The organism is Paenibacillus glycanilyticus (assembly GCF_023715145.1).
Classification (GTDB): domain Bacteria; phylum Bacillota; class Bacilli; order Paenibacillales; family Paenibacillaceae; genus Pristimantibacillus; species Pristimantibacillus glycanilyticus_A.
The window spans coordinates 346,030-403,700 of sequence record NZ_JAMBNP010000006.1 but is presented as its reverse complement, the minus strand read 5'-3'; the positions used below and the strand labels follow the sequence as shown (position 1 = coordinate 403,700).

Here is a 57,671-nt window from a genome sequence, read left to right as displayed (position 1 = left end):
GATGGTAGAAGGTCATCACTTGGCTGCTTAATTCCGCGGTGATGTAAACTGTTCGCTTGGTGACGAACATAACGCCCACCGACAGAATAAACTCGCTTGGCGTTGTAATTGGGATCCTGAAGGACAACGCCGAGCGTAATCTCCCCGCTTGTTGGCTTATAAAGCCCGCATAAAAGCTTAATAAGCGTTACCTTATATTTTTTATCGCCTGAGCAAGATTAGAAGCGAGGCAATTATGGTTGAGGTTGCAGTGCCAGGGCAGAGATGGGAAATTGAGTTTATGGATGACGGTACCATTGAAATAGAGAAATTTATTAGTGATGGTGAAATATATGACGCGGCGGAATTAGAAGTATTATTAAAAGGGTTCTCAGATTAGCATGTTGAGCTAATGGTAGAGTTATAGTCGAAAACAACACGACGGCAGCCGATACATTATGGCTGCTATTTTTTATTGCTGCAAGAGGAGTTAATTGCAATAAAACTCAAGCATCACTTGATAGTCAATTGTGTAAGGAATAGGTATTAATAGTATACTGATGAAGAGGTGATCCCTGTGTTTGATATGTCGAAAGTAGGGAGTAATATTGCTGCTTTAAGGAAACGAATCCGGGATGTACCAAATGAGTCTGGCTGACCAACTTGACATCAGCTACCAAGCAGTGAGTAATTGGGAAAGAGGCGAGTCGATGCCCGATATTTCCAAACTGCCTCAATTAGCTCATATTTTTGACGTTAGAATAGATGATATACTTGATGAAAGTAAACGTGCTGAATCATACAACCCAGCATTATTTACAGAATCACAAAAAATTTTCAGTGAGGGATATGGCGGTGCAGCCGAACTGCTGGCGATCTCCTCTTTTTTGAGTAAACCTACCATTGACGCATGTGCGAAAGAAATTATTGAACGAGAAGGCAAAGGGGTAATCGTTTTTCTAACCTCGGTCATGAGCGAGAATGCAATCGACGAGTAAAACAGCAGGCGATGAAGATAGTTCAAGAGAGCTCTGGCAGAAGTACAAGAAAAATAGCTGTATTTAGGTGTCATTTATAATCAAAAGCCCGGCAGCATATAATGGGCTGTCGGGCTTTTGATTATAAGAAAACATTTTAATATAGTGTCGGCTGCGAATATTAAACGTTAGATGTTTTTTTCGCTGCTGTAACCATAAGTAAGATTCCGGTAATAATGTGCAGAATCATTCCCACAAACGGTATCCAACCGACCACGGAAGTGATAATCCCCAAAATGGAACCGTATTTTGGTTCATTGTTCTTTGCAGAGAGAATCAATGTGATGATATGAAGTATTAACATAACTACTAACGGGGAATATCCTGTGCTAATAATAAATAGACCACCAAGTACAGGAATACCTAAAAATATTTCAAATGCTCCTGAGATCCACTTCAAAATACGAGAACCTGTCATTACAATAACTCCTCCATAAGGTGTTTTGTACCAATATATCAAAAATTACAATTATTTACTAGGACTATTTTCCAAGTTTCGACATTGATTGACAGCATGTATGAAGCTTTACTGTCACTTTTGGATTACTTGGTGTCGAATGGTTGGCAGCCGATCATTATGCTATGATACGGACAAGGAAATGAATTTTATATAAAAACAGGAGGAGTCTATGGCAAATACACATGTCTTTTCCAAAAAAGAAGAAGCAGCTAACGCGATCACCCATGGCATTGGTGCCGGATTGAGTATTGCCGCGCTGGTACTTCTCATTGTTAGAGCGAGTTATATTGGAGAAGCCTGGCATATCGTATCGTTTACCGTCTTTGGATTCTTTATGTTTATTCTATATATGTCATCAACCTTATTGCATAGCTTTCCGGAAGGAAAAGTTAAAGATCTGTTTGAGATATTTGATCATGGGTCGATTTATTTATTTATTGCCGGTACTTACACGCCTTATCTGCTCGTATCGATACGAAGCCCGCTCGGTTGGAGTTTATTTGGCGTGATTTGGGGCATCGCGATTGGCGGTGTGGTGTTTAAATGTTTCTTTGTTAAGAGGTTTCTATTCTTATCAACGCTTGGTTACGTCATTATGGGGTGGATGATCGTCTTTGCATGGAGGGCTATTGCTGATCATTTAGCCTACGGCGGACTTGTATTTCTGGTCATCGGAGGCGTGTGTTATACAGTCGGCAGTATCTTTTATGTATGGAGAGCATTCCCTTACCATCATGCGGTGTGGCATCTCTTTGTTATCGCCGGGTCGATCTGTCATTTCTTTTCCGTCTTTTTATATGTTTGAGAAAGAATCCAACGAAACATGTTACTATATAAGTGTTTTCAAGTAGGACAATGAGGAGAATTGACCGTGATCATCAAATTCATTCGTTTAAAGTAATGTAAGGCGCAGTTCACATAGCCCAGCTTTTTTTTGAAAAACGCTTGGGTTTATTTGACTGTGCCTTTTTCATTCACCTAATACGAATGAAAGGGTGCTTTTTTGTGTTGGAAAAAAGCAAAAAGTTGATGAGCGCTGAGCAAATTGAACAATATCAGGAGATATTTAGATGTCCAGTATGCGAAAAACAGATGCAAGTAATTCATTTTCAAAGTCTAGTCTGCGGCAATCAGCACTGTTTTGATATAGCCAAACAAGGATATATAAACCTCATGTCTCGAGCCAGCAGTACGAAGTATGATAAAAGAATCTTCGAATATAGAAGGGTAATTTGCAAAAGCGGCTTATTTAATCCCCTATATGCTGCGCTAAGCGAAATCATGATGAGTCGATTCCAGGGCAATGAACCTGTAAGCCTATTGGACGCAGGTTGTGGGGAAGGGTCCCACATAAATCGCATACAAATAGAAATCAATCGGAAGAAAAGCAACCCTCTAATGGCTGTAGGGATCGATATTTCAAAAGAGGGAATCCGTATTGCCGCAACCGAATATTCAAATGGGATTTGGTGTGTGGCGGACATTGCAAACTGTCCATTCGCAAACCAGCAATTCAAATTCATTCTAAACATTCTCTCGCCGGCCAATTATTCAGAATTCCAGAGAGTGCTTAGCGATAATGGTCTGCTGATTAAAGTCGTCCCTGGTGAGGATTATTTAAAAGAGCTGAGAGAAAGCTTTTACGAGGGATCTGATAAACAGGGTTATTCAAATTCGCTTACAACGAACCTTTTCAAAGAACAGTTCAATTTATCAGGCGTTGAAAGCCTTCGATATGAAGTTAATCTGAGCGAATCCCTAATGGAGCCATTGCTTGGTATGACGCCGTTATCCTGGGGGGCCTCCGGGGAACGCATAGAAAAAGTCGTTCACATGAATCTGAAACAAGTCACCATGGACTTTAAGATCCTAGTTGGCAGGAAATAACCATAGGCAGCTATCCAAATAGCAAGGGATGGGAAACAACAGGTTTCCCATCCCTTGCTTTTAGTGCAAGTGATTAATAGACTTCAAGCTCGAACAAGGAAAATCCGTATTGTCGTTATCTTGAGGCAAAAAAAGTGATTAACCAGTCATTAATTTAGAAATAAATATCTTTAATATCTTTAATTATCACTGTACTGGATAATAATCACTTAAAAAAACTGCATACTAATTCCAATATAACAGCTGTAACTTTTAAATTAATCATTACGTCTAGAGAGTACATCAGAGCAGAAAGGAAGAATATTATTCATGAAAAGAAAAAATATCATGCTGTCCAGTCTTTTATTTGCGAGTGTCATTTCGGCAGGCAGCGCGCCATTGGCGCATGGAGCAGAAAGCAAAGCTGCTGCCGCCGCTCCCTCTGCCGTTACTTTTAAGATAAACGATGTTCACTATAGCAATAACACGGGTAAGCATAGCCTGCTTGCAGCCCCATTTGTGAAGAACGGCAATACGATGCTTCCCGTCAGAGCCGCTGCCGAATCATTAGGCGTTTCCCTTAGTTGGAATAACAAGAGCCAGGTCATTACCTTGTCGGGGAAAAGCTTCGGCAATATTAAATTCACGTTGAACTCTTCTTATGCGGTGAATGCGAAGGGAGAGAAAATCAAGCTGCCCGAGCAGGTTCGCCAGGCAAAAGGCATGATATTCGTTCCAGCCCGGTCATTGGCTTCACTGCTCGGCATCCGTCTCCAGTGGCAGCCGGCAACCGATACGATTACTCTCACCAATCAGGCACAGGCGCCTGGCTCAATAAGCTTCAATTATCAATTTTCGAAGGATACGGAAGGATGGAAGGGGGGCTTTGCCGATTTGCCAATCGATTATGATAAAGAGATTTACGAATTGGACTTTGCCCGCAAATTACTTCCCGTTCCGAACAATACCGCTAATTACGGGTTGAAGCTTGCCGGTCATAATCGCAGCGATGATTTGTTCATGTTTCTTTCCAAGGGCATTGAAGGGTTCAAGCCAAATAAAACCTACAACGTCAATTTGAAATTTGCGATGTACACCGAAGCGGGTGGAGGGATGATCGGTATTGGCGGTTCACCTGCGGAATCCGTATTCTTGAAGGCAGGTATCCTGTCAAGCGAACCATTGTCTGTTAAAACAACTACGGCAGGTGAGGAATATTACAGAATGAACGTGGATGTCGGCAGTCAAGGAACCGGCGGCAAAGATGTCAAGGTAATCGGCAACGCTGCCAAACCTGACCCGGAGAAGGAAGGCTATCAACGTGTTGATTTTGAATATAGCGCGAAGGTGACTTCAAATGCCAAGGGCGAGATTTTTGTTCTTATCGGCGCGGATTCAGGATTTGAAGGATTGAGTACTCTGTACTTTGATGATATCAAGGTTGCCGCTCAGGCCGCGGAGTAAGGGAGATCTGTTTTAGAGGGATACAAAAAGCCTTGGCCATTAACTGTGGCCAAGGCTTTTTGTCGATTAAAGAACCGTAAAGCTCCAGTTCTGATTCATGGAGCCCGATTCCGTCCACTGCATATTAATGGCGCCATCGGCCGTGCTGCCGGCGCTGAGCCCGAGCATTTTGCCGCTGTTGACATTTTTAAGCTTGTAGTAGCCGCTGCCTGCATCAATAAGCTGCCACAGCTGGCTGCTGGAGCTGCTTGCTGACTGAATAACATTATTTGCGCCATCGGCCGTGGAGGCTCCGGCAATATCCATGTACTTGCCGCTGTTTGCGTTTTTGATTTTATAATAGCCGTTTGTATACTCGAATTGCCAGGACTGGCTTGCCACGCCCGTGAACGGACGTTGTTCGATCTTTGTGCCGTCTGCCGCCGCATCGCCTACTGTACCCAGTGACTTGGTGCTGTTGCGGTTGGATATGGAATACGTCTTGGTCAAATCGATTGAAGCCACCGCATCGAAGCGCCATGTTTGGTTGGCCGAGCCTGTCTCAGCCCATTGGATAACGGGAGCGCCGTCTCCCGTTGAACCGCTGCTGATTCCGAGCACTTTGCCGCTGTTGCGGTTCTTGATTTTATAGTAGCCGCCTCCAACGTCCACAAGCTGCCATTGCTGATTATTGGCGCCGTTAGCCGTCCATTGGATGGCTTGGCCTCCATCTGCCGTTGAAGCATCCTTCATGTCCATGTACATGCCGCTGTTGGTATTTTGGATGAAATAATAACCGGAACCTGCAGGGGCAAATTTCCAGGATTGGCTGACTGCCCCGCTAAAAGGGCGCTGCTCAAGCGTTGCTCCGCTCGTAGTCAGGTTACTGGTAATGCCGAGCGCTTTGCCCGAATTGCCGTTGACGATGGCGTAAGTTAAATTCGCGTCAACAGGGCCGGGAACAGCAGAAGCAGGCGGGCTCCAGGTTCCGGCGGCTACATCCGCATTCCATTGTTCATACCCGTTGATAATTGGCTTGCCCGCAGAATCGAAGGTAAGCGGATAAAACGGGTTGCGGCCCGGTCCCGTGCTTGCAGGACCCGTATTGGCTTTGTTTTTCATGTTGTTCCAACGGTCGCCGATATACATATATAACGTGCCTTCCGAGCCTTGGATCGGAAGGATCTGGTCAATCTGCGTATCGAAAGAGTTGGAGGCGGCAGGGCTTGTTCCGGCATAGCTCGCTCCGTTCCAGGAGGTAGTCGAAGCCCAGTAAGCCTGCGTCCAAGGGCCGGTTATGCTAGGCGCCGTATAGTAATAAGAGCGGCTGGATTCATACCCGTTGGTCTCGGAGGCCATCAAGTAGTACGTAGCGTCTTTTTTGAACAGCGTGGTTGCTTCTTTATAAGGAGCTGTCGACTGCAAAAGCGTTGTAGAGACTACATTAATCTCGTATTCATTGTTTGCATTTAACGCGGTTTCCAGCTTGCCGATAGCAATTCCGGAATTATAATCCGGCTTGCCGTCGGTTTTAAGTCTCCAATCCACGGTGTAAGACAGGTAAGTGCTGCCGTCGTCGTCCGTGAAAATCGAACCGAGGTCTCCTTGCCCGTAGTAATTGCCGGGGGTAACCATCACCTTTTGGTACGTGAACGGACCTGTCGGGGAATCACTGTACCAGATGGAGACGGAATTGCGATAACCGCAGCAGCCGTATTCCATGTACATCACATATTTATCAATGATGCTGTTGAATTGGACGAGCGGTCTGCCAAACCATTGGCTTCTGTCAAATTCAGGGATAGAGGTGTCTCCTGTATTGTCGCGATACTCATTTATGGACGGAAAGTTGACAACCTCCCTATGCGCTGTCCAGGTTACCAGATCTGTTGACGTGTATGCGCTGACTTTCTTGGTCCAGTTTGGATTAGGCGTTCCGTCCGGAAGCTTGGATGGTTGAGAAATGTCGAGGCCATACCAATAGAACGTATCTCCTTCTTTCATCATCCAGCCGCCTTGGGCCCAGACCGGGTTGTTGTCCGTCGCTTGCTTTTCTGCATTGTTAACAATTAATGAGGAGGCCGCATGCGCAGGTTGTACGAACAACGCCGCCGACAAGATAAATACCGCGGACAGGAGTGCCGCCCACAATTTTTCAGGTAAATACAAGCCTTGCTTAATGGACATAAATAGTCACTTCTCCCTTGCAGAGATTTTTAAGCAAAATTCAATTCAACTAAGTACCAGCCTGCCTTTCTTCAAGAATTGTCTCGCATGAGCGATTATTAAAGCGCTTTCAGTATAAAGCGAACGGATATCTATAAACACTTGGAAAAACAACGAAAAATAAACCGATTCAATGAACTTATCGGTAAAAGCTTCATTTCAAGGCATTCTAATCCTGCCGAACAATGGATATGATCTCCATCAGCTCGGGCATATGCTTGTGCTTGCTCTTATAAGCGATAAACAGTTCATTCGTAACGGTCAATTGATCAAAGCTGATCTGAATGTTCGCCTTCGAATTCGCAAGCAGATAGGTAGGGATAACGCTGATTCCCGCTCCCGCCTCGACAGCCCTGATAACGGCATGCAGATTGGGGATCACATGCTTGGGCTTAATAAGCGGGCGGCGCTTGAAATGCTCTCTCCACAGACGTCTAATAATGGGAAGCTCCAGACCGTAGGAAATCCACCTTTGTCCGGACAGCCATTCCTCGATTTCCTTCAGACTGCAAAGTGCCGGGATGGCGAAGCTGGCAGGCGTAATGATCGTAAAAGTCTCCTCCATCAGCCATTCATATTCGATGCCGGGAACGGAGAATTTCTTTGGCGTAATAATCAGGTCCACCTGGTCTTCCTTCAACAGGTCGAGCAGCTGATCCGCGGTTCCGAAGTAAGAGACGCTGCATATGGCAGCATCCGTAAGCTTGGGCAGGAGAAGCTCCTGGAAATATTCAAGGGACAAGCCGATGCGGAACACCCGGTTATTCGGCAGGGAGGTGGATTTGAGTCCAGCCGTTGCCTCCTCCAGAGATTCCACCAGCGGAGCGAGCCGGGAATAGAGCTCCTTACCCCGTTCTGTAGCAACAAGTCTCCTCGATACACGCGCAAACAAAGCCTCGCCTACCTCGGCTTCCAGAGCGGCCAAGTGCTGGCTCATTGCGGGCTGCGTCATCATTCGGGTTTTGGCCGCTTCGGATACGGAGTGATGCTTGTAAATTGCGATAAAGCTGCGGTACCATTCAAAATCCACCATCGTTGCTCTTCCTCTCCTGCCTGTTGCGAATGATTCTGATTATAAATTTATTTATGATTTATTGCAATTTATATAATTAGTTTTATTGATATCAAGAAGATATAATAGATTTGTACCATTCATTTACAAAAGCCTTATCATGGTTTTCCATGGGATTAGAAAATAGAGGAGAGATATGAATTTGAAGCACTTATTTACGCCATATGAAATGAAAAGCTTGTCTCTGAAAAATCGCGTTGTTATGCCGCCGATGTGCCAATACTCGGTCACGAACAAAGACGGTATTGCAAACGACTGGCATTATACCCATTATGTCAGCCGCGCAATTGGCGGTACGGGGCTGATTATTATTGAAATGACGGATGTCGAGCCGGATGGACGCATTTCTGATTATGACCTTGGCATTTGGTCGGATGATCATATTCCCGCGTTAGCCCGTATTATTGAAGCCAGCCATCAGCATGGAGCAAAAGTAGGGATTCAGATCGCTCATGCAGGCCGCAAAGCCGAGGATGCGGAGGTGCCCGTTGCTCCTTCGGCTATTCCTTTTGACGAGAAATCCAAGACTCCTAGAGCGCTAACTACGGAAGAAGTCGAAGAGATGGTGGAGAAATTCCGTCTCGCGGTGCGCCGCGCGGTAAAAGCCGGTGTAGATACGATTGAGCTTCATGGCGCTCACGGCTATCTGATCCATCAGTTTGTGTCCCCGTTGACGAACAAGAGAACGGATAAGTATGGCCAGGATCTGGCGTTGTTTGGTAAAGAAGTGATTAAAGCGGCCAAAAGCGAAATGCCTGCCGATATGCCACTCATTATGCGGATCTCCGCGCGCGAATATGTGGAGGGCGGTTATGGCCTTAACGAAAGCATCGCGTTCGCGAAGGAATTCAAAGAGGCTGGCGTTGATATCTTCCATATCAGCGCAGGCGGAGAGGGTCCAATTGCGGCTGCGGGAAGACCGGGAACACATGCCGCTTATCAGGTGCCGCTCGCTAGAGCAATTAGAGAAGCTCTGAATGTTCCGGTTATTGCGGTAGGCCGGCTCGACGAGCCAACGCTTGCCAATTCGGTTATCGGCAATGAAGATGCGGATCTTGTTGCGGTGGGCAGAGGAATGCTTCGCAATCCTTATTGGGCTCTCGAAGCGGCATTCGTGCTTCATAAAGAAATCGAGCTTCCAAGACAATACAAGCTTGGCTTCCCACAAGTGTAAAAATGTTCAAAAGAAAAGCGGTGCAGAGAATTTTCTGCATCGCTTTTTTGTGTTTTGTTTTGTTGTTCTTAAAATTAGTTCTGCCATTTTAATTGGCAGAACCAAGCCGCCTCCCCCTCCTCTAGTTGTTTTCTTTAAAAATCTGTAGGTTTGAATGATTCTGTAGAAGAAGACTATGCTTTCGAAGCAGCTTTCTTGCAGAAAGCTTTTAAGCGTTCGCTTTTGCTCGGGGATTCCTTCCTTATTCCCCGTTCAGGGGGAATCCCCGAGCAATGGCGATCGGAAGAACATTCAAATGCGCAGTTTGCTGTTCCCCACCACTTTTATAAAAAACAACCAGAAATCAAAGGATTACATTCTACGAACCTCCCGGCCTCTTCTTTTACAATACAGATATAACATTTAAAGAAAAGCAGGTGAGGAAAGTTGAATAAAAGCAGCCGCTGGAAGCTGGCGCGCAGCAATTGGGATATGTACGTGCTGCTCGTACCGGGACTAATCTTCTTACTTTTGTTCAAATATACGCCGATGTACGGCGTTGTTATCGCGTTTCAGGACTTTAACATATTCAGCGGCATAGGAGGCAGCGAGTGGGTGGGGCTGGAGCAATTCCGGAAGCTTGTTCATTCCGAAGACTTCTTCCGCGTGCTGACGAATACGCTGCTCATCAGCATGTACAAGATTGTGCTGCTGTTCCCGGTTCCGATCGTTGTGGCGCTCTTGCTTAACGAGGTTCGGAAAATGCTGTTCAAGCGCACGATCCAAACGATTATCTACTTGCCGCATTTTCTGTCATGGGTAATCATCTCCGGCTTGTTCGTTACGCTGCTGTCTCCGACGGACGGCCTGGTGAATCAAATCATTACGTTGTTTAGCGGCGAGCCGATATCGTTCCTGCAGGATAATTCATTCTTCCGCAGTGTCGTTGTCTTTACGGCAGGCTGGAAGGAGATTGGCTGGAACGCCATTATCTTTATCGCCGCAATCGCAGGCATTGATCAGGAGCAGTACGAGGCCGCATCGATCGATGGAGCGGGCCGCATTCGCAAGATGATTTCAATAACGCTCCCGGGCATTATGCCCACAATTGTGCTGATGTTTATTCTTCGGATCGGAAGCCTGCTCGAAGCGGGCACTGAACAAATACTGACGATGTACAATCCGCTTGTATACGACACCGGAGACGTGATCGGGACCTATGTTTACCGGATGGGTCTCGGCCAGCAGGATTACAGCTTCAGCACGGCGGTTGGCCTGTTCAACTCCGTTGTTGGATTCATTCTTATTATCAGCGGCAACATGCTCAGCAAGAAGTTTTTGAAGAGAAGCATTTGGTAAGGAGGCATTAGCATGCACAGCCGAAAAATCGGTGATTACGTACTCGATACCGTCATTTATGTAAGCTTGATTGCGATGGGCCTGTCGACGCTGGTTCCTTTCGTCACGGTGTTGTCGAAGTCGGTCAGTGAAGAATGGGCGATTACATCCGGGAAGGTCAACCTGTTTCCCATCGGGTTCCAGCTAGATACGCTGCAATATGTCGTCACGAACAATCAATTTCTCCACGCGCTGCTCATTTCGGTTCTGGTCGCTGTAGCGGGCACGCTCGCTTCACTCATTGTTACGGCAATGACGGCTTACCCGCTATCGAAGCGGGAGCTGCCCGGCGCTCGCCTCATCATTATCCTGTTTGTTTTTACGATGATGTTTAACGGCGGCATTATTCCGAGCTATCTGCTCATTCGGCAGCTGGATCTGATTGATAACCTTGGTTCTCTCATATTGCCGGGATTAATCAGCGTGTTTAATATGCTCGTCATCAAAAGCTACTTCGAAAGTCTTCCGCAAAGTCTCGAGGAGTCTGCCAAGCTGGACGGCGCGCGCAACTATACGATTTTGTTCCGCATTATTCTGCCGCTCAGCGGTCCTGTCCTTGCTACAATCGGACTATTCTACGCGGTTTATTATTGGAACGATTACTTTAATCCGATGCTCTACATTAATAGCACATCGCTTAAACCGCTGCAGCTGTACTTGCAGGACATTGTGATGAATGCCGATTCTTCAAGCTTCAAGATGAGCGCGGAGGACATGATGAATGTTCCCGCGGAAGGAGTCAGGGCGGCTACCGTTATTGCTTCCACTATTCCGATTCTGCTCGTGTACCCGTTCCTGCAGAAGTATTTCATCAAGGGCGTCCTTATTGGTTCGGTGAAAGGTTAAGCAAGCCGTGCTTCGTATTCAATTCCTGAGGTTACCCTATCGCGGTTACCCGACAATTAGGGAGAGGTAATGAACTACTCCCTAATTGCGGTTACCCGACAATTAGGGAGGGCGAAGAACTACTCCCTAATTGCGGTTACCCGACAATTAGGGAGAGGTAATGAACTACTCCCTAATTGCGGTTACCCGACAATTAGGGAGGGCGAAGAACTACTCCCTAATTGCGGTTACCCGACAATTAGGGAGGGCGAAGAACTACTCCCTAATTGCGGTTACCCGACAATTAGGGAGGGCGAAGAACTACTCCCTAATTGCGGTTACCACAGGATTGATGATAAATAATATATTTCACAGGAGGGTCATGCAATGAAACAAATGACAAAAAAGCTTTCACTTGCAGCAACAACGGTTGTTCTGGCTAGCTCTTTAGCCGCATGCTCGTCGAATAACAATGGCAATGACGCGGCAGCGTCAAACGCTCCGCAAGCATCCGGCAATACGGTCGCATCGGATTCCGGCGGCAATCTTCCAACCCTGAAACGACTGGATGTCTTCCAAGGCGAGGATTATGCCAACTATCCGGTAGCGAAGCTGCTCGAGGAAAAGACGGGCTACAAGGTGCAATACGATATGCTTCCGCAGGATAATCCGGCTCAAAAGCTGAATCTGCTCATGGCCTCCGGCGAGCCTTACGATATCGTAACCTCGTACATCGATATGGCGCTTTACTCTGACTATGCGAAAAAAGGCGCACTCATTGATCTAACCCCATTGATCGACCAATTCGGGCCAAACATCAAGAACGCGATCTCTCAGCAATCGATGGATGCGCTGAAGGTTGACGGCAAGCTGTATGCCATTCCGAACATCATTACTTACCCGGTAGGCACGGGTATTCTCATCCGCACGGATTGGCTCGACAAGGTTGGCATGAAGATGCCAACAACAACGGAAGAATTCGAAGCGGTCCTGCAGGCGTTTAAAGACAAAGATCCGGGCGGCAACGGCAGCCAGAACGTTCCTTTTACCATCAAAGGCGACTTGCCAATGATTGATGATCTTGTAGGCGCTTTCGGAATGCCGAACCCATGGAATAACGTTGACGGACAGCTGGTCCCCCGCGTTCTCGATCCGGCTTTCCCGGACTATGTGAAATATGTCTCCGAGCTTTACGCAGGCGGATTGCTCGATAAAGAATTTGTCGTAAACAAAGACGCGACGGCAAAAGAAAAGTTCTCGAGCGGCAAAGCGGGCGCTATTGCGATTCACTGGGCTGACATTCCGGGCGTAGCCGATGCGCTTGCAAAAGCAGCGCCTGACGCGAAGTTTTCTTATGTACCTGCCCTTAAAGGCCCAAGCGGCAAATCCGGCTTTGGAGCGAACAGAGGCTTTGACCGTTTGAGCTTTATCCCGAAATCCTCCAAGAATCCGGAGGACGCGGTTAAATGGATTAATGCAAGCCTTGAATCGGCTACGTTTAAAGAGCTTGCCATCGGTGTGGAAGGCACTCATTATACGGTTGATAACGGTTCGTACACGCCAATTCTGCCGATCTTTAACGATGAACGCAACCTTGCGAATAACTACATGGTGGGAACGGACGAAGCCAACTATCCGCAATACTGGCAGGCACGCGTACGTAAAAACCCGGTGATGTTCGAGGCATTTGATACGCTCAACAACAAGACGGCCGATTCGGATAAAATTCTGAATGAGCTTAGCGTAGCGCCTTATCTGGAAAACTATTCGAAAAATAATATGAAGCTCGAGACGATGTCCGGCGACTATACCGTGAAGCTGATTGCGGGCAGCGAAAAGCTGGAGGGCTTAAGCGGCTTCCAGAAGAAATATAATGCCGAAGGCGGGGAAGCAAGCGCCAGAGAAGTGAACGATTGGTACAAAACAACCAAATAATAAATCTGGCAGGGAGGGCGAGGCAACAAGCCCTCCGCTGCGTTCCTGTGGAGAGGGGAAATAGATGATGACTACCTATTCTTTTACGCGAGAAATCGAAACTTACAAGCACGCGGACGTCGTAATTATCGGCGGGGGACCGGCAGGCACGGCCGCCGCGATCAGCGCTTCCCGCTGCGGCAAGAAGGTTGTTCTGCTAGAGAAAACAGCCCAGCTTGGCGGCATGGGGACAATTGCTAACGTCAGCGTGTTTATGCCGATCGGCAACGTGACGGGCATTTACCGCGAGCTGATTGCGGAGATGCTGGCGGAGTCGCTTCCTGCCGGCCATGATGAATCCATCGCGCCGCAATATTCTCCTTTTATGCTGCGCCATTACTTGAACGAGAAGATGAAGAAAGAAAAGGTGGATGTCTACTTCCATTGCGAGTTTGTAGGCACCATTCGGGAGGGCAGCAAGATTAAGGCCGTTATCGTATCGACCCGGGAGGGGCTGAAGGCGTTTGAAGGAGATTGCTTTATCGACTGTACGGGTGATGCCCGTGTCGCTATTGATGCCGGCGTGCCGTATACAACCGGCCGGGAAAGCGATGGGCTGACACAGCCGATGACGCTTATGTTCACGATGCAGGATACCGGCAAGCCGGTAACGCCTATTTTGCCGGAAGGCTGCTACGAATATAAAGAAGTATCCGATCTGCCTCAAGGGAGAAGATTGTATTGGGAGCATAACAATGACGGTTCGCTGCTCGTCAATATGTCGCGCGTCAAAGCCAACGGGGCTAAGATTGAAGAAGTCAATTATGCCGAGACGGAAGCGCTAAGGCAAGTGTTCTCCATAGCTTATTATCTTCAGAAGACCGGCTTTGAGAATTATGCGCTGACCCATATCGCGCCGCAGACCGGTACCCGCGAGACGAATCAAATCGTTGGCCTCTATACGCTTAACGAGCAGGATTTGACCGGCGGCGCCAGATTCCCGGATGTTGTGGCTCAGACGAATTACGAGATTGACATTCATAGTCCGGACGCTCAGAAAACAACGGACGAGCGGAAAATTGACGGCTACGACATTCCGTACCGCTGCATGGTGCCGGAGGCTTACGACAATCTGCTGGTAGCGGGCCGTTCCATTTCCGCGACGCATGTCGCGATGTCTTCGATGCGGGTGCAGGCAACCTGTTACGCGCTGGGGCAGGCTGCCGGTATTGCCGCATCGCTCTCTATCGACAATGCCGCCAGCATGCAAAATATATCCATGGACAAACTGCATGACATATTGGAAGATCAAGGAGTAAAGTTTAAGAAATAGCTAAAATCGCTTAAGGAGGACAAAACCATGTACAAGCTGCTTGTTGTCGATGACGAGACAACCGTCAGAACAGGCTTGCAATCCTACTTCAACTGGTCCTCTTTTGGCATTGAGATTTTGGGAGAGGCCGATGACGGGGACGTCGCCTTCGAGATGATCGAGCGGGAAGCACCCGATCTTGTCCTGACGGACGTACGCATGCCGAATATGGACGGAATAACGTTGGCCCGCCTTATTAATGAACATTATCCGCATGTGAAGATCATTTTTGTCAGCGGTCATGACGATGCCGATTATTTGAAATCCGCCATGAAAGTCAGCGCGGTTGACTACATTTTCAAGCCCGTAAATCTGGAAGAGTTAAGCGCCGTGCTAAAGCGCGTTGTGAGCGATCTGGATGAACAACGCGCCGAGCAGCAGAGGAAGGAAGAGCTGCAGGTGAGGCTGAAGGAAGGAATGCCCGTGCTTCGGGAGAAGTTTCTGTTGTCGCTGATCAATGGCGGTTTGCAGAATCGGGACATTCAGGAAAGAGTCCAATTTCTCGAGCTCAGCCTGCCTGAGGAGTCCTCTTACTGGGTAATCGACATCGCGGTTGACGATTTGACCGAGTTGATAAGCGTCCGAAGCGAGAGAGACCGGCAGCTGCTCTGGTATTCGATTCTTAACATTTGCCAGGAGCTGATCGACAGCCATATGGGCGGTTATGTGTTTGAGCATCATACGGGGGAGTATGCCGGTATTCTGCGCATGAGCATGGACAGCGAGGGATTAGGCGATGCCGCGGAGCAGCTGCTTGAGCTGGCCGGCAGGATCCGCGACAATCTCGAGCGTTGGCTGAAGATCGGCGTAACGATTGGAATCAGCGATGGCGTAACCGGTCTCGGCAGTCTGTCCCATTGCTTTAAGCAAGCCCGCGAAGCCGTAAATCATAAATGGTATTTGGGCAAAAACCGCGTCATTACGATGGACAGCTTGGAACATCCGGAGCAGGGGAGCGGCTGCTCCAGCCGTTATGAATTCATCTATAACGAAGAGCTTACCTCCGCGCTTAAAGCGGCGGACACGGGCAAGCTGCAAGAAGTATTGGGGTCCATCTTTGCTGACTTGAATCGTAACCGCCCGGATGGCTTGAAATACGGACGCAACGTTTGCATGCAAATTTTCCTGGCCGCAGGCCAGCTGCTGCTGGAGTTGAATATGCAGTCCGATGAGCTGGAAGCGGCGGAAGCGGCAGTATGGGAATCCTTGCTTGACCGGGAGACGCTTGGCGAGATGAAGCATATTCTCGAAGCTTATCTGCTCGCAGCCTGCGAGAGGATCGGCGAGAAGCGTACCGGCAAGGTAGCTAATCTCGTCGAGCGTGTCCGGGCCATTATCGAGAGAGACTATGCGGACGGCAGCTTGACGGTCACGGATATCGGCAGGGAGGTATTCCTGACTCCGACCTATGTCAGTCTGTTGTTCAAGCAAGAGTCGGGCCAGACGGTAGGCGAGTACATGACGCAGGTAAGAGTAGAGAAGGCGAAGGAAATGCTTCGCGATCCGCAGTACAAGTTTTACGATATATGTTACGCGATTGGTTACACGGATCCGAGCTATTTCACCAAGCTGTTCAAGAAAATGACCGGCGTAACGCCAAGCGTTTACCGGGAGAAACATGTTTAGGCCGGCAAGGGAGGCGGCGCGCCCGATGAAGCGCCCATACAAGGAGGAAGGTGGCGGATGGCTCCGTCGTCTTCTTCGCCGTATTGCGATCCCCCGTCAATGGCTGATCGCTTATTTCCTGCTTATTGTTTTGCCGGCGGCCGTGATCTTATACGGTTACTATGAGCGCTCCACCACGATTCTGAAGAATGAAGTCATGCGGACGATGCAGCTGACGCTGGAGCAGGCGGGAAGCAACTTATCCTATAGGCTGCAGCATATCGAGGAGATTAGCGATGCTGCTTTTATGAATAATAAACTGCATCAATATTTATCCGTAAGCGATACGGACAAGCTTATCGATACCCAGCTTGAGGTCGTCAAGGACTTGCGGAATCTGGTTGAATCGGTTCAGTCCAATTCGGACGTATTCCGCGTAAGGCTGTTCGTGGACAAATCAAAGCTGTACGCCGGGGAGAAGGTGAACTTTTTCTCGTTGGACAGTTTAATGGACAATCCTTGGTATAACGATATTATCGCCGGGAACGGGAGCATCGTCTGGAGCGGCATTTATCGGCAGACCTATTTGGAGGCTGGAAATGTCGATGTGCTGTCGTCAGCCCGCATGCTGCGCGATCCCGAGCATTACGATAGAATCTCCGGAGTCATGATGATTGATGTGAAGGAGAAGATGGTCTCCGATCTGTTGTCCGCCCTTGAATTCTCGTCCGGAACGCAGGTCTACCTGGTGGATTCGGCGGGTACGATAATCGACCACCCTGATCGCGCAAAGATCGGAACGCGGATAACTCCCGAGATGAGAGACCAGCTTAATGCGAGCAAGGACAGTGACGGGCATGCTTTCCGGCTTAGCAAGGATACGGACGAGGTCATGTTCACGACGATCTCTCCCACGAACTGGAAGCTGGTAGCGCAAAGCAACGGAGGCCAGCTGTCCCCGCAGGCGGTGAAGCTGACCCAGCGTTCCAGCCTGACTTCCCTTTTGGAGTATTTCGCATTATTCACGCTGCTGCCGTTCGTTCTGCTGGCCATCATTGTCCGGGGAATGAACCAAAGGGTGCGGAAGGTAATCACCGTCATCCGCAGGGAAGGCACGGACAGCTTGGAAGAGCTGCCCGTTGTCTCAAACAGCGATTTCCTCGTCCTGGAACGAAGCGTGGATCATCTGATCCTGCGTGTTCGCACGCTAGTAGAAGAGAAATACCGGGCCGAGATTCATGAACGCGAAGCGCAGCTGCAGGCGCTTCAAGCGCAGATTAATCCTCATTTTTTGTATAACACGCTTGATATGATCAATTGGATTGCGATCGGCAAAGGCGCATCCGACATCAGTCAGATGATTGACAGCTTGGCGAAATACTTCCGTCTCAGCCTTAACAAGGGCAAGAGCATTGTTAGCATGGAGGATGAGGTCCGGCTCGCAGAGGTTTACCTGAACATTCAGCAGAACCGGTTCCCGAATACGTTTGATTTTCACCTCGAGGTGGATCCGCATATCGCAAGCTGCCAGATTCCTAAGCTGATTCTGCAGCCGATTGTGGAGAACGCGCTGCTTCACGGCATCCGGAAAATGAAGCAAAAACGCGGGCTGATCTCCATTCTCGTCAAAGAGGAGAGCGGGGACTTATTGATTACCATATCCGATAACGGAATCGGAATGGATGAAGAGCGCTCCCGGCAGCTGCTGAGGGCAGCGCCTCCGCCCGAAGAGAAAACGGACGGCATCGGCAGCTCCTACGGCTTGTTTAATGTGAACGAGCGCATCAAGCTGTACGCCGGCGATATTTACGGACTTGAAATCTCTTCGCAGCTTGGTGTCGGCACAACGGTAACGATCCGGCTGCGGGCGGAATGGCTGCCGGAGCAGGCAGGATAGAAATCGTATCCGGCAGCCGTTTTTAGCAGCCTATGCATGATTATTCTCAACGGGTTTACAATACAAACTGGCTACTACAAAACCCGAATTGAGGAGAAGAGAAGATGGATCATTTATTTACGCCGTTTACGATAAAAGGTCTTGAGCTGAGAAACCGCGTCGTTATGCCGCCGATGTGCCAATATGCCGTTACAAAGAAGGACGGGATTGTAAACGATTGGCATTATCATCACTATGTAAGCCGTGCAATCGGAGGCGCAAGCCTCATTATTATAGAGATGACGGATGTTGAGCCGGATGGCCGCATTACGGATCTCGACCTTGGGCTTTGGTCGGACGAGCAGATCGCTCCATTGAAGCGCATCGTGGATGCCGTTCACCAATATGGCGCCAAAATAGGCATTCAGATCGCCCATGCGGGACGCAAAGCGGAAGATGCGGAGGTTCCGGTAGCGCCATCTGCCATTCCTTTCGATGAGAAGTCCAAGACGCCGCGCGCGTTAACAACGGAGGAAACAAAGCAGATGGTGGAGAAATTCCGCTTGGCCGCAGAACGCGCTGTTAAAGCCGGGGTGGACACCATTGAGGTTCACGGGGCTCATGGCTACTTAATTCATCAGTTCCATTCTTCCTATACCAATAAACGTACGGATGAATACGGCCAGGATTTGACGTTGTTTGGCCAGCAGGTCATTCGAGCGGTAAAAAGCGTCATACCCGATCATATGCCGCTTCTCATGCGTATTTCGGCAAGGGAATACGTCGATGAAGGCTACGGCTTGGAGGAAAGCATTGCTTTTTCTAAAGTTTACAAGGACGCGGGAGTAGACATGTTCCATGTCAGTTCCGGAGGAGAAGGTCCAATACTGGCACATGGGAGACCGGGCACCCATGTCGCTTATCAAGTGCCTATGGCAAGAGAAATTAGGAATGCGAATCATGTTCCCGTCATTGCTGTTGGGCGATTGGACGACCCGGCGTTAGCAAATGCCGTGATCGGCAATGAAGAGGCGGATCTGGTTGCCGTTGGCCGAGGCATGCTGAGAAACCCTTATTGGACTCTTGAGGCGGCCGTAAGGCTTGGCAAAGAGACCACTTTCCCTGGCGTGTACGGCATGGGGTTTGGCATAAAATAACGAAAGAGCCCTTAACTGCAATTTGCGCAGCTAAGGGCTCTTTGCACGATCCTTCAACCCAAATAGACCTCGATCGCCGTTTCTTCTTTGAAACCTATCGTTCGATATACGTTGGCTCCCAGCTTGCTCGCCAGAAGCACGGCAAGCCTTCCGCCCGCAGCTTGTCCTTCGCGCAGTGCATGCACCGTCAATGCGCTTCCGAGGCCCTTGCGCCGGTAGGCGTCCAGCGTGGCCACGTTGTAGATGCCGATGGTGTCCCCTTCATGGACCGCGGTAGCAACGGCTGCCGGTTCTCCGTTCAGGAATCCGACGTAATGCCGGTATTTGGGGTTCTCGCCGAAAGCGGCAGCTTCGCAGATATGCACGAGGACATCGCCAGCTTCTCCGTCCAAGCGAAAGACGGGCGGTACAATATCCCGGAAGTAGAACATCTCGGAAGCTTTCCGGATCGGTTTGATGAAGAAGCCGGGAATTGCCGGTGCCTCATGCGACCAATCGATCAGGGAAAGCGACATGCCGGTTATGTCATCGACCTTGCTAAGACCGTTTGCTTCCAGCACTTTGGTCAAGTCATCCGCATTAGCGTCATGGGACCAGCTCAGCCAAGTGAACGGGATCCTGCGGATCCGGTAATGCTCCGCAATTGTTCGGATCTCAACCAAGGCCTCTTCGCTTACGGCACCATGATAAGCAATAACGCTGTTATAAACGGGATGAATAATATCCGATTCATGCCGGATCACCTGCGGCGTCCGCTCCATGAGGATGCGGGGGCTGACCAAACTCATTATTTCTCTTGTGCAAATCATATTCTGCCTGATCTTTTCGGGGATGCTAGTCATTTCCGGACCTCGCTTGTGTCTTGTTTAGGATGATTAGTGCAATTGTACGTGAACCCAGTGTTTAATGAAATTCGCAACCTCTTCGAAGCCCTTCTCGGCAATAATCCAGTGAGACCTTTTCGGGAACTCTACAAACTGGGTTATAGCTCCGGATTGTTGATCATAAAGCTGGAAATTCTTCTCCACCATGGCTGCGGGAACGATATGGTCTTCTTCTCCCGCAATAATCAGAAGCGGCCCCCGGTTGCCGTTCTTGAAGTTAACCGTCAGCGGGCTTTGCGAATTAAAGGAGGCAAACGCGCTTTGGAAAAAGATTCTTGTCGTTTCAGGGACAGAGTAGCCGAACGCTTCTTTTTGCTCCTGCAAAGGCATGGTATTTACAAAAGCATACTGGAATTGCTCAAACGTCAAGCTTGCTGTCTTTTTCCATGGCTTAAGAAGAATGGAGGCTACCGACTTGGATGCCGTCTTGTAAGCCCCGGCGTTAATGCCTTTTGGCGCAGCAGGGTCAATGGCTATACCGGCTGCTCCTAAGTTGCGGTCCATAAGGATTTGAGTAATGAGACCGCCGAACGAATGCCCAATCAGAATTGGCTTCTCCGGCAATGCCCGAATAATTTGCGCATAATGGTCAACGACTTCTGCCAGGCCAAGCTTGCCCAGTCCCTTTGAAGGGTTGCTCCGCTGTTCCTTGATAGGACGATCGTGAAGCGGCCAAGCGGGAGCCAGTGTCTCAAATCCCTGTTTGGTAAAATAATCTCTCATTGGTGCCCAGCTGTCCGGTGTCATAAAGGCGCCGTGAATAAAAACAATAACCGGTTTCTTCATTTCCGCTGCATTTGAATTCATCATTGAATCCTCCCTGTATAATCATATTGTATTGGATTTTTCAACCTACTAGTAGGATGGTGTTGGTCAAAAAAAATCGATTAGCTCGCGGCCTCGATTTTAATTAGTAATTGCTTGCTTATCTGATTAAAATACTCGCCGTTATTATAGGTTCTTGCCGACAGCATTCCGCCGTGAATGGAAGCAACGACGAATTCGGCTTCGTCCTTAACCTGATCGGCAGAGAGTGATAACTGGCGCTTGTCAATCGCTTCTCGCAATAGACCGGCGATCCAACCGGAAAGCTCCTCAAAATGACCCTGGACTTCAATTCGGACCGACTCCGGCAGCATGGGGACTTCCGCCGCTAGCTGAGCGCATAAACATACGTCACTCGCTTTATTCTGAAGGCATTCATTCCAATAGTTCAGGTACAGCCTTAGCTTCTGAACGGAGTCGACCGGGATCTTGTCGAGCTCGCTTAGTTTGGATTTGACAATGGAACGGTAACGCTGGATAACGCTTTGAACCAGATTCTCTTTAGACGGGAAATGATAATGAATGCTGGCCTTCTGAATGCCTACTTTATCGGCGATATCCGCATAGCTGAAGCCATTATAACCTCGTTCCACGAGCAGCTCATGAGCAACATGAAGAATCTCGTCCGCACGATTCATTTTGTGTTCACCTCTTTTCGATAAGTTGATTATACCTACTAGTAGGTTGAAAGTCAAACTGTGAAATCTATCCTGTCAGTACGGTTATCACGAAATGCCATCATAAATACGTCACAAACGGAAATCTTAAACGTTAGAGAAGCTGAGGAAAGACAAGCGGATGTAATTTAATTGCTTTTACTGTCACAGAGAAGTTTCTTCGGTTGTCTTTATCTTGTATAAACAAAAAACAATTGGAGGAACCCTATAATGAGCAAGCTTCTAATCATTAACGCACATCCCGAAGTGAACAGCACTTCTTCCTTTAGTCTTAATGTTTTGGATTACTTTATGAAGATGTACAAAGAGCAGCATCCAAACGACGAGGTCATTGAACAGATTAATTTATATGAAGATGATGTGCCTGCGGTCGACAAAACGGTCTTGAGCGCTTGGGGGAAACAAAGAAACGGAGAAGCCTTAACAAACGAAGAACAAGAAGTAACCGATCGCATGAACAAGGTATTGCAGCAATTTAAAAGCGCCAATAAATATGTCATTGCTTCTCCGCTGCATAACTTCAATGTTCCGTCCAAATTAAAGGATTACATGGACAACATTCTGATCGCCAGGGAGACATTCAAATATACCGAGAACGGCTCGGTTGGTCTGCTTAAGGACGGAAGAAGCATGCTCGTCATTCAGGGAAGCGGAGCCATCTACACCAATAATGATTGGTATACCGAAGTCGAATACTCGAATAAGTATTTGAAATCCATGTTTAATTTTATCGGTATCGAGGATTATGAAATCATTCGGGTCCAAGGGACGGCTGTATTGGATAAAGATGCAATTCTGCAGAAGGCTTATAAAGAAGCTGAGGAAGCGGCGAGAATTCTCGCGGCAAAATAGCCATCGAAAAAGGGGAGCAGCTTGCCCTAGGCAAGCCGCTCCCCTTTTTATGTCGATTGTTCATTTCTCATTTTACGGAAATCCTTGGGCGTCAGGTCGCGGTGTTTTTTGAACGATTGGATAAAATGGTTCACATGATTGAATCCAACTCTTTGGGCAATCTCGGTTATTGCTTTGTCGGTTGATTCCAACAAATCGCAGCTCTTTTTAATCCGGTACTTAACCAGGTAGTCGTAGGGAGTCACGTGTATGCTTTTTTTAAAGCTGCGCGTACACTCCGATACGCTTAAATGAGCGACATCGGCAATTTCCTTCAAGGTTATGGGGTTCGTATAGTTTTGGTGAATAAAGCTGAGCATTAATTGCAGCCTCTCTTGCTCGCGTCGGTTATGCTTAGAGGATTCCTCGGAAGAAAGGGAGATATGAGAGATGAGAATCAACCATAACTGAACCGTTCTTATGGCAACCTCGTACTGCCATCCCCAGCTTGTTTTCTTATCGAATTCGTGTTTCATTCCCCAAAGGATTTGCAAGATTTGGTTTTCCCATGCCGCATCCCCTTTAATTTCAATGGATAATAAATAAGAGTTGGTATAAGGGAGTACGTAGCTTTTCTCCATGGCACTGTCGGAATAAAAGGCGAGCAGCTTCTCGGGGAAATTAAAACTCACGTACTCGCCGTCGGGAGTGAGCTGCGTAACGATGTGGAGGACGCTCTTATTGATAAAAATAGCCTGTCCGTATTCCAAATCATGATCAATCCCGTTGACTTGTATCGTTAATTTCCCTTTGGTCACCAAAGTCATTTGCAATTCTTCATGCCAATGCAGATCGTTAAATCCTCTGCCTTCGGGAACAGTCCTGTGAACCGTATGGGTGTACATGATGTACGGGAATGCCTCGTCCGGATAGCGAATCGCTTCATGTAATTGTTTGTTCAACGTGCAGCTCCTCAATTTGACGATATTTCGATATTAATGAAAGATATTGTTACACAAAATAAGCGTTAGCGATGATATTATTATATCCAGCTTCTTCATATCATTACAATTCCGTGCACGGGTAATTGTTCTAACCGTTTGGAGGAATTATGGGTAGACTTAATCCGCATTTTTTGTTATTCATCAGCATCTTGTCCGTCTCGGTCTCTTCTATATTAATCAAATTTTCGGATACGCCAACCTCTGTGGCAGGGATGTACAGATTGTTTATTTCCGTCATCCTCATGCTCGCTTTTGTGCCTTGGAGAAGGCTTCGCTCCATAGCGATGAATAAAAAAGAGTGGGGTATCGTTATATTAGCCGGTGTTTTTCTAGGGCTGCATTTTCTCTTCTGGATGGAATCCTTGGTACATACCTCAGTAGCAAGCTCCATGGTCATCTTGTCGCTGCAGCCTCTGTTTGTCCTGATCGGTTCCTATTTTTTGTTTAAGGAAAGAGCTTCTCTGATCACCGTTTGCTGCTTGATTGCCGCGCTCTTTGGTTCCATCTTCATCGCCTGGGGAGACATAGGGATATCGACGGAAGCGTTGATTGGAGACGGTTTGTCGCTAATCGGCACCATCTCCGTGTCAGTCTATTTACTGGCCGGGCAGAAGGTAAGCCGCAAACTCGATGCCAATGTGTACAGCATTATCGTATTTTTTATTGGCGGGACTGTCATGCTTATCTACAATTTGTTCAATCACATCTCATTAGCGGGATACAACTCCTCCGACTGGACTTATTTTTTGCTGCTTGCCATCATCCCGACCATTTTTGGACAGTACATTTTCAACCTGCTGCTGAAATCCATGGGGGCAACTACCGTCTCGGTAGGCATAATCGGAGAGCCCGTTCTGGCTATTATTCTTGCGTATTTCCTCTTGGGAGAAACCATTTCCTTGTTCCAGCTCTTAGGCGGCATGTTGACTCTATTCGGGATGGGAATGTATTTCTGGTCCAAAACCTTAAAGTACAATATTCAAAATGACTTAGCGGAATAAAACAAGAAACAGCAGCACTCATTCTCACGTCAATGATTGCTGCTGTTTCTTGTTATTAAGCTATCTCAGCACGACGGACAATCCCGTAAAAATAACGCCAAGCGCATAAGCGCCCGCATCGGGGTAACCGATGCTCCGTTCGCCGACTGTGCCTGCACGGCCCATCCGGGCAACGATCGTTTCGGTCTGCTTGGCGCCTGCAACCGCCGCTTCGGCAGCGGCGATACCGGCAGCCTTCAGCTCGGTTCCCGCTCCCGCGGCTGTCTTCCAGCTGTCCGCATAAGGGATCAACGCATCGATCAGCGTCTTGTCTCCCACAACGGCGCCGCGGCCAAAGGACCGTTCGCCGGTTGCCTGAATCCCCTTCACTACAGCATCAAGCAGCTCTGCTACCTCAGCAACGGTCAGCTCGGCCTTGCCTTCGGCATATTTGCCGCCGGCACGGAAGGCCGAGCCCCAGATCGGGCCGGATGCTCCGCCGCAATGCTCCATGATGATCAGGGAGCAGGCATGCAGGAAGCTGCCGATATCCTCGGATCCGCCCACGATATCCTTCCACTCTGCTTTCAGCTGCTTGAAGCCTTTGGCCACGCTCATGCCAAAATCTCCGTCGCCGGCATGGGAGTCCAAGTCGCAGAAAGGCACTTCATTCTCGATAATGATCTCGCACATCTTATCAATGAGATAAGTCATATTGCGAAGGGACAGCTTTCCGTTCCGGACTATGGCATATTCTTCGCTGGTTTCTACACGGTAGGAGACAGCGTCACGATTGTGCACCGTTTCCTCCAGCGCCGCATAGGACACCGGCTCCGAAGCTCCGCCCCGTACAAGGAATGCAGGCGTATCGCATTCTTCGTTTAAGAGCTGCCTGAGCTGCTCGTCCAGCTTCATGATGGACAGGGAGGCACCCGCCATATCGATACTGGTCATATAGTTGCCGACAAATACCTTGTTTACGGTGATGCCTCTCGCATGCAGCTCGCGCATTACACCGTTGTTGAGCAGATACAGCTCTTGAAGCGGCGTTCCGCCAAAGCCGTTAACAAGCACGGCGATTTCATCCGAAGAGCCGGCACTTATATTCAGGCTTGCAAGCAGCTCGGTAACCATTCTTCCAGCCAGCTCATCGGCGGAGATCCGCTTTTCTCTGCGGATACCCGGCTCGCCGTGAATGCCAACGCCATATTCCATCTCGTCTTCGCCAATCGCAAACGTTGGCGTGCCTTTGGCCGGAACCGTGCAAGAGGTAAAAGCAAACCCGATGCTGCGGACATGGGCTATCGCGTTCTCGGCGGCAGCTTTTACTTCGGAGAGACTCCATCCCGCTTCCGCAGCCGCACCGGCGATCTTGTGAACAAGCACCGTGCCGGCAACGCCGCGGCGTCCAACCGTATACAAGCTGTCTTCAACGGCAATGTCGTCGTCTACTTTGACGTAATCGACTTGGATGCCGTCCTCGGCCGCCAGATGAGCGGCATTCTTGAAGTTCATCATATCGCCGCTGTAGTTCTTAATAATAAGCAGCGTGCCTTGCTTGCTTGCCGTCGACTTGATCGCCTGGTACACCTGAATCTGGGAAGGGGATGCAAATACGTCGCCGCATACCGCCGCATCCAGCATGCCTTTGCCGATATAGCCGGCATGGGCCGGCTCATGGCCGCTGCCGCCGCCGCTGATCAGCGTAACCTTTGCGGCGTTAATGTCTTTTTTCTTCATTACTTTATATTTGGAATTGAACTCCAGGCTCGGATGCGCCATAACAAGACCGTTACACATCTCGCGGACAAGCGTCTCCGGCTGATTGATGATCTTCTTCATCTTACGACTTCCTTCCTTGTTTGAAAGCCTGGCCGAGCTGGTCGGCTACTACAATCGCTGCGGCTACGGCTTCCTCTGTGATCGGGAATGGCATAGCATGAATCGATTCTTCCGGAATGCAGGCAAGCGCGGCTACCTGCGCAAGCTCCTCGCCGGTTATGCTCTCCACGCCGATGTCCGCTAGGCACACCGGCAGACCTACAGCCGCGCAGAACGCAAGCACTTCGTTTACTTCTTCCTTCGGCGCGTTCTCCAGGACCAGCTGAGCAATCGTGCTGAAGGCAACCTTCTCGCCGTGGAAATAATGATGCGTGCCTTCCAGAACAGTCAGGCCGTTATGGATGGCATGGGCTGCCGCGAGGCCGCCGCTTTCGAAGCCAAGACCGGAGAGCAGAATGTTGGTTTCGATGATGTTCTCCAGCGCCGTCGTTACTTTGTTGCTGTCGCAAGCCAATTTCGCCTGAATTCCGTCCTCCAGCAGCGTCTCATAGCAGAGCTTCGCAAGCGCAAACGCCGCTTTGGTTCCGCGGGCAATTGGCGCCGCGCCGGCATGCACGCCGTTAGGCAGACCCGCGTTTACTTTGGAGAAGGAACGGGAAGTCGCTCTGGCTTCGAAGTAAGTCGATAACGCGTCGCCCATGCCGGATACGAGGAAGCGGGCAGGGGCATTCGCAATAACGGTCGTGTCGATCATCACAACGCTAGGGCTCGACTTGAAGTAAGCATAATCCTCGAATGCACCGTCGTTTGTGTAAATAACGGCGGAATGACTGGTTGGAGCGTCGGTCGCCGCAATCGTCGGAACGATAATAAGCGCATCGCCTTCGGCCACGCATTTGGCCGTATCGATGGCTTTGCCGCCGCCGAGACCAATGGTGCAGGAGCAGTTTTTCTCGCGGGCCAGCTCTTGCAGCCTTGCGATCTCTTCACGGGAGCATTCGCCGCGGAATCCGCTTTCAACCAGCGTAATATGGAATTTATTAGAAGTAAAGTCCAGCTTGTCCTTTACGCGTTTTACATCGTCGGGATGAGCAATAAGAAGGGCGGAATCGCCGTAGGTCTGAACGAAAAATCCGAGGTTAAGCAGTTCGTTTTCACCTTGTACGTATTTGCTTGGGCTGATAAATGCTTTTCTCATTATAAATAACCTCCTAATAGGAATGACTACACAAATTACGAACTGACTACTGTCATTATAAAAGGAGGGGAAAAGAGAAGCATTGTACGATAAGCGCATAATAAAGCAGTTTTCGATGGTGTTTTTATGCGCAAGTCTTCCTGAAATTGTACTATTTTGTCCTGGATGAGCCTTCTAGTATAATGGAGTTATCATGCAAGCGGGTTTGGGGCGATCACGATGAACGCAAGATATGATTTGAAACAAATTATGGATATCGACAAATGGCATAAGCTTCAGGATTCCATGTCTCTTGTGACGAAGATGGCGATCATTACGGTTGATTACAAAGGGGTTCCGGTATCCAAGCACAGCGAATGCCAGGCGTTCTGCCGCGAGGTAAGGAAGGATTCCACGCTATCCTCGTATTGCCAGAAATGCGATGCGCGGGGCGGACTTGAGGCTGTTCGGTCGAACAAGCCTTATATTTATCAATGTCATTTTCAAATTCTCGATATTGCGATTCCGATCGTGGTTGATGATCAATATATCGGCGCGGTAATGGCGGGGCAGATTAAGCTGAGCGATCCCGATGTGCCGATTGAACAGATTGTAACCAGGCCGCCAAACGTGGAGACGGATAAAAAGTTTCATGCGCTCCGGGAAGAATACCAGTCGCTGCCGGTGTTGTCCTTCGAAGAAGTCGAGAAGATCGCCGACATGCTGTACCATCTGTGCAATTATATTGTCGAGGAAGCGATTCGCAAGAGCGATATGCTTCAGATGTACCGGGACAGCTTGTCGCTTGAGCATCCGGCGGCAGCCCCTATCCAAACCATTGATTCGTCGTATGAGCATATCCAAGCGCTGCAAAGCGAACTGTCGAGCACGCTGATCGGGAAGAAGCTGAAGAAGTCTTCAAGCGTGTACCAGGCGGGAAATTCCCTGCTGCAGCCGGCTTTTGATTATATTTACCGCCATAAGCACGAGAATGCGGATCTGAAGGAGATGGCTGCTATATGCCATGTGAGTCCAAGCTATTTCAGCCGGATCTTCACGAAGGAGACGGGGGAGAATTTCTCGGTCTTTGTACCGCATCTGAAGATCGGCTGGGCCAAGGAGCTGCTTGAGACCACGGAGCTGTCCGTCGCTCAGATCGGCGACGAGCTTGGATTCGCGGACGCGGGCTATTTCATCAAGACGTTCAAGAAATTCGAGAGCCTGACGCCAGCCGCTTACCGCAAAATCTACCGGGACAAGGCTTAAGCCACAGGAACGGAGAAGCCGTTTCACCTCGCCGAGCAGGAGCATGGTCTGACCGATGAGGTGCTGAACAATACGGACGTGCTCATCTGGTGGGGACATCTAGCCCATCACGAAGTGCGCGATGACAGTTGCGGAGAAGGTAAGAGACCGGGTGCTGGAAGGCATGGGGCTGATCGTTCTTCACTCGGGGCACGCTTCCAAGGTGTTCGAGAAGCTGCTTGGCACGAAGACCGGCGCGCTCAAACGGATCTGGATTATCGAGCACGGCCACCCGATCGCGGACGACCTTGGCTGCTCCGACGCAAGGAGCGGCAGCATCCTACATGGAAAACAGGGTTGGGCATATGCCCAACCCTGTTTATGCTGCCATAAGCTTATCCATTTGAAGCAGCTTGTAATAAACCAAGCCTTCCAGTGTTTCCTCCGTCATCAGGTACCCGTCGGCAAGTACGCGGTCTCCGGCGGTAATTCCGGGAACGGGTGCTAGGGATTCGTACATGAGAGAGCCGCCTTCTTCAAGCAGCAGCTCATACATGATTGTATTCCGCGAGGTTCTCGTGATCTCCTCAATTATTCCGTGGAATTGTCTCGAGATATGATCGAGATACCAGCGGCTATCCTTTTTAGTTAAGATATAACGTACCCTGGAGGTAGTCTTGTCTTCGTATACACGAGTGATCCCAACCGCAATGCTTCCGTTCTTCAGAGGTTCTGAGCTATCAAGCGCAAAGTAACGAATACCTGCTCGTCTGGGGTAGCTTTTGTCAAAGTGGCGCAGCATCATCTCGACCGAGACCAAGGGGTCAAAAGTATGCGTTTCAGGAAAATACGCTTCTTTTAAAAAAGAGGAGGTCATCCACTCCTTTGACATGCTCATCTTACGATTGAAATGGTTCATATGCTGAATAAGTGCCTCATAAGCACCAGAGTCCATGGATTGAATGACCTGCTGCGATTCAGGAGTTATACGGTGTTTGACGGGAACCCATCTTTTCTTAAGCCGTTTCTTCCATCCTTCCATTAGGAAAGGTGCCATAAACGCAAGAATAATTAAACCTACAACAATAATAATGCCGATAATGCCACCGATAATGTTACCCATTCCTTAAATGCTCTCCTTTAAAGGTAAAATGTTTCCTGCCAGCTAGCCTTGCATTAATTCCTGATAGGTTTTGCGATGCCCGCCTCTGAGATTGCGCCAGAGAATCGGGATTGTAAGAATCGGGCCAAACGGGACGCTCCACCATCCTAATAACAAAGTGATCAGGGAGAAAATCGTTCTGTGGAGCAGAGTCAAATGTACCTCTTCAATGAAATACCGGCTATGGCGATGGGAATGAAAGACGCCAAATGACACGAGAGCATCATATTGAACGAAGCGGGTAACGGGCGTAATCTCGATATGCTGGTAGTAGGCGCCTCCCGTTAATATTTCTCTATGATTGGCCGCCAGCCATAACTGAAATTGCTCTTGTTCTTTCCGGTCATAGCGAAATACAGAGAGACAATGAACAGAATGGTCCCTATCGTGAGGTAAAAAATAAATGCATCGGAACGGTAATTCATAAAAGCATAGCCATAAAATAGAAGCGAAAATATAATCGTTAATATTTCCAAAAAATGATGTCCCCTTCTTGAACGTTATAGATTATTAAGACTGATCTCCGCAATTACAGCAGTGGATATCCCTTCCAATTATATCGAATGGAAAGAGATAGAGTAATATAGCTTTTCTATATGTTATATTAAGAGCGTTGGAAGATTAAGGAGGGATTTTCATGGCAAATATCCTTATTACGGGCGCCAGCCGGGGGCTTGGCGTCGAAATGGCGGCAGAAGCGCTTGAACGTGGACATCGCGTCATTGCAGGTGTCCGCGACATTGCAACACAAGGTAAGCTAGCGGCGCTTGCCGAGCAGTACGGCTCACAGCTGGAGCTGGCTAAGCTTGACGTTAGCGATGAAGCGGGACTAGCTGATCTCGCCGCTTCGCTGAAGCAGCAGGGCAGATCGCTTGGCGCCATCATTAACAATGCAGCGATCCTGGAGGCAAGAAATACTTCTATTGAAGAGCTGGATATGAACGAAGTTCTGAAGTCCTTTGACATTAACCTGTTTGGGCCCATGCGAGTTGTGAAGCATTTCCTTTCGCTTGTTACGGAACCAAACGGAGCCATTATTAATATTTCGTCTGAAGCAGGCAGTATCAGTAACGCTTATCCGGGCGATTATCCGTATGGCATCTCGAAGACGGCGCTCAATATGTTCACGCAGCAGCTGTTGTCTGCCGTGAAGAAGCAGGGGATACAGGTGCTTAGCGTTCATCCGGGCTGGATGAAGACGGATATGGGAGGCGAGAATGCGCCTACTAATCCGCGTCAAAGCGCCAAAGGTATTCTTGATCTTGCCGAGGGACGTATCGTGCCGCAAGGCAAGTTCAACTTCGTCGATTATACGGGCAAGGAAATGCCGATTTAGCACACTGGAAAACAAAGAGAGGTTGTGCGGGTTTAATCCTGCACGACCTCTCTTTGTTAATGAGCAGATCAGTCAATGCCCGGACATGGTGAAGAGCGTGTAATTCATGTCGTATTTCTATAGTTGATATGTCAATCCATCTTGGCAAATGGAATATACCATGATATATTGTTATATATATGGGACACTTGTCAGCTGGAAGACGGAGGAACAAACAGGATGAACGAATCATCGAAACCGATGTATGAACGGATTTTTGAAGCACTCCGCGAAGACATTCTTGAGAAGAAATACGAACCTGGCGACCGGGTTCCTTCCGAGAAGGAGCTTGGCGATGAATACAATGTAAGCCGGATCACGAGCAAGAAGGCACTTGAGCTGCTTGCGAGCGAAGGTTATATCATCCGTCAGCCAGGGCGCGGCTCGTTTGTATCCGATCAGCCTGCTCCTCAGGCGAAGTCGTCGGTTCTAGCCGCAGGAGCGGCTCCTCAGAGGACGCGCAAAGAAGACGGAAGGCTGCTGATTGGTCTGGTTATTACCGACTTTGCGGACAGCTACGGCAACGGACTGGTCTATGGAATGGAGGAGGCTTCGCGACAGCATAACTGTTATTTGGTATTACGCCGGACTTTTGGTATTCCGGCTCTCGAAGAGGAGGCAATTAAGGGATTGCTTGAGCTGGGCGTGGACGGACTGATTATTTTCCCGGCACAAGGCGAATATTTCAACGCGGAAATCTTGAAGCTGGTCATTAACCAGTTCCCGTTTGTGCTTGTGGACCGGCATTTGAAGGGAATCTCGGCTAGCTCGATCGCAACGGACAATGTAGGCGCCGCCAAAGACGGAACCAATCATTTGTTCGAGCTTGGACACAAATTCATCGCTTTTCTGACGCCGCCGCCGGTTGATACGACTGCGATTGAAGAGCGGATCGAAGGGTTTATTCAAGCTCATGCAGAGAAGGGGATTGTCGTGGACCGGGAAATCTGGATGGAGAATATTACGTCTACCCTCCCCAAGCATAATACGGAAGAGAACAAGCAGGAGGATATTCAGAAGATTATCGATCATCTGAACAATCATCCTCATATTACAGCCTTGTTCGCGACCGAGTACAATATCGGGCAGATTGCCTATCAGGCGGTGCAGCAGATGGGCAAGGCCGTGCCGAATGACTATTCCATTGTCTGCTTTGACTGCCCGGAGACAAACGGGCGTTACCCGTTCACTCATTTGAGCCAGAACCAGCATGAGATGGGGCGCGTCGCCTTCGAGAACGTGCTCAAGCTGCGCGGCGGACAATCCGTGCCCAATAAGATTCTGCTCGACGCTTCGCTTGTCATCAGCGATTCGACGGGGCCGGCTCATTCATAATCGCAATGCTGCTTCAAGCCTCCTGCCAGGAGGCTTTTTTTGCGTCTTGTTTTAGGCTCGCATGGTCCGAATAACCAAAAAAAGGTTAGAGCACAATATTTGGTAAGGTCAGAAACATTACAATTTGGCATCACTCACGAGGGGCAGTTCTATGCATTTGATTCTTGGTGTCATTACGCTGTTAGCAGCATGGAGATATGGGGATTGGAGACATTGGCAGAGGTATCATCCCACCATGATGTTTATTGTCATTGGCAACCTGCTGTATAATTTTCTAACCGCCGGCCATTTTCTCTGGAAGCTGAAGCCGGACTTTTTACCTAACCACAGCATGACGGAATTGGTGTATACCTTTGTTATTTTTCCCGCAACAGCGTTAATGTTCATCTCGAATTATCCTGTGCAAACAAACAAGATTATCGTTCACTACTTGAGGTACATCGGGGTTTATGTGGCGGTCGAATGGTTCTTTATGCTGACCGATCGCATCATCTATCAATATGGATGGAGCCTTTACTGGTCGATCTTTTTTGATTGCACCATGTTCCCGCTATTGTGGCTCTTCCATAAGAAGCCGTTGGCTGCTTACGGGATCATGCTTGTGCTATGTGTATTGTATATCTGGTATTTCAAGATACCCGTTAATGTACCGATTGAAAACAGAAACTAAGGTCATTCAGATAAAAGCCTCCGACTGGGGGCTTTTTTTGTATGCCATAAGTCCTGATCAAATAGTATGATAGATTGGTATAAACAATATATAAAAAACATATTGACATACCATATACATGCCAATATAATAGCAATATTAAATGAAAGCGTTTTATAAAAAGTGGTTTAAGGGAACAAGGAGGCACAAACGCATGACGCAATCGACAGAAATCCCCGTATCCTTAACGCGGTTATTAGACCGAATGAAGGAAAAACTGCAGGATCATCCGAATTGGGCGGCCATATTCGAGAAAGCAATCCTGAATACGCTGCAGACGACCATTCAGCGGATGCCTGACGGAACAACATTTGTTATAACAGGTGATATACCAGCTATGTGGCTTCGCGATTCGGCGGCTCAGCTTCGACCGTTTCTGGTGTTGGCTTCCGAGGATGCCGAGCTCGCGGATCTGATCGAAGGATTGGTTCGGAGACAAATGGCTTCGGTTCTGATTGACCCTTATGCGAATGCATTCAATAACGGGCCAAGCGGCAAAGGCCATCAGGATGATCTGACCGATACGGGTCCTTCCATCTGGGAGCGCAAATACGAGATTGATTCGCTTTGCTACCCGCTGCAGCTCAGTTATCTGCTATGGAAAAATACCGGCAGGACCTCGCAGTTCGACGAGACGTTCAAGCAAGCGTCAGATGCGATCCTGAACTTATGGACAACGGAACAAAACCATGAGACAAGTTCGCCGTACAGCTTCCAGCGCTTTAACTGCGCACCGACGGATACGCTCCTGCGCGAGGGGAAAGGCACGGAGACCGGCTATACGGGCATGACATGGAGCGGCTTCCGCCCAAGCGACGATGCTTGTACATACGGTTATCTTGTGCCGGCCAATATGTTTGCGGTTGTCGCTTTGAGATACCTGAAGGAAATCGCGGAGGAAGTCCTTGGCGATCGCGAGCTTGCAGCCCGCGCAGGTAAGCTTGGCGGGGAAATTGATCAGGGCATTCAAACATACGGCATTACCGAGCATCCGCAATTTGGAAAAATTTACGCATATGAAACGGACGGACTCGGCAATTACAATTTTATGGATGACGCGAATGTGCCAAGTCTGCTGTCTATCCCTTATCTCGGCTACACCTCGCAGGAGGATCCGATCTACCGCAATACGCGGAGCTTTGTCTTAAGCAGCAGCAACCCTTATTACTTTGAAGGTAAAGCAGCATCCGGAATCGGCAGTCCTCATACGCCACATCAATACATCTGGCATATCGCGCTGGCGATGCAGGGCTTAACGACGGAAGACCGTGCGGAGAAAGAGCGGCTGCTCCATCTTATGGAAGCAACAACGGCCGGTACCAACTTCATGCATGAAGGGTTCCATGCGGATGATCCTTATCAGTTCAGCCGCCCCTGGTTCTCCTGGGCAAACATGATGTTCAGCGAGCTGCTGCTTGATTACTGCGGAATTCGAGTACAGACGAAATGACAGCGATTTCATAAGGAGACCTGCCAATAAAGGCAGCTTTCTTTTGAAATAGATAGGGTAACTAAAAAAGGGAGGCATGAAAAGTGAAAAAATGGATCACGATGATCGCCTTGGTTACGGTTGTGGCAACAGCAGCCGGCTGCGCAAAAACAACGACAAGCAGCAACGGCAACAGCAATACGAATGCAAACAGCGGAACAAATGAGCAAGCGGGTAACACTTCCGGAAATGCGGATGGCGGAAAGGCTGTAGAGATTACGTTCTGGGGGGATTGGGCAGGCGACGGCCAGAAGCAATTCCAGACAATGGTTGATGCCTTCAACAAATCGCAGGATAAAATTCGCGTGAAATACATGCTGCAGCAGGACTTGATTACGAAGTTCCTGACGGCTGCTACATCCGGCGGCGCACCGGACGTTCTGCTCTGGGACAGATGGCGTACACCGCTGTACGCGCCGAAAAACGTCCTTCATCCAATCGATGATCTCATGACGCAAGACGGTTTGAACAAAGATGAGTTCTATGGCGAAGCGCTGAAGGAATTGTCCAATAACGACAAGCTGTACGGCCTTCCATTGACCGTTGATGCACGCGCTTTGTTCTATAACAAAAAGCTGCTGAGCGATGCGGGCGTAACGACGCCTCCTGCGACTTGGGATGAGCTCGAGCAGGTAGCGATTAAGACAACCAAGTGGAATGGCAGCAAGCTCGAAGTGGCGGGCTTCTCCCTTGGCGATAACGGCCTCTTTAATATGTATCTTCAGCAAGCAGGCGGTCAAATGCTGACCGAAGACGGCAAAACAAACTTCAACAATGAAAAAGGTCTGGCGGTGCTTAATTTCTGGGACCGCATGATGAATCAGGACAAAGTGTATAAAGTCGGCTTTGAGCAAGGTCTTGGCGAAGGCACGGATGCGTTCGCGACGGGCAAGGTTGCCATGACTTATAACGGTCCATGGATGCTCAGCACTTATAAGAAATACGGCAAGGATCTGGACTTTGGGGTTGTGCCGCCTCCGACAGGACCTAACGGCGACAAAGGCGGCGTGATGGGCGGCTTTGGCCTGGTTATTCCCGAAGCTTCGAAGCATCAGGCAGAGGCATGGGAGTTCATCAAATGGTGGACGGCTAATAAGGACAACGCTCTGCTGTGGGCGAAAACGAGCCTGAACATTCCTGGCTACAAACCGGCGCTTGACGATCCGTTCTTCCAGGATGATCCGTTCTTCAAGCCATTCCTCGAAACGCTTGAATTTGCAAAAGTTCGTCCGTCCCACCCGGGCTATTCCGTAATGGAGACCGAAGCGCTTATTCCGAATCTGGAGCTGTACCAGCAGAAGAAGCAGAATGCGGAGGAAACCCTTAAGAAAGCGCAGCAGCGGGGAGACCAGCAGCTCGCGGACAACGAAGACGTGAAATAAAGGCCGACCTGCATGGCTATAAGGAAGGATAAAGGGAGGGAGACCTCCCTTTATCCATTCATACAGCCGGCGGGAGAGCCACCTATGAAAGGAGTAGTGCCGATGTCTTCAATGGGCAAGCTGAACCAACATCAAGCCCGGATGGCCTATCTGTTTATTACGCCAACGATGCTGCTGTTTATCGCTTTTACCATCATTCCGGTTGTCATGGCGCTCTATTTAAGCTTTACGAATTATGACGTGGTGAGCCGGATGGAGTTCGTGAAATTCGATAACTACAAAAAGATGCTTGAAGATGATTTGTATTGGACGACTTTCAAGAACGTATTTTTCTACGCGGTCGTCTTTGTACCGCTTAACATCATCATTTCCTTATTGCTTGCGATGCTGCTGAACTTCAAACGGTTTGGCGTGAAGCTGTTCCGTACGATGAATTATCTGCCTACTCTGACCTCTGCCGTTGCGGCGGCAACCGTATGGATCTGGCTGCTCCATCCGGAATTTGGTCTTGTAAATAACCTGCTCAGCTATATCGGCATCACCGGACCCGCCTGGCTCGCCCAGACCGAGACGGCCATGTTCTCCATTATTATGGTGACGTTATGGCAGTCGGTTGGCTCCAACATGGTTATCTATATCGCAGGCCTGCAGGGCGTGCCGGACTATTTGTACGAATCTGCCAAGCTCGACGGCGCTACCGCTTTTGACCGGTTCCGTTACATTACATGGCCGCAGCTTCGTCCAACAACCTTCCTTGTGAGTACGATGGCAATTATCGGGGCGCTTCAAATGTTCGACCAGGCCTTTGTTCTGACGCAAGGCGGTCCGGGCAACGTGACCAAGACGCCGGTATACCTTATTTATAATCAAGGCTTCAACCAGCTCAAGATGGGCTACGCTTCCGCGCAAGCTTTTGTGCTCGCAGTGGCTATTTTAATCTTTTCTTTCATTAACATGCGCATTAATAAATCCGAAGAACCAATCGTATAAAACGAATGCTTACGAAGTATGAAAAATCACAAATAGCCTTATCTTGGCTATCTGTGTGATTATTCATTAAGTTGATGCTTACGAAGTATGAAAAATCACAAATAGCTTTATCTTGGCTATCTGTGTGATTATTCATTAAGTTGATGCTTACGAAGTATGAAAAATCACAAATAGCCTTCTCTTGGCTATCTGTGTGATTATTCATTTTAGGAGGAAGAACGGTCATGGCACAACCATTTGTCAAAGCAGTAACAGTACGTGCTCCTAAGCCGCCTTCTTATGCCTTTAAAAAGGTACTAACGACCGTCCTTTTCTATCTGGTCGCGGGGGCTATAGCGGTAGCAATGTTTTTGCCGTTTTTCTGGAGTTTGATTACTTCGTTTAAACCAAGCAATGAAATCTTCGCGGTGCCCATCAAGTGGATTCCGTCAACACTTACTTTGGAGCATTACAAAGCCGCGTTTACAACGGTACCGTTTGCCGGGTATTTCGCCAACTCGTTTATTCTCGCAACGGCTGGCGTGCTGTGCAACCTGTTCTTTGGATCCATCAGCGGCTACGCCTTTGCGAAGCTGAACTTCAAGATGAGCAAGCCGTTGTTCCGGGTCCTGCTGGCAGCCATGATGATCCCGGGCATCGTAACGATGATTCCGAGCTTCTACGTCCTGAAGCATTTCCCGCTGATTGGCGGCAATGACATTCTTGGAGGCGGAGGCAACGGCTTCCTGAACTCCTTCTGGGGGATTATTCTGCCGGGGGCTTCCGGATCGTTTGCGGTATTCTTCATGCGGCAGTTCTTCCTGACGCTGCCTTCCGACATGATGGAGATGGCGCGGATCGAGGGAGCGGGCGAGTTCCGCATCTTCTGGAACATCTATCTGCCGCTCACGAAGCCGGCGCTTGCGACGCTCTCGATCTTCACCTTCCAAGGAGGCTGGAATAACTTCCTGTGGCCGATGATCATATTGAACGATCCGGCTAAAGCGACCATACAGATGGGGCTGCAGGCTTTCTCGTTTAACCATCAGACCGACTTTGGTCCAATGATGGCGGGGGCGCTGATTGCCATTCTGCCGATCCTCGTCTTGTTCCTCCTGCTTCAGAAGTATTTCGTGCAAGGCATTGCGTTTACGGGGACAAAAGGGTAAGCGGGGGAATCGAATTGAAGCAAAAGAAGCTAATAGCCGGCTTGGCCGCGCTGCTTATTGTGGCGGCGGCCGTCATCTGGCAGCTGGCGCGTGCGAGCGAACCGTCCGCTTCCTCCACTTTGTGGCAGGAACGGGCGGAGGCTGCGCAGCTGGAGCTGGCTGGTTCGTTCTGGGACGAGAAACGCGGACTATTCAGCAATGCCGCGCCGTGCATTGCGCAGCTTTGCACCGATCCATTCAACTACTGGTGGCTGGCTCACGCGGTAGACGTGCTCGTCGATGGATACGAGCGTACAGGCGATGAACGGTATAGCGGTCTAATTGACAAGCTGTATCAGGGATTGCTTGACCGCAATGCCGGCGTGATGATTAACGATTATTACGATGATATGGAATGGATGGCTCTTGCCTGGCTTAGAGCCTATGATGCGACCAAGGACGAGCGGTATAAGCAGGCAACGCTTGAGCTATGGGAAGAGATCAAGGGCGGCTGGAACGATGAGACGGGCGGCGGCATCGCATGGCGCAAGGAGCAGCTCGATTACAAGAATACGCCGGCGAATGCGCCAGCCGTTATTTTGGCCGCACGGTTGTATGGGCAGTTTCGGAACGAAGAAGATCTTGCATGGGCAAAGAGGATTTACGACTGGCAAAAGAAGACGCTTGTTGATCCGGAGACCGGGCTTGTATGGGATGGCGTTAACCGGACCGGTGACGGCAATATCGATAAGGATTGGAAGTTCACTTACGGCCAAGGCGTGTACATAGGAGCAGGCGTTGAGCTGTACCGCGCAACAGAAGACAAGACTTATCTGGACGATGCGCGCCTCACGACAGCTAATCTGAAGGAGATGTTCCTGTCTCCGGCAACCGGCATGCTTCCTTCGGAGGGCGACGGGGATGGCGGCTTATTCAAGGGTGTATTAGTCCGCTATGCTGGAGAGCTGATCGCGGCTGATCCGAAGGGGCCGGAAACCCAAGAATTGATCGGCATGCTCGAGACAAACGCCAACAGCTTGTGGCAATACGGCAAAGCGGAAGACAAAGCGTTATTCAGTAATTCATGGGCGGAAACGCCGGATCAGATTGTGCAGTTAAGCACGGAGCTAAGCGCAGTGATGCTTCTTGAGCAGATGGCCGTCCTAGAGAAAAACGGACGATTACATTAGGCAGAGAATACGGGAGAGTGGAAACTATGGTGTGGGCAGCACGGGCGGAAGAGGCTCAGCAGGCATTAGAGCAATTATATTGGAATCCTACGATTAACATGTATGACATTGAGATCCCTTGCCCGGACGGTGCTTGTAATACGATTTTTCATTACTGGTGGATGGCGCATGCGGTGGATGCGCTGGCGGACGGACTCAACCGGACGGGCAGCGCGGCATACCGCAATCGGCTGGATGCTTTCTACGAAGGTATTCTGCAGCGCAACGAAGGCGTTTGGCCGAATGAATTGTACGACGACATGGAATGGATGGCCATTGCTTGGCTGAGGGCTTATCAGGCAACGGGTGCCGAGAAGTATAAGGCAGCTGCCCTTCTCCTGTGGGAGGACATCCAAACCGGCTGGAACGAGCATGTCGGCGGAGGAATTGCGTGGCAGAAGTCGCAGCTGGATTATAAAAACACTCCTGCTAACGCGCCTGCCGTTATCTTGGCGGCACGTCTGTACCAGGCTTTTGGCAGGGAAGAGGATTTGGCTTGGGCGCATAACATTTACAACTGGCTGAAGGAAAAGCTTGTTGATCCGGCGACCGGCTTTGTCTGGGACGGGATGAACCGCACGGGTGACGGATCGATCGACAAGGACTGGAAGTTTACGTATTGCCAAGGCGTCTTTATTGGCGCCGGCGTAGAATTGTTCCGGATTACGGGCGACGTCGGTTATCTGAAGGATGCCGAACGTACGGCGAAGGCAGCCGGCGACGAACTGCTGCGTGACGGTCTATGGCCGGATGAAGGCAACGGAGATGGCGGATTGTTCAAGGGTATTCTGGTCCGTTATCTTGGCGAGCTTGCTTCCGTGTCGGCGGAGCGGGCAGAGCTGTCGGCGCTGCTGGAGCGGCAAGGCGAGACGCTTTGGGCGCAAGGCAGTGATGCGGCGCGCAAAGTATTCAGCACCTCTTGGGGAATTCAGCCGGAGGAGCGCGTGACGCTCAGCACGCAGCTTAGCGGCATCATGCTGCTTGAGCAGCTGGCTGTATTGGAGAAGAACGGCCAGACCAGCACGGCGCAGACAGAGGAGGTACAGTCGTAATGGCAGCACAAGCAATATGGGCAGAACGCGCGGCGATCGCGCAGCAAGATTTCAAGCGTTTGTTCTGGAATGAAGAACGAAGCGTTATGGATCAAGTTGTACCATGCAACGGTACTTGTAATGATCATTGGATTTATTGGTGGCACGCGCATGTTGTGGATGTAATGGTTGATGCCCTTCAACGCACGGAAGCAAGCGAGGATGAAGTGCTGCTGGAGCGGGCTTTCCGCGGCGCGAAGAAGTGGAATGGCGATACGCTGCTCCATAATTACTATGACGATATGGAATGGATGGCCTTGGCGCTGCTGCGTGCTTATCATACGACCGGGAAGTCGTTCTATAAGGAAGGCGCGCTTGAACTGTGGGAAGATATCAAGACGGCCTGGAACGATCATATGGGCGGCGGCATGGCCTGGAAGAAGGATCAGCTCGATTATAAGAACACGCCTGCCAATGCACCTGCTTCAATCCTGGCTGCGCGAATCTATCAGATGGATCGCCGGGAGGAAGACTTGGAATGGGCGCAGCGGATCTATCAATTTAATAAGGAACGGCTTGTTGATCCGGCAACCGGCTTTGTCTGGGACGGCATGAACCGGCTTGGCGACGGCCAAATCGATTACGACTGGAAGTATACGTATTGCCAAGGCGTCTTTATTGGCGCCGGCATTGAGCTGTACAACTGTACGGGAGAGGAAAGCTATCTTGTTGATGCGCAAAGAACCGCGGCGGCAACCGTCTCGGAACTGGTAGACCGGGAGACCGGCATGCTGCCGCGCGAGGGGAATGACGATTGCGGTCTATTCAAAGGCATTCTGATCCGTTATCTCGTTAACCTCATCCATATTCAGCCCGATTTGGCGCTGCCATGGGTGAATCTGATCCGGCATAACGCGAGCTCCTTGTGGGCGCGGGGCCGTTCGGATTCCGGATTGTTCAGCTTATCCTGGGAAGGAGAGCCGGAAGCCGAGGTTCAGCTCAGCGGCCAGCTTAGCGGAGTGATGCTGCTTGAAGCGATGGCGGAGCTGGAGAGAACCGGGTTCCTTGCGCCTAGGTAGAGGCTTTATTTTGGCGGTATAACAGCCGGAATTGCTTTGGCGTCTTGCCGGTACGCTTGTGGAAGCAGCGGACGAAGTACGGGAAGGAACCAAAGCCCGTCTCTTCGCCGATAGTCCCAACGGGTTCATTCGTATGGATGAGAAGCCGCTTCGCTTGTTCGATCCGGTATTGAGTCACATAATCGAGCGGCGTGCAGCCAAACGTTCTTTTCATGCATAAGGCGATATAGTTCGGGTGAAAATGCAGCTCATCCGCCATTCGCTTATAGCTCAGCGGGTCGCGGTAATGCTTGCGCAGATAGAGGGCGGCTTCCTCCGCCAGCTGAAGATGGGCGCTCTGAGCCGTATCTTCCTTGCTATCCTCCTGAAGGCGGGAGAGAAGGGCATGGAACAGCTGCTGCTCCCGCCAGCGGGAATTGCCCGAAGGGTTCTCGTAGAGCGCAAGAAGCTCCTCAAACTGCTCTGCCGTAACCCCGAGGCTTTGCACGGAGCCTGTTCTCGGCAAATAGAAGGAGAAGTATTCGATAGGCGGATAAAGAGGCTCTTGCTCAGGCGGCAAGGGCTCTTTGTCATAGGGCTCGGGATGCCATAGCCCCGTCGTCTGGAAATGCAGCCAATAGAAATGCGTTTCCTCCCTGCAAGGGTGGACGCTGCGATGCTCGAGATCGGGACGCAGGATGCCGAAATGTCCGGCCGGCAGTGTCAGCTCATGCTCCCCTTCCGCGAGATAAAGGCAGCCGCCGGTCACAAACAGGAGGTCAAATACGCCGATGCTGCTGCGGTCGGGATGCTTCCTGCCGATGCTGTACGTATCCTGGCCGATCTGAACGAAGTGAGGCATAGGCGGACATTCAAAATGAAACATTGTTATTCTCCTCGGGTTGCTAAATGATGATACCAGTATAAGTAAATACGGCTCATTCGTAAATGCGTTAATTATCCGATTAGGTTGTAATCCGACAATTAGTAGTTGCGATTGTCTATCCAGCGGCAGGCGGATCTAATGGTATATTCGAAGCAGTTGAACAGGAGGAGGACTTAACGTGAAGAGTGTTTTTGAGGCGTTGCCGCTTGGCAGCATTCATGCGGAAGGGTGGCTGTACAATCAGCTTCGGATTCAGGCAGACGGATTAAGCGGACATCTGGAGGAGCATTGGGCGGATGTAGGTCCGGATAACGGTTGGATTGGCGGAAAAGGCGAAAGCTGGGAGCGCGGTCCGTATTATTTGGACGGCTTGCTGCCGCTTGCTTATATATTGAACGACGAGAAGCTGATCGCGAAAGCGAACCGCTGGGTGGAATGGGCGCTGAACAGCCAGCAGGAGAGCGGCATGTTTGGTCCGGCCAAGATTCAGACGGTAAATAACGACGTGGACAAGGAGCAGGACTGGTGGCATTACATGATCATGCTCAAGGTGCTGACGCAGTATGAAGAAGCAACCGGCGATGCCCGCGTTATTCCTTTTCTTACGCGATTCGCGGATTATGTGTCCTCGCAGATCGAGCAGCAGCCTTTGCGCGGATGGGCCAAAGCCCGCGGGGCGGAGCTGCTTCTCTGTCTGGTCTGGCTGTACAAGCGGACGAAGAAGGAAGAGCTGCTGAAGCTTGCCGCTATTGTAAAGGAGCAGACAACGGATTGGACCGATATTTTTCACGACTTTCCGTTCTGGCGGAAGGTGGAGCAATGGGATTGGAGAACGCATGTGGTGAATGTGGCCATGGGGCTCAAAACTCCCGGCGTTATTTACGAATTGACGGAAGACAGCCGCGAGCAGGATGCGGTGTATCGCGGAATAGAAAGCCTGATGACTTACCATGGACAGGCTCATGGCATGTTCTCCGGCGATGAATGGCTGTCCGGAACGCATCCGAGCCAAGGCGTTGAATTATGTGCCGTGGTTGAATATATGTTCACGCTTGAGCAGCTGACGCGGATCTTCGGAGACGGCAAATTTGGCGATGTTCTGGAAAAGGTAGCCTTTAACGCTTTGCCTGCCGCTATCTCGGCGGATTGGACGTCCCATCAATACGATCAGCAGGTGAATCAGATTATTTGCAATGTAGCGCCGCGCGCCTGGAGCAACGGTCCTTATGCCAATGTGTTTGGCTTGGAGCCGAATTTTGGCTGCTGCACGGCCAATATGCATCAAGGCTGGCCGAAGTTTGTCTCGCATTTATGGATGAAGGATAACGAAGGCGGGCTGGCGGCAGTGTCGTATGCTCCATGCCTCGTCAGAACAACCGTTGCCGGAGGCGTGGAGGCCGAGCTTCGCGTATTCGGAGAATATCCTTTCCGGGAGCGGGTTAAGATCGATATCCGCCTGGATCGTCCGGCGAGCTTCGCCGCGCGGCTGCGTATTCCGCAGTGGTGCGGCTCCCCGGTCATCAAGGTGAACGGAACGGAAATTTCGGTTGCGATTAAGCAGGGATATGCTACAATTGACCGCGAATGGCAGTCGGGAGATTGTATTGAGCTGGCGCTTCCGATGGAGGCGAGAACGGTATCGCGCAATCTGTTTGCCGTTAGCGTCGAGCGCGGGCCTCTTGTCTACGCCCTTCCTGTAGAAGAGAACTGGCAGCTATTGCGGAAGCGCGAGAAGTTTAATGATTATGAGCTGTATCCGGCTTCGCCTTGGAAATACGGCTTGCTTGCGGACACGGCCTTTAAGGCCGTCGTGGCCGAAGGGGACTTGCCGTATCAGCCATTCCTGGCTTTGGATTCCCCTGTCAAGCTTGAGGCGCAGGGCAAGCTGGTGCCGGATTGGCGGATGGAAGGCAATAACGCGGGAACCCCGCCGCTCGCGCCGGATACCGACGATCAGCCGGTGGCGGAGCTTGAGCTTGTGCCATATGGCGGAGCAAAGCTTCGGATCGGGGAATTCCCGCTGATCGGGGAACGGAAGTCCGCAAGAACCTGATTTATCTTTTGGATCATACAACAAAGGAGTTTGAGAATGACGATGAATCAAGCGAATGAAGGATTATTTTACGGCGAACGTGCGGTATGGCTGAGATATGGGCAATACGAAGCGGCCCTGCTTCCCGAGATTGGCGGCAATCTGATTGCTTTCCGGGATGTTGAACAGGAATACCAATTCCTGCACGAGCCAACGCAAGAAGAGATGGAGAGCTTTAAGGCTAGACCGATGATTCACGGCATTCCGGTCCTCTTCCCTCCGAACCGTTATGAAGACGGCAAATTCCCGTGGGACGGCAAGACGCATCAGTTCCCCGTAAATGAGCCGGCAACGGGCAATCACCTACACGGTTTTCTTTATCAAACCCCGTGGCAGGTAGAAGACTTCGGCACAACAAAGACGGAAAGTTATGTGGTTGTATCCGTTCAGGTGGATGAGAATCATCCGTCCTACGCTAGCTTCCCGTTCAACTATACCATCCGGCTTCGCTACTCGTTAAGCGAGAACGGACTTCTTCAACAGGTTACGGTACGCAATGACGGGAATGCCGATCTGCCATGCCTGCTTGCCTTCCACACGTCGGTGAATGCGCCGTTTGTGCCGGGTGGACAAGCCAAGGATTACCGTATCCAAATGACGATCGGCGAGCGCTGGGAGCTGAATGAGCGGATGCTGCCAACCAAGCAGTATCAGCCGCTGAAGGAAGAAGAGCTTCTGATGCAAGGCAGCGGCGTGTATCCGTTCTTCGAAGCGATGGACAACCATTATACGTCCCGCGCGCAGAACGGGCGCAACCGGATGGAGCTTACGGATACCAAGGCGAATATCAAGCTTGTCTATGATGTGGGAACCTCCTACAAGCAGTGGATGATCTGGAACAACAACGCGGCGGAAGGCTTCTTCTGTCCGGAGCCGCAGATTAATCTGGTGAACGCTCCTAACGTGGATTTGCCGGCGGAAGAGATCGGTTTCCTGAGCCTGGCGCCGGGAGAGATCTTCGAGGAATCAAGCAGGCTTTATGTCATCAAAGGGTAGTTGGATATAGTAAAAAGGAGCTGTCTCACTAGCCACAGGCTTTTGAGACAGCTCCTTTTTTGTTAACCTTCCTTTTGCAGATTATCCGAGCTCTCCAGATTCTTGAAGAAATTAATTTTATCGTCAATTCTGTCCAGCGACTTTTCAAGCTCCGCTATTTGATCGACCACTTTCCTCCGGTAGCTTTCCATGAATTCTAGCCGGGCTGTTACAGTTGGGACTCCGCTTCGGTTGAAGGCGGTATATTCCTGCATCTCCCGGATGGTCATCCCGATTGTCCGGAAGTAATTCAGAACCTGGAACCAGACAATATCCGACTCCGAGTATTGACGGTATCCATTGTCGTCCCGCGCAATGCCGTCAATTAAACCTACCTGCTCATAATATCGCAAGGTGTGAATGCTTAGTCCGGTCTTTTCGGACACTTGTTTGCTCGAATAATACTTTTCCATTCATTAATTATAACATTGATAGGAAAAGGGTTGCTATCGAGCGCGCTCTATACTTTATTCTCTCAATTGAAAGGTCATTTCTATCATTCTGGAAGGAATTTAATATGCGTATTTTTGTTACCGGGGCTACCGGGTTTGTAGGTTCGGCGGTTGTTCAAGAGCTTCTCGCCGCGGGACATGAGGTGGTTGGGCTTGCGCGCACGGACAAGGCTGCTGAAGATTTGGAGGCAAAGGGGGCGGACGTGCATCGGGGGTCCCTGGATGATCTCGACAGCCTGCGTGAAGGCGCCAGCGCGGCGGACGGCGTTATTCACCTCGCCTTTAATCACGATTTCTCGAACTTTGCGGCAGCCGCCGAGACCGATAGGATGGCCATCGAGGCCATGGGCTCAGCATTGGAAGGCTCGGGTAAACCTTTCGTGGGCACATCCGGTACGCTGATGCTGCCGTCTGGACGACTCGGCACGGAAGAGGACGCTCCAACTCCGGCTACGCCACGGCGCTCCGAGGAAGCAGCAATGAAGCTGGTTAACCAAGGAGTGCGGGCATCGGTCGTTCGTCTAGCGCCGTCGGTGCACGGTCTTGGCGATCATGGCTTCGTCAAGACTCTTATCGACATTGCCCGTGCCAAGGGTGCTTCCGCGTATATCGGTGAGGGACTCAATCGTTGGTCAGCCGTGCATCGTCTTGACGCGGCCAGCCTGTACCGGTTAGCCATAGAAGCCGCGCCGGCAGGGGCAAGACTGCACGGGGTTGGCGACGAGGGCGTGCTCTTCCGAGATATTGCAGGCGTTATCGGCCGTCACCTGAACCTGCCGGTGGTCAGTATTTCCCGCGAAGAGGCGGACAGCCATTTCAGCTGGCTCACCTTCGCAGCCGCAGCCGACAATCCAACATCAAGCGAGCTGACCCGGAAACGCTTGGGCTGGGAGCCGACGCATATCGGTCTAATTCCGGATCTGGAAGAGGGACATTATTTCCTTCGCTAAATACCTGGACGGTGGCGGAGATGCGGCAATTGAGAAAGCTTTATAACGCTAACGTTACAAGAACATATCTACAACGAAGCCGCGTATTACGCGGCTTTTTTTATTTTCATCATTGAGGAAAGAGACTTCATTTCTAGGCAAAGTAATTAATTAGAAATACTACCTTGACAGTCACAGTAGTATGTCGTATTATACAAATACGAGGTGATGATATGAGCGAGAACAAGATCACATCCGACCTGCTGCGAGGACATACCGATACGATGATCTTACGGCTGTTAGCCGAGGCTGACCGCTACGGTTACGAGATCGTCAAACTGATTGCCGATCGCTCGGGCGGCGAGTATGAATTAAAGGAAGCGACAATGTACTCCAGCGTCCGGCGGCTTGAGGCGGACGGCGATATCGAATGGTTCTGGGGCGATGAATCGCAAGGCGGACGGCGTAAATATTTTCGAATTACGGATAAGGGCAAGACGGCTTATACCCGCAATAAAAGCAACTGGGAGTACGCCAAACGCGTGCTTGAAAACCTACTATAAGGAGAGATGAGTTATGAATCAGAAAGTGACCAATTATTTGAACGGTGTATTCACGCCATACGACGGAGTAAAAAGCGTTACCGAATTAAAGGCCGATCTGCACACCGATCTGCAGGAGCGGTTCCGTGAACTCAAAGCGGAAGGCAAGGACGATGAAACTGCATTTAAGATGACGATTGCGAGCATCGGCGACATCGAGCAAACGATCCTGGAGGTTGCGAACCTCTCCCGCTCGCTGGAACGCCAGGTCGTGACGAACTTTAACGCAAGCAATCTGGCGAAGAGCGATTTTGCAGGCGTGACCGCTCATAAAGGACAGTTTAAAGGCAGCGCGCTGCACGGCTCCGACTTTTCGGGCGCGGATCTGACCGGCAGTACGTTTAAGGCTAGCGACGTACGCGAAGCGAACTTCGACGGCGCGAATCTGACGGATTGCATCCTGTCCACGCTTGACCTGAAGAACGCCAGCTTTAATAAATCGATTCTTGTCCGAACGGATTTCAGCAAGTCGGGGCTTGACGGAGCCACATTCACGGGAGCAAGGCTGACCGATGTGACGTTATCCATGACCGATCTTAGAAAAACAACATTTGAAGGTTGTTTATTTGACGGAGTAGATTTCAGATATGCCGACCTAAGCGGGCAATCCTTCGACGGACAGACGTTTATCGGCGTCAAGTTTGACAAATCGGCCTTAACCGAAGCTTCGTTCAAAGGCGCTACGCTTAAAAATGTTTCGTTCCAGCCTGGATTTACGTTAACGAAGAAGTACTACCGGATGCTCAAAACAATCTGCTTTGACGGCGCCACCATGGATAAACTGACCTTCGCGCAGCTCAAGGGCATGGAAGTCGATTTGTCGAAAGTAACGGTTATTTAATTAAAGGGGGAGAAGGCCATGCAAACCGCGCAAGCCAAGTCCATTCAAGTAAGAGGTCTGCAAAAATCCTACAAGCAGCTCCAGGTGCTGAAGGGCGTCGATTTCGAGGTGGAAAAGGGCAGTATATTCGCTCTTCTCGGCTCTAACGGGGCAGGGAAAACAACGGTTGTCAAAATCCTTACCACGCTGCTCCAGCCGGATGGCGGAACCGCCGCCATCAACGGATATGATGTCGCAACGAAGCCCGCTCAAGTGCGCCAGACGATCAGCCTGACCGGGCAGTTTGCCGCGGTGGACGAAATTTTGACCGGCCGCGAAAATCTGATCATGATTGCCAAGCTGAGATATCTCAAAAACCCGCGCCAGGTTGCGGAGGACATGTTAAAACGTTTCGACCTGACGGACGCCGCCGACCGCAAGGTGTCTACTTATTCGGGCGGCATGCGCCGCAGGCTGGACATCGCGCTGAGCCTCGTGGGAAAACCGCAGATTATTTTCCTGGATGAACCAACCACCGGCCTTGATCCCGAGGCTCGGATCGAGGTATGGAAGATTGTCAAGGAGCTGTCGGACGGCGGGACGACCGTGCTGCTTACCACGCAGTATTTGGAGGAGGCGGAGCAGCTTGCCGACCGGATTGCGATCCTGCATGAAGGCCGGATTATCGCCAGCGGAACGCTAACGGAGCTGAAGAAGATGTTTCCTACCGGAAAGGTCGAGTATGTGGAGAAGCAACCAACGTTAGAGGAAATCTTCCTCGCCATCGTTGGCAAGAAGGAGGAGAAATAAATGGAGACGACAAAGAATCATTTTTTCACCGATATTAGCGTCATGCTGGGACGTTCCATGCGTCATATTGTCCGCAGCATGGATACGATCATCACGGTTACCATTACGCCCATCGCCATGATGCTGCTGTTCGTCTATGTATTCGGAGGTGCCATTCAGTCCGGCACGGATAATTATGTGAATTACTTGCTGCCCGGCATCCTTCTTATGGCGATTGCCAGCGGCATATCCTATACGGCTTTCCGGTTGTTCACTGATGTACAAAGGGGTATATTCGAGCGGTTTCACACGATGCCGATATCACGCTCCGCCTTGCTGTGGGGGCATGTGCTGACTTCGCTTGTATCGAACGCCATATCGGTGGTCGTCATTATTCTCGTCGCGCTTATCATGGGCTTTCGTTCCTCGGCGGGCGTGCTGCCATGGCTTGCCGTCGCCGGTATCCTCGCGCTCTTTACACTAGCGTTAACATGGGTCGCCGCAATAGCCGGTCTCACCGCCAAGACGGTGGATGGCGCGAGCGCCTTCTCCTACCCGCTGATCTTCCTGCCGTTTATCAGCTCCGCCTTTGTGCCAACCGATTCGATGCCAACCGCCGTTCGCGTCTTTGCGGAAAACCAGCCGGTGACCTCCATCGTTGAATCCATCCGCGCCTTGCTGTCCGGTCAACCGGTGGGCAGCGACATCTGGGTCGCGCTTGCCTGGTGCGTCGGAATTATGGCGGTGGCTTACCTGTTTGCGATGAAGGCCTATAAAAAGAGAGGATAAAACCGCCTAAAGGCGGTTTTGTTGTGTGAGGAATTAGCTCGATTTCAGAAAGATCAAGAGGATAGTATAATAGGGGAAATTGCCTCCTCGCTTAACCACGGCACAAGCAGGGTATATATCCATAAAATCGACGTGGAATGCGAGGATGACATTCGATGGATTATGCAATGATTTCGGTGAAGCTCATCACGGCTTTTTTTGGTCTATGGTTCATGACGAAAATGCTCGGGAAGAAGGAAATTTCCCAACTGACGCCGTTCGACTTCGTCTCGTCCCTTATGCTGAGCGAGCTTGTCGGCAATACGATCTATGACCGAGAGGTGCATTTTGCGATGCTCGTTTTTGCCCTTGCGTTGTGGATGGCGTTGTCGCTTGCCCTGGAGAAGGCGGTTCAGCTTATGCCGTGGCTGTCGGTGCCGCTCAGCGGCAGGCCGGATATCATCATCCGCGACGGGGAGATCGACGTCAAGGCGATGAAGCGGAATCGGCTCGATATGCATCAGGTCGGCATGCTTCTAAGGGAGCAGAGCGTCTTCTCCGTGCGCGAAGTCGCGTTTGCGGTATTCGAACCGAACGGCAGCTTGAGCGTGATGAAAAAACCGGGCGAGGAGCCCCCGACTCGAGCGGAGCTTGAGATGCGGGAGCCGGCGGCCGGGCTTCCGCGCATTCTTATCGAGCAGGGCACGCTGCAGCGCGGCGAGCTCGAGGAAATTGGCCGCAGTGAGGAATGGCTGCTGTCGCAGCTCCGGGAGTTAAGAGTCGATCGCATACAAGCCGTTTATTATGCAGAATGGACAGAGGAGGACGGTCTGCATGTTCAGCTGAATAGGAGATAATGTCCATGCGCGTCTCCAAGAAAGGTTATAATAAGGAAACATAGACAGGTTATTGCAACATTTTATTCAGACATAGACGTCGTATGTAATGTCATTTGCGGTTACACGGAAGAGAAGGGGCATAAGCAGTGGTTCATGACATGGATATTTTCGGACGGAACCCGCGTTTTTGGAAGTGGTTTTTCGGGATAAAGCTGGCTTTTGATTTCGCCTTGTCTGGTATTTTTTATTTTAAGAATTCCATCGCTTTTTTTTGGAGCCTTAGTTTTATCGTCTTTTCGTCCATTGTTTTTCTTACGGTCTATCTGTTCTACTCCAACGCCAACGCGAAAAATCAAAATTGGCTGATCTACCTTCTCATCTTGGATTTTCTGGTGTCGGCATCTTACGGATACATCTTTATCGCCGGGGTTTTTCCGAACCACCTGTTTATAGGAATAACGGCTTTAGCCATACTGATGTTTATAAGGAAAACCCGCTATCTCATTGCTGCCTGTGTTTTGCTGCTATTGCTCTACGTGGTTACGATGGGAAGCGTTGATTGGTATTTATATAAGCGATTGGATGAGAACAGTTATTTCACGACATGTTCCTTTATTGTTTTCGCATGCATCGTAAACGCATTAATTAATTTTTATCAAAAGGCTCGCAGGGATGCTCTGGAGCTATACGCGCAATTAAAGCAGTCTCACGAGCAATTGGAGGAGTATGCGCTGAAGGCGGAAGAATGGGCGGCAACGCGGGAGAGAGTGCGAATTGCGCGGGAAATCCATGATACGGTTGGCCATAAGCTGACGGCATTGCTCGTGCAGATGCAAGCGGCACGCAAGTTAAGCTCGGTTGATCCCGCGCGCAGCGAGCAGGCTTATTTGGATTGCGAGGGACTAATCCGGTCTTCTTTGCAAGAGGTTCGCCTCTCCGTCAGGGCTATTCGGGATGAGCCGATTCAATCGACTTCTCTGAACGCAAGTCTGGAAAGGCTGTCGCAGGAGTTTACGAAATTCGCAGAAGTACATACCTCCTTCCAAACGAACGGGACAGCGGTTGCATTGCCGAGCGATCTTCAATTGACCGCGTATCGAATCGTACAGGAATCGCTGACGAACGCGCAGAAACATGGAAACGCCAAAAACGCCAAAATCTTATTGTCCTATACGGAAGCCGGTTTTACTCTCACGATCCATAACGACGGAGAAGTGCCAGGCGAGCTAAAGCCGGGGTTTGGCTTAATCAATTTGCAAGAACGTGTAAAGGAGTGGAACGGAAAAGTGCAGTTTCGGATGGATCCGGAAACGGGCTTTGCGGTGGAAGCGCACTTCCCTTACCCCTCGACAGATGTGGAGCGTGATAACGAATGAGGATTCTTATTGTTGATGATCAGCGGATCATGAGGGAAGGGCTTGCGACCATCATCGGCCTGGAACCCGGCATGGAAGTGATTGGAACGGCGATGGATGGACAAGATGCCTATGCGAAAGTGATTGAAATGCGCCCGGACGTGGTGCTGATGGACATTCGAATGCCGGGAATGGACGGAGTCGAAGGATCCGCGTTGATTCTCAAGCATTTTCCGGAGACGAAGGTATTGATTCTGACGACCTTCGATGATTCCGAGTTAATCATAAAGGTGTTGGAGAATGGCGTTCATGGTTATTTGTTGAAGGATATGCCTTCGGAGGCGATCATAGGCGCGATTCGAACCGTCTACAACGGAGGCACCGTGCTTCAGCATGATATTACATCCATGCTGCTGAAAGAGTTTATCACGATTGCCGATCGCAATCCGGACAAGGCGCTTCCCGCAGGTCAACCGGAGGAGCTGAAGCTGCTCACGGAACGGGAGAAAGAGGTCCTGGCCTTATTGGGGCAAGGATTGAATAATAAAGAAATTGCAGGCATGCTGTTTCTGACGGAAGGTACCGTAAAAAATCATGTTTCGAATTTGATATCGAAGCTAGGGCTTCGCGACAGAACCCAGGCCGCGATCTATGCGGTTCGTCACCTTCCTTAAACACGAGGCATTACTTTTAGCATAGAGCATGAAATTTTTCATGCTCAAGTGTCAAAAGTGATGCCTTTTCTTATGCAAATGCATGACTTTCCACAGATCTCTATTCGTTTGCGTCTTGATAGAATTTGATTACAACTTGAAGAGGAGGTGTGCTAGGAGATGAAATTAAAAAAATTTTTAATCCCCATTGCCGTACTCGGTGTTGTCGTCTATTTCTGGAACGGTTCCTTTAATAAAGCAACGGCAACGGAATCCCAAGCACAGGATATTCAGAATACGATTGATGAATACTCGCCTTCCGAGACCGCCATTTTTTCCGGGGGCTGCTTCTGGGATATGGAAGAGATCTTCGAAAAGGTGGACGGTGTCTCGAGTGTTATTTCCGGCTACACGGGCGGGAAAACGGTAAATCCGACTTACTATGAAGTGGGTTCCGGAAAGACGGGACATCTTGAATCGATCGAGGTTCACTACAATCCAAACGCCATTTCGTACGAGGAGCTGCTTCAGGTGTTCTGGAGAAGCGTTGATCCTACGGATGACAAAGGTCAATTCGGGGATCGCGGCAGTCAATACCAGTCCGCCATCTACTATAAGAATAACGAACAGAAGCTGGCAGCCGAAGCATCCGAAAAGGAATTGGAAGCCTCCAAACGTTTCGATAAACCGATCGTAACGACAATCACCGCCGCTACAACCTTCTACAAAGCGGAAGCAGAACATCAGGATTATTTCGAAAAACATCAGTTCGGCAACACGATGAGCGGGCTGTTCTCCCCGCGTGATTCGATCCTGAACAGCATTTGGGGCGATGACCGCGAAGTGAAGATTAGCGCAAAGCAATCCTATGCGACAGACTTTAACAAAGAAGAAACGCTGAAGACGCTGACGGAGCTCCAATATAACGTTACGCAAAACGGGCAGGACGAGATGCCGTTTCATAACCCCTACTGGGATTACTTTGAAGACGGTATTTACGTAGACGTCGTATCGGGCGAGCCGCTTTTCAGCTCAACAGATAAATTCGATCCAAATACAGGCTGGCCAAGCTTTACCAAACCATTGGACTCTAACTACATTGTTTTGAAAGAAAGCGAAGGATTATTTGCCGAGGTTGTTGTGAAAAGCCGTGCTGCCGATTCCTTCCTGGGGCATGTGTACAAAGACGGGCCAGAGCCAACGGGACTGCGATTCTGCATCAACTCGGCGGCAATGGAATTTATTCCGAAAGCCGATCTTGAGAAAAGGGGTTACGGAGAGTACGCATCACTATTTAACTAATTGGCAACATTAAAAGGAGCGAATATAAATGAGAGCAGACTATGTATTTCATGTATTCAACAAACACCTTGATCAATTGATCGCCGTATTGGAGCAATGCCCGCCGGACAAACGGGACGTGATTCCGCACGGATTCAAAAACCATATTCACTGGCATCTGGGGCATGTAATTGCGGTAACGCAATTTCACGTGTACGGTCTTTCCGGGGAAGCTCCAATCTTTCCGGAAATTTACGATACCCTCTTCGCTTACGGTACCAAACCTGGGGACTGGGAAGAAGCGCCGCCTCAATGGGATGTGCTGATCGCTCAGTTGGAAGATCTGAGAAGAGCGATTCATGAGACGTTCGAGAATCGTCTTGATGAGCCCGTTGCCGAGAACTTCCTGAAAGCCGAAAATATCGGCGAGCTTATTTATGCGACATCCCTGCATTTGTTCTATCACCAAGGCGCTGTTTATGGCATCAATAACGCGTTGAAATAAACGAAAAAAGAACCTGATCAATGATCAGGTTCTTTTGTTATTGCATATAAACAGACACGATGATACAATCGATTTACGACTGACATACATCTTATAGACATAAGTATTTCATCTTACAATTAAAGTGTATCATGCGGATTGATCTCTTGTCAAATGATTTTTCTCAATATAATGGCGAGGAGAGATGTTGAATGAAGCCCTTGGTTCTCGGTTTTCGGGAGTTGGAGAAAACGCAGCTTTGGCTCGTTGGCGGAAAAGGATTAAACTTAGGGGAATTATCTAAAATCGAAGGCATAAACGTACCCGATGGATTTTGCGTGACTACGGCGGGGTACCAAAAAGCAATCGAACAAAACGGGTCGTATCGCAAATGGCTGGCTGAATTATCCGTTCTGAAAGCAGAAGACAGGGATCAAATCGGCGAAATCAGCAGAAAGATTCGGCAGCTCATTATGGAAGCGGAGATTCCGCCCGATGTTGCGAGTGCCGTTACTCGTTATCTCTCCCGATATGGCGAGGAGCATGCTTATGCCGTGCGTTCCAGCGCGACTGCCGAGGATTTGCCGAATGCCTCATTTGCCGGCCAACAAGACACCTATCTGAATATCATCGGCAAGGAAGCAATCTTGCAGCATATTAGCAAATGCTGGGCGTCCCTGTTTGCGGATCGCGCGGTCATCTACCGCATGCAAAACGGATTTGACCACAATCAAGTCTATCTGTCCGTAGTCGTTCAAAGGATGGTGTTCCCGCAGGCTTCAGGAATTATGTTTACCGCGGATCCGATTACCGGAAGCCGAAAACTGCTATCCATCGATGCGGGCTTTGGCCTTGGAGAAGCACTGGTATCCGGTCTGGCATCTGCCGATAGCTATAAAGTCAGCGACGGGGAAATCGTCGAGAAGAGAATCGCCGCCAAGAAATTGGCTATCTACGGAAGGAAAGAAGGCGGGACAGAGACCAGGCAGATCGATCCAGATCAAGAGCAGGCTCAAACCCTTACTGAGCGGCAAATTTTACGACTGGCACGTATCGGAAGACAAATCGAAGCCCATTTTGGTTACCCGCAAGATATCGAATGGTGTTTGGTTGACGATGCTTTTTACATTGTCCAGAGTCGGCCGATCACTACGTTATACCCGATCCCCGAAACCAGTGATCAAGGCAATCACGTTTATGTATCCGTCGGTCATCAACAAATGATGACAGATCCCATCAAACCGTTGGGATTGTCATTTTACCTGCTAATTACTCCAGCACCTATGCGTAAAGCCGGCGGGAGGTTGTTTGTTGATATTGCCCCTAGGCTGGCTACGCCTGAAGGCCGGGAAATTTTATTAAATAACCTTGGATCCGATCCGCTCATAAAAGGCGCGCTCATGACCATCATCGAGCGGGATTATATTGAATTGGCACCTCCTGCTCAAGCAGCGCCAAATGCCGGCAGAAGCCATACAGCTATGCCTTCACCATTCGAGAACGATCCGGCAATCGTGTCAGATTTGATAAAGCGCAGTCAGGCATCAATAGAGGAGTTAAAGCAAAACATCCAAGCGAAATCGGGATTGGAATTATTGGATTTTATTCTGGAGGATATCCAGCAATTAAAGAAGATCTTATTTGACCCGCAAAGCTCGGCTGTGTTTATGGCTGCAATAAATGCTACGGCCTGGATCAATGAAAACATGAACGAGTGGTTAGGCGAAAAGAACGCGGCAGATACGCTTTCTCAATCGGTGCCGAACAATATTACTTCGGAAATGGGGCTGGCTCTATTGGATGTCGCGGATGCGATTCGTCCATATCCGGATGTGATTGATTTTTTGCAGCATGCAAAAGAAGATAACTTTCTGGACGAACTGGTGAAGTTCGATGGAGGAAAGGAAGCCCAGAACGCGATTTATGATTATCTTGGCAAATACGGAATGCGCTGTGTCGGAGAAATCGATATTACAAAAACCCGTTGGAGCGAAAAACCAATTATGCTTGTCCCCCTGATTCTTGGCAACATCAAGAACCTTGAGCCTAATGCCGGCAAGCGAAAGTTTGAGCAAGGGCGTCGGGAAGCTTTGGATAAGGAACAAGAGTTAATAGATCGATTGAAGCAATTGCCGGATGGTGAACAAAAGGCCGCAGAAACCAAAGAAAAGATCGATATCATCCGGAATTTCATCGGGTACCGGGAATATCCCAAATACGGCATGGTGAGCCGCTATTTCGTCTATAAGCAAGCTTTGCTGAAGGAAGCCGAGCGACTCGTGCAAGAGAGCGTTATTCATGACAAAGAGGATATTTACTATCTTGCTTTCGAAGAGCTTCACGACGCTGTGCGCACACATCAACTGGATAACCAGATCGTCAGCAAACGAAAAGAAGAGTACCAACGATATGAAAAACTAACTCCGCCGCGCGTTATTACGTCTGACGGCGAAATCATAAGCGGTCAATACAAGCGAGACAATCTTCCGGCTGAGGCTATTGCAGGCCTGCCTGTTTCATCGGGAGTGGTAGAGGGACGAGCGCGCGTGATTTTAAACATGGAGGATGCCGTTCTGGAGGAGGGGGATATATTAGTGACCTCCTTTACCGACCCTGGCTGGACGCCATTGTTTGTATCCATTAAGGGCTTGGTCACCGAAGTTGGCGGATTGATGACCCATGGGGCAGTTATCGCTCGCGAATACGGCTTGCCGGCAGTTGTCGGCGTGGAGAACGCAACCAAGCGGATAAAGGATGGGCAGCGAATTCGCGTCCATGGAACGGAAGGGTATATCGAATGGTTGTAGGGGAACGGGAGGAGATTCTGTAATGACCAGATTGCAAGGGAAAGTCGCCATTGTTACCGGCGTGGGTCGTTCCAATGGTATTGGAGCTGCTGTGTGCCGGACTTTTGCCGCTGAAGGCGCCAGCGTATTCTTTACGCATCTCTACGATTACGATAAAAGCCTGTATCCCAAGAATACAGAGAAAGGTTGGCCGGACCTATTCGC

The 57,671-nt window shown here is 49.8% G+C and carries 52 protein-coding genes and 1 pseudogene (1 of these 53 running past the window's edge); 41 read left to right on the top strand and 12 right to left on the bottom strand.

Going from position 1 to position 57,671, the window contains the following annotated elements:
- Positions 1-235 precede the first annotated feature (235 nt).
- Both M3194_RS19265 and M3194_RS19260 read left to right on the top strand, forming a co-directional pair.
- Entirely contained in the window at positions 236-379 is a 144-nt protein-coding gene (locus M3194_RS19265; RefSeq protein ID WP_251655691.1) for a hypothetical protein, read from the top strand.
- A gap of 244 nt (positions 380-623) precedes the next feature.
- Positions 624-977, top strand: coding sequence for a helix-turn-helix transcriptional regulator (locus M3194_RS19260; protein WP_251655690.1), 354 nt, complete (start codon positions 624-626; stop codon positions 975-977).
- 160 nt (positions 978-1,137) lie between these two features.
- Here the strand turns inward: M3194_RS19260 and M3194_RS19255 are convergent, their stop codons facing one another.
- Positions 1,138-1,434, bottom strand: a complete 297-nt coding sequence (locus tag M3194_RS19255) for a hypothetical protein (protein WP_251655689.1) — start codon at positions 1,432-1,434, stop codon at positions 1,138-1,140.
- Between the two features lie 211 nt (positions 1,435-1,645).
- Here M3194_RS19255 and trhA point away from each other — a divergent pair, with 211 nt between their 5' ends.
- From trhA to M3194_RS19240, 3 genes are all read left to right on the top strand, one after another.
- The gene (trhA, locus tag M3194_RS19250) at positions 1,646-2,281 is read left to right on the top strand and encodes a PAQR family membrane homeostasis protein TrhA (protein ID WP_251655688.1); all 636 of its coding nucleotides are present in this window, start codon (positions 1,646-1,648) and stop codon (positions 2,279-2,281) included.
- Positions 2,282-2,481: 200 nt separating this feature from the next.
- A complete protein-coding gene (locus tag M3194_RS19245) occupies positions 2,482-3,363 on the top strand; it encodes a putative RNA methyltransferase (RefSeq protein ID WP_251655687.1) in 882 nt (293 codons plus the stop codon).
- A 309-nt stretch (positions 3,364-3,672) separates the two neighbouring features.
- On the top strand, positions 3,673-4,806 hold the full coding sequence (locus M3194_RS19240; RefSeq protein WP_251655686.1) for a copper amine oxidase N-terminal domain-containing protein: 1,134 nt from the start codon (positions 3,673-3,675) through the stop codon (positions 4,804-4,806).
- A 66-nt stretch (positions 4,807-4,872) separates the two neighbouring features.
- Here M3194_RS19240 and M3194_RS19235 read toward each other — a convergent pair whose 3' ends face one another.
- Both M3194_RS19235 and M3194_RS19230 read right to left on the bottom strand, forming a co-directional pair.
- A complete protein-coding gene (locus M3194_RS19235; RefSeq protein ID WP_251655685.1) occupies positions 4,873-6,972 on the bottom strand; it encodes an RICIN domain-containing protein in 2,100 nt (699 codons plus the stop codon).
- Positions 6,973-7,180: 208 nt separating this feature from the next.
- Complete coding sequence (locus M3194_RS19230; RefSeq protein ID WP_251655684.1) at positions 7,181-8,044, bottom strand: LysR family transcriptional regulator; 864 nt, start codon at positions 8,042-8,044, stop codon at positions 7,181-7,183.
- A 181-nt stretch (positions 8,045-8,225) separates the two neighbouring features.
- Between M3194_RS19230 and M3194_RS19225 the strand changes: the two genes are divergently transcribed.
- The 8 genes from M3194_RS19225 to M3194_RS19190 all read left to right on the top strand — a co-directional run bounded on the left by M3194_RS19225 (position 8,226) and on the right by M3194_RS19190 (position 19,383).
- Positions 8,226-9,257 carry an NADH:flavin oxidoreductase/NADH oxidase gene (locus M3194_RS19225; protein ID WP_251655683.1) on the top strand — a complete coding sequence of 344 codons (1,032 nt, stop codon included), beginning with the start codon at positions 8,226-8,228 and terminating at the stop codon, positions 9,255-9,257.
- 426 nt (positions 9,258-9,683) lie between these two features.
- Positions 9,684-10,595 (top strand): ABC transporter permease, encoded by a 912-nt coding sequence (locus M3194_RS19220; RefSeq protein ID WP_251655682.1) that lies wholly within the window; start codon positions 9,684-9,686, stop codon positions 10,593-10,595.
- Positions 10,596-10,607: 12 nt separating this feature from the next.
- Complete coding sequence (locus M3194_RS19215) at positions 10,608-11,480, top strand: carbohydrate ABC transporter permease (protein WP_251655681.1); 873 nt, start codon at positions 10,608-10,610, stop codon at positions 11,478-11,480.
- Positions 11,481-11,846: 366 nt separating this feature from the next.
- A complete protein-coding gene (locus M3194_RS19210; protein WP_251655680.1) occupies positions 11,847-13,394 on the top strand; it encodes an extracellular solute-binding protein in 1,548 nt (515 codons plus the stop codon).
- 64 nt (positions 13,395-13,458) lie between these two features.
- The gene (locus M3194_RS19205; RefSeq protein ID WP_285889368.1) at positions 13,459-14,706 is read left to right on the top strand and encodes an FAD-dependent oxidoreductase; all 1,248 of its coding nucleotides are present in this window, start codon (positions 13,459-13,461) and stop codon (positions 14,704-14,706) included.
- 27 nt (positions 14,707-14,733) lie between these two features.
- Positions 14,734-16,371, top strand: a complete 1,638-nt coding sequence (locus M3194_RS19200; RefSeq protein ID WP_251655679.1) for a response regulator — start codon at positions 14,734-14,736, stop codon at positions 16,369-16,371.
- Between the two features lie 25 nt (positions 16,372-16,396).
- Positions 16,397-18,247: a cache domain-containing sensor histidine kinase gene (locus tag M3194_RS19195; RefSeq protein ID WP_251655678.1), complete on the top strand. Its 1,851-nt coding sequence runs from the start codon at positions 16,397-16,399 to the stop codon at positions 18,245-18,247.
- Positions 18,248-18,351: 104 nt separating this feature from the next.
- Complete coding sequence (locus M3194_RS19190; protein ID WP_251655677.1) at positions 18,352-19,383, top strand: NADH:flavin oxidoreductase/NADH oxidase; 1,032 nt, start codon at positions 18,352-18,354, stop codon at positions 19,381-19,383.
- Between the two features lie 53 nt (positions 19,384-19,436).
- Here M3194_RS19190 and M3194_RS19185 read toward each other — a convergent pair whose 3' ends face one another.
- The 3 genes from M3194_RS19185 to M3194_RS19175 form a co-directional block, all read right to left on the bottom strand.
- A complete protein-coding gene (locus M3194_RS19185) occupies positions 19,437-20,171 on the bottom strand; it encodes a GNAT family N-acetyltransferase (protein WP_251655676.1) in 735 nt (244 codons plus the stop codon).
- Positions 20,172-20,258: 87 nt separating this feature from the next.
- Entirely contained in the window at positions 20,259-21,077 is an 819-nt protein-coding gene (locus tag M3194_RS19180; protein WP_251655675.1) for an alpha/beta hydrolase, read from the bottom strand.
- A 77-nt stretch (positions 21,078-21,154) separates the two neighbouring features.
- Positions 21,155-21,730, bottom strand: coding sequence for a TetR/AcrR family transcriptional regulator (locus M3194_RS19175; protein ID WP_251655674.1), 576 nt, complete (start codon positions 21,728-21,730; stop codon positions 21,155-21,157).
- Positions 21,731-21,979: 249 nt separating this feature from the next.
- Between M3194_RS19175 and M3194_RS19170 the strand changes: the two genes are divergently transcribed.
- Positions 21,980-22,621 (top strand): FMN-dependent NADH-azoreductase, encoded by a 642-nt coding sequence (locus M3194_RS19170; protein ID WP_251655673.1) that lies wholly within the window; start codon positions 21,980-21,982, stop codon positions 22,619-22,621.
- A gap of 47 nt (positions 22,622-22,668) precedes the next feature.
- On the opposite strand, the gene M3194_RS19165 is transcribed toward M3194_RS19170, so the two are convergent.
- On the bottom strand, positions 22,669-23,562 hold the full coding sequence (locus tag M3194_RS19165) for an AraC family transcriptional regulator (protein ID WP_251655672.1): 894 nt from the start codon (positions 23,560-23,562) through the stop codon (positions 22,669-22,671).
- Between the two features lie 149 nt (positions 23,563-23,711).
- Here M3194_RS19165 and M3194_RS19160 point away from each other — a divergent pair, with 149 nt between their 5' ends.
- Positions 23,712-24,605 (top strand): DMT family transporter, encoded by an 894-nt coding sequence (locus tag M3194_RS19160; RefSeq protein ID WP_251655671.1) that lies wholly within the window; start codon positions 23,712-23,714, stop codon positions 24,603-24,605.
- Positions 24,606-24,665: 60 nt separating this feature from the next.
- Here the strand turns inward: M3194_RS19160 and dhaK are convergent, their stop codons facing one another.
- Both dhaK and M3194_RS19150 read right to left on the bottom strand, forming a co-directional pair.
- Complete coding sequence (dhaK, locus tag M3194_RS19155) at positions 24,666-26,426, bottom strand: dihydroxyacetone kinase subunit DhaK (protein ID WP_251655670.1); 1,761 nt, start codon at positions 26,424-26,426, stop codon at positions 24,666-24,668.
- Position 26,427: 1 nt separating this feature from the next.
- Positions 26,428-27,564, bottom strand: coding sequence for a glycerol dehydrogenase (locus M3194_RS19150; protein WP_251655669.1), 1,137 nt, complete (start codon positions 27,562-27,564; stop codon positions 26,428-26,430).
- Positions 27,565-27,783: 219 nt separating this feature from the next.
- Between M3194_RS19150 and M3194_RS19145 the strand changes: the two genes are divergently transcribed.
- Together M3194_RS19145 and M3194_RS19140 are read left to right on the top strand one after the other, a co-directional pair.
- A complete protein-coding gene (locus M3194_RS19145) occupies positions 27,784-28,809 on the top strand; it encodes a PocR ligand-binding domain-containing protein (protein WP_251655668.1) in 1,026 nt (341 codons plus the stop codon).
- A gap of 27 nt (positions 28,810-28,836) precedes the next feature.
- Positions 28,837-29,101 (top strand): annotated as a pseudogene (locus tag M3194_RS19140) (ThuA domain-containing protein); the annotation flags it as partial.
- Between the two features lie 66 nt (positions 29,102-29,167).
- Here M3194_RS19140 and M3194_RS19135 read toward each other — a convergent pair.
- A complete protein-coding gene (locus M3194_RS19135) occupies positions 29,168-29,911 on the bottom strand; it encodes a hypothetical protein (RefSeq protein ID WP_251655667.1) in 744 nt (247 codons plus the stop codon).
- 676 nt (positions 29,912-30,587) lie between these two features.
- Here M3194_RS19135 and M3194_RS19130 point away from each other — a divergent pair.
- The 10 genes from M3194_RS19130 (at position 30,588) to M3194_RS19085 (ending at position 41,696) form a co-directional block, all read left to right on the top strand.
- Positions 30,588-31,286 carry an SDR family oxidoreductase gene (locus tag M3194_RS19130; RefSeq protein ID WP_251655666.1) on the top strand — a complete coding sequence of 233 codons (699 nt, stop codon included), beginning with the start codon at positions 30,588-30,590 and terminating at the stop codon, positions 31,284-31,286.
- A 219-nt stretch (positions 31,287-31,505) separates the two neighbouring features.
- The gene (locus M3194_RS19125; RefSeq protein ID WP_251655665.1) at positions 31,506-32,660 is read left to right on the top strand and encodes a GntR family transcriptional regulator; all 1,155 of its coding nucleotides are present in this window, start codon (positions 31,506-31,508) and stop codon (positions 32,658-32,660) included.
- A 151-nt stretch (positions 32,661-32,811) separates the two neighbouring features.
- A complete protein-coding gene (locus M3194_RS19120; RefSeq protein WP_251655664.1) occupies positions 32,812-33,330 on the top strand; it encodes a CBO0543 family protein in 519 nt (172 codons plus the stop codon).
- Positions 33,331-33,523: 193 nt separating this feature from the next.
- Complete coding sequence (locus M3194_RS19115) at positions 33,524-34,819, top strand: glycoside hydrolase family 125 protein (protein WP_251655663.1); 1,296 nt, start codon at positions 33,524-33,526, stop codon at positions 34,817-34,819.
- An 83-nt stretch (positions 34,820-34,902) separates the two neighbouring features.
- Entirely contained in the window at positions 34,903-36,240 is a 1,338-nt protein-coding gene (locus M3194_RS19110; protein ID WP_251655662.1) for an extracellular solute-binding protein, read from the top strand.
- A 102-nt stretch (positions 36,241-36,342) separates the two neighbouring features.
- A complete protein-coding gene (locus M3194_RS19105) occupies positions 36,343-37,230 on the top strand; it encodes a carbohydrate ABC transporter permease (protein ID WP_251655717.1) in 888 nt (295 codons plus the stop codon).
- A gap of 224 nt (positions 37,231-37,454) precedes the next feature.
- Complete coding sequence (locus M3194_RS19100) at positions 37,455-38,378, top strand: carbohydrate ABC transporter permease (RefSeq protein ID WP_251655661.1); 924 nt, start codon at positions 37,455-37,457, stop codon at positions 38,376-38,378.
- 14 nt (positions 38,379-38,392) lie between these two features.
- Positions 38,393-39,547: a glycoside hydrolase family 76 protein gene (locus tag M3194_RS19095; RefSeq protein ID WP_251655660.1), complete on the top strand. Its 1,155-nt coding sequence runs from the start codon at positions 38,393-38,395 to the stop codon at positions 39,545-39,547.
- Between the two features lie 26 nt (positions 39,548-39,573).
- On the top strand, positions 39,574-40,638 hold the full coding sequence (locus tag M3194_RS19090) for a glycoside hydrolase family 76 protein (RefSeq protein WP_251655659.1): 1,065 nt from the start codon (positions 39,574-39,576) through the stop codon (positions 40,636-40,638).
- On the top strand, positions 40,638-41,696 hold the full coding sequence (locus tag M3194_RS19085; RefSeq protein ID WP_251655658.1) for a glycoside hydrolase family 76 protein: 1,059 nt from the start codon (positions 40,638-40,640) through the stop codon (positions 41,694-41,696). Before M3194_RS19090 ends, M3194_RS19085 begins: the two co-directional genes overlap by 1 nt.
- On the opposite strand, the gene M3194_RS19080 is transcribed toward M3194_RS19085, so the two are convergent.
- A complete protein-coding gene (locus M3194_RS19080; RefSeq protein ID WP_251655657.1) occupies positions 41,689-42,561 on the bottom strand; it encodes a helix-turn-helix transcriptional regulator in 873 nt (290 codons plus the stop codon). The two genes, M3194_RS19085 and M3194_RS19080, sit on opposite strands and share 8 nt — an antisense overlap.
- A gap of 178 nt (positions 42,562-42,739) precedes the next feature.
- On the opposite strand from M3194_RS19080, the gene M3194_RS19075 reads away from it, so the two are divergent.
- Together M3194_RS19075 and M3194_RS19070 are read left to right on the top strand one after the other, a co-directional pair.
- A complete protein-coding gene (locus M3194_RS19075; RefSeq protein ID WP_251655656.1) occupies positions 42,740-44,614 on the top strand; it encodes a beta-L-arabinofuranosidase domain-containing protein in 1,875 nt (624 codons plus the stop codon).
- 36 nt (positions 44,615-44,650) lie between these two features.
- Positions 44,651-45,649 carry an aldose 1-epimerase gene (locus tag M3194_RS19070; protein ID WP_251655655.1) on the top strand — a complete coding sequence of 333 codons (999 nt, stop codon included), beginning with the start codon at positions 44,651-44,653 and terminating at the stop codon, positions 45,647-45,649.
- Between the two features lie 62 nt (positions 45,650-45,711).
- On the opposite strand, the gene M3194_RS19065 is transcribed toward M3194_RS19070, so the two are convergent.
- The gene (locus M3194_RS19065; RefSeq protein ID WP_285889367.1) at positions 45,712-46,101 is read right to left on the bottom strand and encodes a MerR family transcriptional regulator; all 390 of its coding nucleotides are present in this window, start codon (positions 46,099-46,101) and stop codon (positions 45,712-45,714) included.
- A gap of 104 nt (positions 46,102-46,205) precedes the next feature.
- Here M3194_RS19065 and M3194_RS19060 point away from each other — a divergent pair, with 104 nt between their 5' ends.
- From M3194_RS19060 to M3194_RS19005, 12 genes are all read left to right on the top strand, one after another.
- Positions 46,206-47,090 carry an SDR family oxidoreductase gene (locus M3194_RS19060; RefSeq protein WP_251655653.1) on the top strand — a complete coding sequence of 295 codons (885 nt, stop codon included), beginning with the start codon at positions 46,206-46,208 and terminating at the stop codon, positions 47,088-47,090.
- 212 nt (positions 47,091-47,302) lie between these two features.
- Positions 47,303-47,632 (top strand): PadR family transcriptional regulator, encoded by a 330-nt coding sequence (locus tag M3194_RS19055; RefSeq protein WP_251655652.1) that lies wholly within the window; start codon positions 47,303-47,305, stop codon positions 47,630-47,632.
- A gap of 13 nt (positions 47,633-47,645) precedes the next feature.
- Entirely contained in the window at positions 47,646-48,512 is an 867-nt protein-coding gene (locus M3194_RS19050) for a pentapeptide repeat-containing protein (RefSeq protein ID WP_251655651.1), read from the top strand.
- 18 nt (positions 48,513-48,530) lie between these two features.
- The gene (locus tag M3194_RS19045) at positions 48,531-49,301 is read left to right on the top strand and encodes an ABC transporter ATP-binding protein (protein WP_251655650.1); all 771 of its coding nucleotides are present in this window, start codon (positions 48,531-48,533) and stop codon (positions 49,299-49,301) included.
- Complete coding sequence (locus M3194_RS19040; RefSeq protein WP_251655649.1) at positions 49,302-50,069, top strand: ABC transporter permease; 768 nt, start codon at positions 49,302-49,304, stop codon at positions 50,067-50,069.
- Between the two features lie 155 nt (positions 50,070-50,224).
- A complete protein-coding gene (locus M3194_RS19035; RefSeq protein WP_251655648.1) occupies positions 50,225-50,905 on the top strand; it encodes a YetF domain-containing protein in 681 nt (226 codons plus the stop codon).
- A 128-nt stretch (positions 50,906-51,033) separates the two neighbouring features.
- Complete coding sequence (locus M3194_RS19030) at positions 51,034-52,263, top strand: sensor histidine kinase (protein WP_251655647.1); 1,230 nt, start codon at positions 51,034-51,036, stop codon at positions 52,261-52,263.
- Positions 52,260-52,916, top strand: a complete 657-nt coding sequence (locus tag M3194_RS19025; RefSeq protein ID WP_251655646.1) for a response regulator — start codon at positions 52,260-52,262, stop codon at positions 52,914-52,916. Before M3194_RS19030 ends, M3194_RS19025 begins: the two co-directional genes overlap by 4 nt.
- 159 nt (positions 52,917-53,075) lie before the next feature.
- Positions 53,076-54,197 carry a peptide-methionine (S)-S-oxide reductase MsrA gene (gene msrA, locus M3194_RS19020; protein ID WP_251655645.1) on the top strand — a complete coding sequence of 374 codons (1,122 nt, stop codon included), beginning with the start codon at positions 53,076-53,078 and terminating at the stop codon, positions 54,195-54,197.
- Positions 54,198-54,225: 28 nt separating this feature from the next.
- A complete protein-coding gene (locus tag M3194_RS19015) occupies positions 54,226-54,681 on the top strand; it encodes a DinB family protein (RefSeq protein ID WP_251655644.1) in 456 nt (151 codons plus the stop codon).
- Between the two features lie 191 nt (positions 54,682-54,872).
- A complete protein-coding gene (ppsA, locus tag M3194_RS19010) occupies positions 54,873-57,467 on the top strand; it encodes a phosphoenolpyruvate synthase (protein ID WP_251655643.1) in 2,595 nt (864 codons plus the stop codon).
- A gap of 22 nt (positions 57,468-57,489) precedes the next feature.
- On the top strand, positions 57,490-57,671 hold the start of the coding sequence (locus M3194_RS19005) for an SDR family oxidoreductase (RefSeq protein WP_251655642.1). It continues 598 nt past the right edge of the window; the window shows 182 of its 780 coding nt (coding positions 1-182); it begins with the start codon at positions 57,490-57,492; its stop codon lies off the right edge, out of view.

What these genes read in the sequence shown, in the direction of transcription:
- M3194_RS19190 (WP_251655677.1), top strand. Translation starts at nt 18,352, where the DNA reads ATGGATCATTTATTTACGCCGTTTACGATAAAAGGTCTTGAGCTGAGA.
- M3194_RS19150 (WP_251655669.1), bottom strand. Translation starts at nt 27,564, where the DNA reads ATGAGAAAAGCATTTATCAGCCCAAGCAAATACGTACAAGGTGAAAAC.
- M3194_RS19265 (WP_251655691.1), top strand. Translation starts at nt 236, where the DNA reads ATGGTTGAGGTTGCAGTGCCAGGGCAGAGATGGGAAATTGAGTTTATG.
- M3194_RS19080 (WP_251655657.1), bottom strand. Translation starts at nt 42,561, where the DNA reads ATGTTTCATTTTGAATGTCCGCCTATGCCTCACTTCGTTCAGATCGGC.
- M3194_RS19085 (WP_251655658.1), top strand. Translation starts at nt 40,638, where the DNA reads ATGGCAGCACAAGCAATATGGGCAGAACGCGCGGCGATCGCGCAGCAA.
- trhA (WP_251655688.1), top strand. Translation starts at nt 1,646, where the DNA reads ATGGCAAATACACATGTCTTTTCCAAAAAAGAAGAAGCAGCTAACGCG.
- M3194_RS19125 (WP_251655665.1), top strand. Translation starts at nt 31,506, where the DNA reads ATGAACGAATCATCGAAACCGATGTATGAACGGATTTTTGAAGCACTC.
- M3194_RS19015 (WP_251655644.1), top strand. Translation starts at nt 54,226, where the DNA reads ATGAGAGCAGACTATGTATTTCATGTATTCAACAAACACCTTGATCAA.
- M3194_RS19185 (WP_251655676.1), bottom strand. Translation starts at nt 20,171, where the DNA reads ATGAGTTTGGTCAGCCCCCGCATCCTCATGGAGCGGACGCCGCAGGTG.
- M3194_RS19175 (WP_251655674.1), bottom strand. Translation starts at nt 21,730, where the DNA reads ATGAATCGTGCGGACGAGATTCTTCATGTTGCTCATGAGCTGCTCGTG.
- M3194_RS19040 (WP_251655649.1), top strand. Translation starts at nt 49,302, where the DNA reads ATGGAGACGACAAAGAATCATTTTTTCACCGATATTAGCGTCATGCTG.
- M3194_RS19115 (WP_251655663.1), top strand. Translation starts at nt 33,524, where the DNA reads ATGACGCAATCGACAGAAATCCCCGTATCCTTAACGCGGTTATTAGAC.
- M3194_RS19060 (WP_251655653.1), top strand. Translation starts at nt 46,206, where the DNA reads ATGCGTATTTTTGTTACCGGGGCTACCGGGTTTGTAGGTTCGGCGGTT.
- M3194_RS19160 (WP_251655671.1), top strand. Translation starts at nt 23,712, where the DNA reads ATGGGTAGACTTAATCCGCATTTTTTGTTATTCATCAGCATCTTGTCC.
- M3194_RS19200 (WP_251655679.1), top strand. Translation starts at nt 14,734, where the DNA reads ATGTACAAGCTGCTTGTTGTCGATGACGAGACAACCGTCAGAACAGGC.
- M3194_RS19065 (WP_285889367.1), bottom strand. Translation starts at nt 46,101, where the DNA reads ATGGAAAAGTATTATTCGAGCAAACAAGTGTCCGAAAAGACCGGACTA.
- M3194_RS19260 (WP_251655690.1), top strand. Translation starts at nt 624, where the DNA reads ATGAGTCTGGCTGACCAACTTGACATCAGCTACCAAGCAGTGAGTAAT.
- M3194_RS19120 (WP_251655664.1), top strand. Translation starts at nt 32,812, where the DNA reads ATGCATTTGATTCTTGGTGTCATTACGCTGTTAGCAGCATGGAGATAT.
- M3194_RS19240 (WP_251655686.1), top strand. Translation starts at nt 3,673, where the DNA reads ATGAAAAGAAAAAATATCATGCTGTCCAGTCTTTTATTTGCGAGTGTC.
- M3194_RS19050 (WP_251655651.1), top strand. Translation starts at nt 47,646, where the DNA reads ATGAATCAGAAAGTGACCAATTATTTGAACGGTGTATTCACGCCATAC.
- M3194_RS19025 (WP_251655646.1), top strand. Translation starts at nt 52,260, where the DNA reads ATGAGGATTCTTATTGTTGATGATCAGCGGATCATGAGGGAAGGGCTT.
- M3194_RS19130 (WP_251655666.1), top strand. Translation starts at nt 30,588, where the DNA reads ATGGCAAATATCCTTATTACGGGCGCCAGCCGGGGGCTTGGCGTCGAA.
- M3194_RS19090 (WP_251655659.1), top strand. Translation starts at nt 39,574, where the DNA reads ATGGTGTGGGCAGCACGGGCGGAAGAGGCTCAGCAGGCATTAGAGCAA.
- M3194_RS19035 (WP_251655648.1), top strand. Translation starts at nt 50,225, where the DNA reads ATGGATTATGCAATGATTTCGGTGAAGCTCATCACGGCTTTTTTTGGT.
- M3194_RS19170 (WP_251655673.1), top strand. Translation starts at nt 21,980, where the DNA reads ATGAGCAAGCTTCTAATCATTAACGCACATCCCGAAGTGAACAGCACT.
- ppsA (WP_251655643.1), top strand. Translation starts at nt 54,873, where the DNA reads ATGAAGCCCTTGGTTCTCGGTTTTCGGGAGTTGGAGAAAACGCAGCTT.
- M3194_RS19145 (WP_251655668.1), top strand. Translation starts at nt 27,784, where the DNA reads ATGAACGCAAGATATGATTTGAAACAAATTATGGATATCGACAAATGG.
- M3194_RS19255 (WP_251655689.1), bottom strand. Translation starts at nt 1,434, where the DNA reads ATGACAGGTTCTCGTATTTTGAAGTGGATCTCAGGAGCATTTGAAATA.
- M3194_RS19205 (WP_285889368.1), top strand. Translation starts at nt 13,459, where the DNA reads ATGATGACTACCTATTCTTTTACGCGAGAAATCGAAACTTACAAGCAC.
- M3194_RS19105 (WP_251655717.1), top strand. Translation starts at nt 36,343, where the DNA reads ATGTCTTCAATGGGCAAGCTGAACCAACATCAAGCCCGGATGGCCTAT.
- M3194_RS19210 (WP_251655680.1), top strand. Translation starts at nt 11,847, where the DNA reads ATGAAACAAATGACAAAAAAGCTTTCACTTGCAGCAACAACGGTTGTT.
- msrA (WP_251655645.1), top strand. Translation starts at nt 53,076, where the DNA reads ATGAAATTAAAAAAATTTTTAATCCCCATTGCCGTACTCGGTGTTGTC.
- dhaK (WP_251655670.1), bottom strand. Translation starts at nt 26,426, where the DNA reads ATGAAGAAGATCATCAATCAGCCGGAGACGCTTGTCCGCGAGATGTGT.
- M3194_RS19135 (WP_251655667.1), bottom strand. Translation starts at nt 29,911, where the DNA reads ATGGGTAACATTATCGGTGGCATTATCGGCATTATTATTGTTGTAGGT.
- M3194_RS19230 (WP_251655684.1), bottom strand. Translation starts at nt 8,044, where the DNA reads ATGGTGGATTTTGAATGGTACCGCAGCTTTATCGCAATTTACAAGCAT.
- M3194_RS19055 (WP_251655652.1), top strand. Translation starts at nt 47,303, where the DNA reads ATGAGCGAGAACAAGATCACATCCGACCTGCTGCGAGGACATACCGAT.
- M3194_RS19180 (WP_251655675.1), bottom strand. Translation starts at nt 21,077, where the DNA reads ATGATGAATTCAAATGCAGCGGAAATGAAGAAACCGGTTATTGTTTTT.
- M3194_RS19100 (WP_251655661.1), top strand. Translation starts at nt 37,455, where the DNA reads ATGGCACAACCATTTGTCAAAGCAGTAACAGTACGTGCTCCTAAGCCG.
- M3194_RS19070 (WP_251655655.1), top strand. Translation starts at nt 44,651, where the DNA reads ATGACGATGAATCAAGCGAATGAAGGATTATTTTACGGCGAACGTGCG.
- M3194_RS19235 (WP_251655685.1), bottom strand. Translation starts at nt 6,972, where the DNA reads ATGTCCATTAAGCAAGGCTTGTATTTACCTGAAAAATTGTGGGCGGCA.
- M3194_RS19045 (WP_251655650.1), top strand. Translation starts at nt 48,531, where the DNA reads ATGCAAACCGCGCAAGCCAAGTCCATTCAAGTAAGAGGTCTGCAAAAA.
- M3194_RS19215 (WP_251655681.1), top strand. Translation starts at nt 10,608, where the DNA reads ATGCACAGCCGAAAAATCGGTGATTACGTACTCGATACCGTCATTTAT.
- M3194_RS19195 (WP_251655678.1), top strand. Translation starts at nt 16,397, where the DNA reads ATGAAGCGCCCATACAAGGAGGAAGGTGGCGGATGGCTCCGTCGTCTT.